Source organism: Paenibacillus sp. UNC217MF, from assembly GCF_000686865.1.
Taxonomy (GTDB): Bacteria; Bacillota; Bacilli; order Paenibacillales; family Paenibacillaceae; genus Paenibacillus_B; species Paenibacillus_B suaedae.
This window is the reverse complement of sequence record NZ_JMLT01000023.1, coordinates 1-57,671: the sequence shown is the minus strand read 5'-3', so window position 1 is coordinate 57,671 and position 57,671 is coordinate 1. Positions and strand designations below refer to the sequence as shown.

The following is a 57,671-nucleotide window of genomic DNA, read 5'->3' as shown; positions in this document are numbered from 1 at the left end:
TGGTGACGGAGGCATTTATGCCACTGCTCAAGATATAGCCCGATTTGTAAAAGGGTTTCTTCAAGGTAAATTAGTATCGCTTGAAATGGTGAATCGCGCCCTTACTCCTTCACCGTTACATAGCTCATATGGTTGTGGATTTATCATTCATGACGGTTCTATTGGTCACTCTGGTGGTTGGCCTGGCTATTCATCGCATTGCTTATGTTCTGTGACAAGCGGAGAGGTGACGATACTCTTAACGAATGAAGAGGTAAGCCCTTTTTACGAGCAGCAAATATTAGAATTTTTAAACCAACCCAATGATAGTAAAGAACCTGATGCTCCAAAGCATCCTAATATCATGAAATTCAATAGTGCTGATAATCTCGCAGGTACTTATCAACTCGCTGATGAATATGGTACATCCTTCATAATTAAAGAGGGGATAAACTCCTATGTTATATCTTTCGATGACCAACATGATACCCATTTATTTAAAGTTGAACCTAACCTGTATTGGATTCGAAACACGATGAGTTACATCCATATTTCTGAAGGAATCTTTATTGATGAGGGTGTAGAAATACCATTTCATAAACAATAGTCATCTATGAGTGTAACTTGATCATATGAAATAGGGACACACTGGAATACATCTCCAAGCCAAAGCAAGAGAAGTAATCTCAAACAAAAATCAATGACTATCCATACATTTATGTTTAAAATCAATACTAACAAATGGATTTTTTTATGTTATGATAATATTAATCCTCTAAAGGAGTCACGGCACCCCAGATATACAGCAACTGAGGAGATTCAATCATTTTTGAATCTAGAGTTTAACAAAGGGGTCTCAATTGATATTCCTTTCCACTGAGAACATGGAACTTTGCTCTCAGGTTGAATTTTTTGCTGTTAAGATTGCTGTTTACAAGTCGTTGGTGAGAAAAGCATATTGGGGATGATCGCTAATCCAAAATTGGTGGTACCACGATGTTATTGCGAAGAGCATTTTTCAAGTCCAAAAAAGCAGTACAGCGCAAACTAGGGGGCTCGCAGGGCGGTTATTCACTGGAATCGGAGCAAACCAAAGCAACATTCCTTGCAAGTAGTTGGGAGAAGGCCTTGGTTTTTATGCATCCCGATTGACTATCTGGATGAATGAGTCAAGCAGGCAGGTGCGCCTATATCTTTTCTACAAATACATTAGCATGTAAGGACGGTAAAAATGATCAACAGACAAACTAAAACAGACGTTATCTTAATTGGTGCCGGAATTATGAGCGCGACTTTGGGGACAATGCTGAAAGAATTAGCACCGGATTGGGAAATTACAGTTTTTGAAAAGCTCGCTAACGCAGGAGAAGAAAGCTCTAACGAATGGAATAATGCAGGAACAGGGCATGCTGCGCTGTGTGAGCTTAACTACACCGTCGAGAAGAAGGACGGATCCATAGATATTAGCAAGGCGATTAAGATTAATGAACAATTCCAGCTTTCAAAGCAATTCTGGGCTTATCTCGTAAGCAGCAAATTAATCCGTAATCCGCAGGATTTTATTATGCCCTTGCCTCATATGAGCTTAGTCCAAGGGGAAAGCAATGTCGCCTTTTTAAGAAAACGTTTTGAAGCGCTATCAAATAATCCGCTGTTTCAAGGTATGGAATTCTCCGATGATACGGCCAAACTATCGGAATGGATTCCGCTTATTATGAATGGGAGAACTACGAACGAGCCGATGGCAGCTACCAAAATTGACACCGGAACGGATGTTAACTTTGGCGCTTTAACGCGCATACTGCTTGACCATCTGAAGAGCAAAAACGTTGCGATTCAATACAAGCATAGTGTGGATGATCTGAAGCGGACGAAGGATGGCTTATGGGAGCTGAAGGTTCGGAATATGCAAAGCGGTACCGTCGAACGCCATTCGGCAAAGTTTGTCTTTATCGGCGGCGGGGGTGGCAGTCTTCATTTGCTGCAAAAATCAGGAATTCCTGAAGGCAAAGGCATCGGTGGCTTCCCGGTAAGTGGATTGTTTATGGTATGCAATAATCCGGAAATAGTAGAGCAGCATCATGCCAAGGTATACGGGAAGGCTCCTGTTGGCGCTCCGCCAATGTCTGTCCCGCATCTGGATACGAGATATATTGATAACAAGAAGACATTGCTGTTCGGACCGTTTGCTGGCTTCTCGCCAAAGTTCTTGAAGACGGGCTCCATGTTCGATTTGATTACATCGGTGAAGCCGCATAATCTCTTTACGATGCTAGCAGCTGGAGCGAAGAACGTCCCATTGACAAGATACCTTATTCAACAAGTCATGTTATCCAAAGAAAAGCGCATGAAGGATTTACGGGACTTTGTCCCGGACGCAAAAAGTGCGGATTGGGATTTGGTGGTGGCAGGTCAGCGTGTGCAAGTTATTAAAGATACGACACACGGCGGCAAAGGCACACTTCAATTCGGTACAGAAGTAATTAGTGCTGCTGATGGATCGATTGCTGCTTTGCTTGGTGCATCTCCAGGTGCTTCAACAGCCGTTCATGTCATGCTGCAGGTCATTAAGCAATGTTTCCCACAGTATGTGAAGGAGTGGGAGCCAAAAATCAAGCAAATGATTCCTTCCTATGGTGTAGCGCTTGCGGAAAACCCGGAGCTATTTAAAGAAATACATGCGTTAACTGAACGTACGCTTGGTCTTAACAGTGAGCTTCAGCCCGTTGTGTAGACGATAAACATAATGAAGAGGCCTTAGTCCTGAGATTTACAGGATCAAGGCCTTTTTAGTAATCAAATATATCAGCTTATATGCCCATTTGTTCTGGGCGATGCGTTATGGGGTTGTTGTCTCGAAAGACGCTGCCGCAGCTGCGAGATAATAAGCCAACCCAGTCTGCTGACTCTCGAGCATGTTAAGATGAAAATCATCACTAAGAAAAAATCGAGTCTGTGCGGCAAAGTCTTTAGCAGACGTATTGTGCCCATGGTTATTCATAAACGCCAGATGGTATCGAATAAGACTGACTATTTCCTCATCGTTATGCTTGATTCCATCTCGTAAGGAATTAGCCATTTTGTTCATGAATGTCATGGCTTCAACTGCTTGTTCATTGATACTCTGAACTTCCTCTGGAGCAATCTCTAGAGAATCCATCCCATACGATGCCTTCAAATACTCATTTTGTTCAATCAGCGCTTTGTTCCACTCTTCTTCGCTTGCAAACCCGATAAACATTTCCTTGTTATCCATCATTTCACCATCCTTAATACACTCAATGGATTTACGTAATGTTTGAACAATGGTGTCCAACCTGTCTTTACGGTTGAGGAGCAGCTTCTCCTGCTGTGCAAGAATAGACAATCGATCAGAATGATGTTCCATCATGTCCTTGATTTGATCTAAGGAGAAATCTAATTCTCTGTAAAATAAAATCTCCTGCAGACGTTCAAGCTCTTTCGTTCCATATAGCCGATATCCAGCCTCGCTTCTCTTGCTAGGTAAGAGGAGACCAATTTTGTGATAATGATGAAGCGTTTTGACTGTAATATTGGACATCTCGGATACTTCTTTTACGGTGTACAAACGTTTTCTTCCTCCCTTCCTTATGTAGTGTAAGGCCTTCCCTAAGAGGAGAGTCAAGACATCCTTCATAACGTATTGACTCCTCACATAGCGTTAAATCCCCCTCAAATGTAAACAAATATCTTTTGTCATAACGTAATCGAATGTATAATCATGGGAGATATTATGAGAACCAGCACCCCGGCCTAAGGTTTGGGTAAGGGAGTTATGGGAAATAGTCATAGATGTCGACGGATTGGATCAACATTCAAATAATATGATGGGTATAATAGATACGTACTATTAACAGCAATAGGAGAGGTGACAGCCACTATGACCGCATCCAATAAAACGCTAAGAACTTGCAAACAGGGACATCAATACTATAAAAGCACGGATTGTCCGACTTGTCCGGTATGTGAGCAAGCGCGCAAGCCGCAGGAGGGGTTCCTGGCGGTTCTCTCAGCGCCAGCTAGACGTGCGTTGGAGCACCATGGAATAACCACGTTGGCAGAGCTAGCTAAGTATAGTGAAAAAGAGATTATGCAGTATCACGGAATGGGCCCAGCATCATTGCCTAAGCTTAGAAATGCTTTGCAAGAAGCAGGACTGTCGTTCAAACCTTGAAACAAATGAGCATAAAAAGCAATAGGAAACGCAACATGAAATGCGAATACGCAAGCTAAAGCAACAATTAAAAGATAGGAAAAAAGAACCGACAGACTTTTAGGTAGAAAGCGGGAGAATGTGGATGTCACTGTGGGCTCAGATTTTACTATACGGAGTAGTAGGAGCACTGGTGTACTGCGGTTTGTATGTTTGGACACCAAAGCTTGTAAACAGGGGCGTCTCTCTTTTGTTCTCGTTTTGGTTCTTTTTATGGTCACCAGTTCTCCTGTTGATACCCTTGAGTATACTGCTGTATTGGATAGATGGCGGTGTTCTGTCTCTAGCATCCTTCGTAGAGCGATTCCGCTTAACGCCCATTGATAGTCAGGACTGGCTGTGGGTCATTGGAGCCGTTGTTTTTACTATTTTATTTGATCAGTTATTAGAACCGGTAGGTAAATATTTCGCACGCAAACGCCTTTTTGCTCCACCTCCATACCTTCCGGCGCCTTTCAATCCGCTTAAGAAATTTTCCATACCGCCTACTGAATTTTTTCATACACCGCTGCGTCGAAATGGGAAGCTACTTGCTTGGTTCATTCCGCTGCATTTGATTGCTATGTTCAGCGAAGAGCTAATGTGGAGAGGGTATATGCTTCCCTTGCAAATCGATCTATTCGGTTCATACGCTTGGGTCGTTAACGGATTGCTGTGGGCTTGGTTGATACATGCATGCTTAAAATGGCATTTTATCGGAATGCTTCCGGGCATGCTCATTGCACCATGGATTGCACAGTATACGGGTTCGACATGGGCTTCGTTCGCTGCACATGCAATTGGCAATGCGCCACTCTGGGTCTTGCTATGGATTGGCGTTATGCATACGCCGACTACGAAGGTGGATAATGGGGCTGCTAAAGGAGAAACTTCATCTGCACAGCAGTCCAGCAGCTCAGATGCTTCAGTGTAGCAATATTGAAGTGCCGCTCCCATCGCATTCACGTAGACAAGCGGTAGCGGAGCCATAGATTCATTGCTTACAGGAAACTGGAGTAGGGAGTGCGAACATGGTTAGTAATGAAGGAGCAACAGCTTCCACACATGGAAGACGGTTGCTCCTTCCTATGTCATCTAATTAGACCGGTCACATCTGAAGTTATTGCAGTGCTTGAATCGCATATTTCAACTCCACATCTATACCATCAACATACTTGGCCTTAAACGTTTCTCTTGTTAGCGGAATTTGAATATCTGGGGTAACGCCTCCTTTTCCGCTAAAGTCGCTGTCGACTTGAATCTCATGGTTGCGGTTCAATGTTCTGCCATCTGGCAATTGTACGACATATCCCTCTGGCAGTTGAATGGTAATCGGAGCTGTGTATAGACCAAATGAGCCATTGGTAGGCGTAAATCCAATGATTTTGACATTGGGCATTCCTTTCAAGGCTAATGGAATTCCTTCTCCAGAGCTGACCGTTTGACTGTTGATTAAGATGGCAATTTTCCCGTTGAACGATGGTTCTGTTGGTGTGAGCGTTCTAGTTTCATTATGATTCAACTCGAATTTGTGGGTATACCTGTTATAATAGCTCGTAATTTCGTAAAAGCGTTCCTCCTGTACAAAATGCCGGGCTATATCCGCTACTAATTGGTCTTCACCGCCTCTATTATCTCGAACATCAATGATCAATCCTTTCATTTGATGATCCAGATATGCCTGCAACTTGGTAATCAATATTTCTTCCGGACTTGTAGCGAAGAGCTCCTTCTGAAAAGAATTAATCTTCAAATAGCCGTACCCGCTGCTTAATAATTGACCTTCAATGATGTCCTGTCCAGCATTCTCCCTTTGTAAAGTTAAAAAGTTGTCGTCGTATGCCTGAAATGTAACTTTTTGGGTTTTCGTTTCGTTTAGATTGATAAAGGCGACTTGCACCTCTCTGCCAATTGGGGCTCGTGTCATAAGCAGACCTTGATGATGCATCTTCGCTTGTTCTGTGGCTAAAGAGGTAACAATGAAGCCTGAGTTATTATAAGCTTCTTTCGCATCACGGCCATCCCAAGTCACAATCTCTGCACCGACTTTGATTCCTATCTGTTCAGCAGGACTATCGTTAATGACCTTGTTCACGAGTATCGTACCATCATCCAGCCGGATCGCGGTTATGCCGAATCCGCCTCCAATTTCAGCCTTAAGCTCTGCCTTATTTTCTTTAAGTCCGACATGACCATCGGGAATGGAACTGACATATTCCTTCAAGGTCTGGTAGTAGAGAGCTTTATCCTGATTTTGATCGGCTTTTTGGAATATTGGCTCGAACTTACTTCTGAGTGCTTCCCAATTGATTTTTTTCCAATCACCGAACGGGTATTCCATAGACAGTCTCTCATTCATTTTTACAAATGCTTGGGAGTAGCTCAGGCTGCTTAAGTCGCTTACCGGATTGTACCTCAATTGCCCTGCGAACATCAGTGCAGCTACAAGCGGGATCACCCCGACGATACAAACTATAATCCGCCATATTCGATACTTAGGAACAAGGATGTGTCGAGAAGGCTTGAATACCTTTTTGATGGTGCAAATGAATACGAGGAATGTCCAAGAATAGATGAGCAAGGATAGATCTGAAGTATTCCCATCTAGAATGCTTATCACTGCTCCAAGAAGGGCGATACTCGGCACAAAGTCTAACCACCTGTAATATTTCTGAATCGGTACAGCATACCAGATCAGAACAAATAAATTCAAAGCGCTAAGGATTAAATCCCAGACCGTAAACCACTTGATGGAATCAATCGTGCCGTAAAAGCTCATAAATGAGCACCTCTCCCCATAAAATCAGTTTCTATATAATGCCATTCAGAAGCTGCTTGAACGATACATAAATTGTTCCTAAATTTTCGCACGCTCGTGAATACTGCTCTACAGTGTGTCTGGTCTAAACAGCAATCTTATTTTGAAATGAGCTGATACTTATGCATAAAGGAATCTTTACATTACTGCTTTTATTAATGTTGTTAGGCATTACCGGTTGTGGAAGTAAATCCATAGTTTCTATAGAGCTAGAGTGTCAAGGGTTGGAACGAGTGGAGAAGTGCAGCAATTATAGCAGTAGTAATGAGCAGATCATGAAGAAGTTCGAAAGGGCAACCGATACAGCGACGAAATTGCCAGGAGCATTAGATTACGCAGCAGAATATCGCATGACCATTACTTATTCTGACGATACGATTGCTAAGTACGATTTATCATTAGGTGCAGAGAGAGGAAAGAAAGGCTTACTAGTCGACCTGAATCATTCTGAAGTAGGATACGAAATAGGAAAAACCTATGCCAATCAACTGCGGGAAGTTATCAACAAATCGGGGAAGAGCGAGTAGAAGGAATACGACTGCTTGAACGTACCCATGTAGAATTTCGAATCTGATAAAAATAAAGGGGTGAATACGATGCCCAACTCATCTATGCTCTCATTTATCGTTCTTTTTATAGTGCTGCTTAAATCGGTACTCAGCAGATTGATTATAGGGCCAGAAAAAACGGAGATTCGTGAAGAAGGAAAGAAATTACAATGGTGGGGCTTGATCCTTATAGCAATTATCGGTTTAGGTGGAATCACCCTTTATTATGATTACATCTATTCCAATACCATCGTACTGAAGATGTTTTGGATATCATTTTTGACGATTTCAGGAGCGTTCAATTTTTTCATCGAATGGAAGTATTCCAGCAATCGAAAACAGTGTATCGTAACCGCGATCATTATCCCACTAGCAGCATTACTGGTTGCCGTTGTTATTTATGAACCTTGATTTCTTACAGATTTTATTCATTGGAAAAGGGATTAATTGGAACATTGTCGAAGATTGAGAGAGGCAGATATACAACGAAGTACCGTGTTAATTCATTTATAAGAGAGGAATGAAGGAAGTTGAACATAGAGATCACACGGATTGCAAGAGATCAGAAAGAAACTTTTTTAAACCTATATAATTTGTATTTATATGATTTGTCTGAATTTACGTTGGAAGATCCTACAAATAGCGGCGTGTTCGACCCAACAAACACCTACATATATCTTGAGAAAGACGAACTGCATCCCTATTTTATTGTGAACGATAGCAAAATCATCGGCTTCATTTTGGTTTGTGCGCCACCATTTGTACCCGAAGATGTTGATTATACCGTTCAAGAGTTGTTTATATTGAAGAAATATCGGGGTACGAACATTGCATCGATCACAGTAGAGAAGGTGCTTGGGCAGCTTTCTGGTAAGATTTCCATCTGTCAGTTAGCAGCAAACCAACGAGCGGTAGCCTTTTGGAAGAAGTATTATCGGGAACATCATATTGATTACGTTGAAACTCGAGAGTGTATCCCGATAGATGGACTTGAAGGATTGCAAGAAGTTATTTCCCAATCCTTTGAAATTCAGCGCACCTGCTGAGTCCATAAATGATAGATCTCTAGGTACGATTCTTGCTACCCTCAGGCAAATCCAAAGCATGTATCGGGAATAAGAATTGTTCGATTAATTCCTTAATCATTCGATGTATAAGCCACCCTCACGATACCCAACATTCTCCTATTTATTTAGAAAACTTTAGGTGTTAAACTAATTTGTCGATAGCGTAACGGATATTCATTATGTCTATTCTTATCAAGAGTAGCTCAAGGTAACAAAATACAGTCATCAGAGGGAATGATCATCATGAAGAAACGTGCTCTAAGCTTACTTATTTTTATTTTTCTCCTAAGTTTGGCCCTTCCAGGACAAGCTTCGATGGAAGCGGTTAGCCAAGAACCGATTATTAAAGATGGAAATCTCGAAAAATCCATTCGTTCATGGATAGGCAAAAAAGACGATGAACCACTTACCAAAACGGATTTAGAATCTCTCACCGTTGTATCTTTGTCAGGTAAAGGAATTAAAGATCTGCAGGGATTGGAGTATGCCGTCAACATCACAGATCTCGATCTAGACATTAATGAAATTACTGATCTTGCACCGCTAAAGAAACTCTCAAAGATCCATACTCTCAGCCTCAAAGCCAATAAAATTTCATCAATTGAGGAATTGTCAGCTCTGAAGCAGTTGAAATATCTAGAAATAAGTTGGAATCGGGTCTCATCCCTAGATGTAGTGAAACAATTGCCTCGTCTAATTGAGTTGGGCGCCGCCCACAATCAAATTTCGAATGTTCCAGCACTCTCTAGTGCCGCAGAATTAGCGTATTTGAAAATGGACGACAATGCGATAGAAGACATAGCTCCTCTCGGAAACATGAAAAAGTTGACATATCTTAATGTATCTAACAATAAAATTAAGGATTTCTCGCCGCTACGAATGCTGTTCAAAAGTCTGACATATCTGGGGATTGATGGACACCAGGTAACTGATCTTAAGCTGCTAGAAGGATTCAAAAACCTCGAAGGTCTCTCTGCTAACAATAATAACATCGAGAGTCTTGCTCCTTTAGCAAAATTAACTAACTTGTCTACTTTGGATCTTTCTTCTAACAAGATTAAAGATATAGAACCATTAAACCATTTGAACAAGTTGGATTCCCTCTACTTGAATAACAACCGAGTGTGGAATTTGGAACCGTTAAGAAATTTGAAAGCCCTAAAAATCCTACATTTGAACAACAACCGGGTGTGGGATTTGGAGCCGATTCAAAATAATAGTTATGATTTTCATTGGGATACGGGGGCAGAACGATACGGACTGCAGTTGAACGATAACTACTTGGACTTAAGCCAAGGCACCCAAACCTATAAAATATTTAAAAAATTAAATGCGGATAACTATGGTATTAAGTCTCAGCGTAAGACTCAACGCTTGGTGATCGGCAGCAAGACAGCCTATGTGGGCGACAGTATCTACAATCTAACAGCAGCGCCATTCATTCAGACAGGCCGTACCTACGTACCTATCCGTTTCATTTCCGAGAAACTTGGTGCAAATGTAAATTGGAACCAGAATACGAAAGAGGTAACGATTCAAAAAGACAGCAAAACGATTCGTTGGGTTGTGGGGAATAAGCAAGTTAAGATAAACCAGCAAACTGTGATGTCCGACGCTCCTTTACTACTGAGAAATAACAGCACGTTTGTTCCAGTACGCTTTGTGTCGGAGCAGCTTAATACTTCGGTTGAATATTTAGGCAGTAAAAAAATGGTCATCATATTCCCAGAATAAGACCGCATAACAGAACTCAATTTTGGACGCATCTAAGGACAACTGGATTGCGTCCTTTTTCTTTACTTGCTGTTACAGACAGCGCGGAGATTATGGCGGAGACATTTTTTGAAAAAATCGAGTTAATCGACAAACGTTAAGGAAGTCCATCCTTAAGTAGGATGGACTCTAATGTCCCTTAGTTTTTACCATTCTTTTGGCTCATAATTTAAGTCTCTAAATAATTGAGATAGCTCTTTCTTGGTTAAATCTCTCCATTGTCCAACAGGAAGGTTGGCTAAATGAATATTCATGATTCGGATTCTTTGCAATCGGCGAACACTATATCCTAATGCAGTGCACATGCGGCGAATTTGACGATTAAGCCCCTGTGTTAAAATGATTTTAAAATCAAATTTTGATAATTGAACTACTTTACAAGGCAGTGTTGTTGTACCTAATATTTTGACACCCTCTGACATCCTCTTCAAGAATTCAGGAGTAATTGGCTTGTCTACTGTAACGATATATTCCTTTTCGTGCTTATTTTCAGCACGCAGAATTTCGTTAACAATGTCGCCATCGTTTGTAAGTAGAATTAGGCCCTCTGAATCTTTATCCAGGCGTCCAATATGAAATATTCGTAATGGATGGTTGACGAAATCAACAATATTCCCCTTTACACCTTTTTCTGTTGTACTAGTGATGCCTACAGGTTTATTTAAGGCAATATAGACATTATGTTTTGCTTCTCGGTTTTGGATTGGATTGCCATCTACTCGAACGTCATCCCCAGCTTCAACTTGGCTTCCTATAGTTGCAAGTTTACCATTAATAGTAACTCTTCCATCGGTAATTAATTTATCGGCACCTCGTCTAGATGCTTTTCCAGATTCACTTATATATTTATTAATACGCATGCTGACACATCCTTAATGAGAGGATTATTTAATTAGATACTAACTATACTTTATTTTAAGGATGAATCACATACTATTATTCAGATATAACGGATAAAAATTTGTTCCAAAAGTATCCATATCATTTCTGCAGGAGTTATTATTAAATTTAATTAAAATTTTATTTTCTTAAATAGGTTAAAAGGTTAATTTACTTATATTCTAAATAGAGAGGGCTGTATTGTTGGAAGAATAACGATAAGAAGGAGTTTATCGATACTCCTCGAACTTTTTTAATTTAAGAGAGAATAAATTAGGGGATTAAAGGCGCGAATAATAAGGGGAAAAGGAAGGTTCATGATGATTCAATTCCAAAAAGATAATATTACTGTTTTTCAAAGTGCACTATATATGACTACCACGGCAATCATTCAAACTAATGAAGCAATCATTATGACGGATCCGAATTGGTTGCCTACCGAAATTGAAGAAATTAAGTGCTATATAAATAAAATGAAAGGTGATAAGCAACTATATATTATTTACACACATAGCGATTTTGACCATATTATTGGGTCGGGGGCCTTTCAAGAAGCTAAGGTAATTGCATCTAAACAATTGGATAAAAATCCGAATAAAGAAGACAGCATTCAAAAGATTAAACAATTTGATCAAAAGTACTATTTACATAGAAGCTATTCACCCGTATATCCAACGGTAGATATTGTTGTTTCAGCGGATGGACATAAATTAGAATTAGATTCGATAGCTATGACATTTTATCAAGCACCTGGTCATACGAATGATGGTTTATTTACAGTGATCGAGCCATATGGTCTATTTTGTTCTGGAGATTACCTGTCAGATGTTGAGTTTCCGTTCATTTTTAGCAGTTATGAAGACTATGTAAATACTATCAATAAAGCAGAAAATATTTTGCTAAATCATCAAATAACGACTCACATACCTGGACATGGATCGACAACACAGTATCAGGAGGAAATTCAAAAAAGGATAAACAGTTCAAAATATTACTTAAAACAGCTTCTTCATGATAACGAAGAGTTAGAAAAATACTTAAGCAGGGAGTATCCATTTTTTGAAGGAATGAAAAGCATTCATGCTGACAATAAAGAGATGGTCAAGGTGCCTTCCCCTCCTTCAAGCAGCTAAATGTCTGCATGAACTGCTCCTTCGTAATCGATACGGTCGATCCAATTTGGTTAAATACAGCATGCGATTGGCGGATTGGAGCGTTTTGCTTGCCCCGCTAGATGAGGGGATTGGATGCAACAACGTCGTATATCTAGAGAGACATTTGTTAATACCAGTCTATGTGAACACCATTTAATAAACCAGCAAATTTGCCAGTCGAAATTTTCCCTTGAATCATCATTTTTGGCATTAGTTTTGATAAGAGAATTAGGAAACCAAAGAAAGAGAAATGAGGGATCGAAGTGTCGTATATCGTTGATTTTAAAAATGTGTCTACGGTTGGTTTAGAATCTTCACCTGTAGCAGAAACACTTGCTGGTTTACGTGCTAACGAAGCCCGTTACTTCATGAATAAATACAAACATGAATTTACGGTTGTACCAGCTAGCGAAAGTCAGGAGAACCTTGATTACGTGAACCGAATCTTGAAAGAGGAACGTGATATTGAGTTTGCGGCCAAACCTTTAGAAACGTCGCACTTTCAAGTGGAAAATATTCAAATCACCTACGTTTTTTATGAGGATGGCCTTGGACTCAATGTCATGTATACGGTGGATGACCCGAAGAAGCGAGCTGTTGGATTTAAGCTTTCTGAGGGGATGGAGGTACCAAAGGAGTTAGAGGGGAAGTTTAAGTTTGCCAGACAGAAATCAAAATTGGCGGGAACAATTCGGGGATCGTATTTTGTGATTAAAGGAGAATATGAATATACATTGTGACAATATGCAGGCCATCCACACTGGATGGCCTTAAAATTTGCCGTTAAAGAAGCGCGATGAACTGTATTACAAGTAAGGCGAGAATGATGTTTTGAGGGATGTGAAAGTTCAGCCTCAGCAGCTAGTACGCGGGGTAAGTAACGTTTCATAATATCGAACATTTGTTCTTTTCCGGGAAAGGCTATGATGGTACAATACTCGTATGTGAAGCAGTAATTACATGATGAGGTGTGTACAAATGAATGATTATATCGTGATCAAGAAGCATAGATCCAATTATCCCAATCCGCTGACGTTAATAAAGGGTCAATCCGTCATTATGGGTGAAAAATATGAAGGGCCTGAATATTGGGAGAACTGGATTTTCTGCACGACACAATCAGAGGGAAACCAAAAAATCAGCGGATGGGTTCCGATGCAGCTCCTTGACACTAAGGGGACGGAAGCAATTGTCATTGAGGATTATACCGCACGAGAATTGAATGTTGATGAAGGCGATCAGCTCGTGGGTCATAGGGAGCTGAATGGTTGGAGATGGTGCACTCATCGGATGAACTCCGAAGAAGGATGGGTACCAGCGGGAAATCTACAACTTGCAGACGAATATTTTTTGTAAAGGGTGGTTAGCGCATTGAGTGACATTCATATTCTAACAAGGACAGAAATAGAAAGACTCCTCGTTTTCATTGATTGTTTACAAGACGCCGATCATGAACATATTCGAATCGTGAACGGGTATCCTTGTGAAAGTGAAGTGGTTACCGCATTTCGAAAAGCGCTTGATGATAGCGGATTTTTGATTGTGTTTGATTGGAAAGCTTGGCTCGCGGAGCACGAAACCTATCAGGACATCAGGAATAATATCGATGAACAAATTAGGAACGCGGATATCGATACGCTTCGTAAACTTATGACCTGCTATATTCGTGGCGATCGATTCAATGAAGGAATGTTCGCAGCCGTTTTTCAAAATGGGAATGTTTCGATAATTTTGCGTCGATTAAGAGAGTTATTTCCGGAGGAATAAAGAGCACTATTAGGTGTCTAGTCAACGAGTTATGGCGAAAAAACGATAACTCGTTTTTTATATCCATAAACATTATAACGTTATATTGACGTCGGTGACATGCGGTGCTACTATGAATTCAAACATTATAATGTTTGGCTTGGCCTTAATTCAACCATTATGAAATCAAGTTGTTAGATTGATAGATTGTTTACACGAAGCGAGGTGAGCAGCATGAGCGAACGGATCGTCATAAGAGGCGTGATGTGTGTGGACGGCACAACAATAGACATCGTAGTCGATGATGGAACTCTCTCCGCCATCACGGAAGCAGGCAAGGGTCAAGGTGACCGGATATTGGATTACAGCGGAACGGATACATACGTGTCAAGCGGCTGGATTGATATGCACGTCCATGCGTTTGAGGAATTTGATCCTTATGGCGACGCCATTGATACGATAGGTGTCGAGCAGGGAGTTGCGACCATCATTGACGCCGGAAGCTTGGGGGCAGAGCGAATAGGGGAACTGAAGGAGAAGGCGGAACAATCTGTCACGAATGTACTGGCATTCCTCAATATCTCCAAAATTGGGCTGAAGCGTATCGATGAATTATCGGATATGTCTTGGGTCGATCAATCAGCGGTGAAGGAAGCGGTAGAACGATATAAAGACTTCATTGTTGGCCTCAAAGCTCGGATTAGTCGAAGTGTTGTGCTGGACAGCGGCATTGAACCGCTTCGCAAGGCACGGCAGTTTTCCGAAGACATGGGGCTCCCTGTTATGGTGCACATCGGGTCAGCACCTCCGGATATTGAAGAGATCGTTCCTTATTTGCAGCAGAAGGATATCATCACACATTATTTAAATGGTAAAGCAAACAACTTATTTGATGCGAAGGGAGAACCGCTTCATGTGCTGAAGGAGGCGGTAGCACGCGGTGTCCATCTTGATGTTGGACACGGAACGGCGAGCTTCTCCTTCAAGGTAGCGGAAGCGGCTAAGTGTCATCACATTCCCGTGGATACAATCAGCTCAGACATTTATCGCGGCAACCGGCAGAACGGTCCTGTATACAGCTTGGCGCATGTGCTGTCGAAGTTCTTGTACTTAGGGTATACGCTTGAAGAAGTGATCGGCGGCGTGACGACACGTGCTGCGGGATGGTTAGGCAAGCCGGAGCTTGGTCGCATTCAAGTAGGAGATCGCGCGAACTTGACGCTGTTCGAAGTACGCAATGAGCCAATTGAACTCATCGATTCAGAAGGCGATGTCCGTATCGGGCATCAACATATCGTAACCAAGGGAGTGTTTGCAAATGGCGAGTACGTTGCATGTAAAGTACGGACTGAAGCGCGTCATTAATGCCAGCGGACGCATGAGTATTCTCGGCGTATCGGCGGTGTCCGATACGGTAATGGAAGCGATGAAGATCGGCGGACAGAGCTATGTGGAAATTTCCGACCTTGTCAATAAAGCAGGCGATTACGTTGCAGCGCTCATCGATTCCGAAGCAGCCGTTATTGTCAACTCAGCATCAAGCGGGATTGCACTGTCTGTTGCGGCAATCGTGACGCAAGGCAACCGCCGCAAGAGTCTTCGCCTGCATCAAGATCCGATTGAGAAGAACGAGATCATTATTTTAAAAGGTCATAATGTCCAATACGGTGCACCTGTCGAGACGATGGTCTACTTAGGCGGCGGGAAACTCGTGGAGGTTGGGTATGCGAACGAAGGCAAGGCTGAGCATATCGAGGATGCCATTCATGAGCACACCGCGGCAATTCTCTATGTGAAATCCCACCATGCTGTGCAAAAAAACATGATATCCGTTGAGGAAGCTTGGGAAGTCGCGCAGCGTAATGGGGTACCGCTCATCGTCGATGCGGCTGCGGAAGAAGATTTGCACAAGTATGTGCAGGTATCTGACCTTGCGATCTATAGCGGCTCCAAAGCAATTGAAGGTCCAACGACAGGCATAGTAGCGGGCAAACGTCAAGCCATCGAATGGGTGAAGGTACAGCTTCACGGGATCGGGCGGAGCATGAAGGTAGGCAAAGAATCCGTGTTCGGACTGCTGCAGGCTTTGGACGAATATATGGTGAAGGAAGACAAGAGCGAACAGGAGAAGGCAGAGCTTGCCAAGCTTATGCCGCTGAATGAGCTCCAGGGTGTCACATGCACGATTGTACAGGATGAAGCGGGGCGTGCAATATACCGTGCTCGCATTCAGATCGATCCTGCTCTGGCCAGCACGACGGCGAAGGACGTTGTGAAGGGCTTGCAGGAAGGGGAAATCGCTATTTATACCCGTGACTACGGGGTTAGACAAGGATACTTCGATATCGATCCGCGTCCGCTTATGGGGGATGACATGGACGTCATTGAGTCACATATTCGCAAATTAGTGGGAGGGCCTACTCATGTCTAATATGGATAAACGTTTATACAAAGGACGCGCGGCGCTTAATGTGCTGGCAAACAGTGTGGAAAATGCAAAGGAAATTTTCGAGGCGGCAGAAGGTCATGTACTTGTTGGCGTCCTGTCCAAAAATTATCCGACGGTTGAGTCGGCTGTAGAAGCGATGAAGGAATACGGCGCTGCGATTGACGATGCAGTTTCAATTGGACTCGGGGCTGGCGACAATCGTCAAGCGGCAGTAGTGGCAGAGATTGCGAAGCATTATGGCGGCGGTCATATCAATCAAGTATTCCCTTCGGTTGGGGCAACCCGCGCGAACTTGAATGGCAAGGATAGCTGGATTAACAGCTTGGTATCGCCGACTGGGCAGGTGGGATACGTTAACATTTCGACAGGTCCAGTAAGTGCGGATCAGGCAGACAAGGCCATTGTTCCTATTAAGAGTGCAATCGCGCTTGTACGTGATATGGGTGGGAATGCATTGAAATACTTCCCGATGAACGGGCTTGCCTGCGAAGAAGAGCTTCGGGCGGTTGCAAAGGCGTGCGGTGAAGAAGGGTTAGCACTAGAGCCGACGGGCGGCATTGATCTGGATAACTTCGAAGCGATCCTGCGCATTGCACTGGAAGCGAAGGTGCCCATTGTCATTCCACATGTGTACTCTTCAATCGTGGACAAAGCAACGGGCAACACGAAGGTAGAGGATATTCGCACTTTATACGCTGAGATGAAGAAATGGGTCGAGTATTATGCCTAATGTGCCTAAGCTGGGCATGAAGAAAATAGCGGCCTTCGGCGAAGTGATGATGCGACTGACGGTGCCTGGCGTGGAGCGATTAAGCCAAGCCAATCATCTGGATTACTCGTTTTCGGGTACAGGCGTCAACGTTAGCTCGCAGCTTGCTCGCTTCGGCCATGATGCCTATTTGATATCGCGGCTGCCAGACAATCCGCTTGGCGAAGCTGCGGAGGCATATCTGCGCAAGCTCGGGATAGGCACGGCATTCATTAGCCATGGCGGCAAATATATCGGCATGTACTTTTTAGAACAAGGATTCGGTCCCCGTCCTGGGCGCGTAACTTATACAGATCGGCTTGGAAGCAGCTTCAATACGGCGCCCGATGATGTGTATCCATACAGTGGGATTGCTGGCAGCATCGATGCGATTCACTTCTGCGGCATTGCACTCGCGATGAATGATGGTGTTCGCCAACATATGAAGGCATTAGCTGCCGCCGTTAAGGCTGCGGGAGGTACTGTCATCTTCGATTGCAACTATCGTCCTGCGCATTGGGGCGAAGAGGGCTATGTGAAGGCAAGGGCACATTATGAAGAGATGCTTAGGTTCGCGGACATTGTCATGATGAATGAGAAGGACGCGATGCTGACGCTCGGGATGGAGACTGAGAAGACGGAGCGGCGCGAACAGCTGGAGGAGTTGATTCCTCGAGTTGCGAAGCTGTATAATATTTCGGTCATAGCAGGTACTCACCGCGCTATTCACGAGAATCAGACGCATTCCTTGCAAGGCTTCATGTATAAGCAGGATTCCTTTACCTTCTCGGAACGATTAACGTTTGCGGTTCATGATCGGATCGGAGCGGGGGATGCCTATACATGCGGTATTTTGCACGGAGAATTCCAAGGCTTCGCTCCAGAGCAGACGGTAGAGTTCGCCGCTGCTTCCAGCATGCTTGCACACACATTTGAGGGTGATACACCAATGGCCACGGAGCGTGAGGTGCTGCGAGCGATGGTGGAGTCTGGGATAGATGTAGAAAGGTAGGCAGTAACATTGAGATTGTCACGCAACAAACGTCCCTTGTACGTACAGGTAAGAAATATTTTGCGAGAGCGCATTTTGCACGGTGTATATCCGCTAGGGACATACATCCCTTCGGAACCGCAGCTTGAAGAAGAGTTCCATGTTAGCAAAATTACAGTGCGCAATGCAATTATTGAGCTTGTGCAGGAAGGGTATGTGGAGAAAGGAAGCGGCAAGGGAACCAAGGTCATTCGCAATACTTCCGTCTCGAAGCTGTCCAAATGGAAGCGGTTCACGGAAATCCTAGTCGAAGAAGGCCACAAAATTCAGAAAAGAATCATTCGGGCCGAGGTCATACACAATGAAGCAGGAACGATTCCATTTCAGTTGTTCGGAGGACATTGCCTGTGCATTGAACGGGTATATGATTTGAACGGAACGCCATATATTCACTATACCCATTATGTAAGGCTGCAGGAGGAAGGGCTCGATCTATCTGAATTGAGCGAGCAGTCGCTGTATGAATGGCTCGAAGATCAACATATCGAGCTTGGAAAATATAAAGACGAGTTTGCTGTTGCGACTGCACCAGAGGCTGCGAGATCAATACTAGAAGTCAATCACGAAATGCCGCTATTAAAGCGTTCCCGCTATTCATATGACATTGACGGGGCGTTGATTGAATATAGCGAAGGATATTATCATACGGAACTTCACAGCTATGTTGTCAATTATGATGGTTAAATCCATACCTGTTCGAATCAGATGTACGTAAATTCATAAAAGACAGAAAGCCCGCTCTTCATGCAGATTTCAGTTCGATTGCATAGGGGAAGAGGGATTTCTGTCTTGTTTTGTTTGGGGGATTGTACAGCAGTGGGTGAATTGTGAAAAATGATTGACAGAAAACGGTGATCATTTACAAAAAATTAAAGAATTATGCTAATTTATAGTAAATGATATTGTTAATGGCCTCAATACTGTATATAATACGTTATGGAAATCATTAACTTTCTCTACAGAAGGTGCATCTTCTTCCTCCATAGGGTTACACATGTAGAGTTTTATATGAGGAGGTGTCCAGCATCACAAGCAATGCCTAATTCGAGCCTCATAAATGTCTATATTCGTTTCTGCCTCTATACTACTTCGTCACAATTTGTCAGGAACAGGTTTTGCCCGTAATCCAACTTAGATCCCCATCACAGTTTACGATTTTTCAACAATAGCCTTGATAACCACGATCATGACGAGCAATTACAACTTCATATAGCCATGTATCTTATCTCTTCTGCGGATATGATTGTGAACTCTTTTGGAACAGAATCCACTGATGATGTTTCCGGACGCTTACGAATATTTTTCGAATAGGGGAGAGTCAACGTGAACGCGAATCCTAACGAATGGTATCCTTTGACGCAAGCGCAGCGCAGAATCTGGTACACAGAAATGATGCATCCTAATACGTCAGTTACTACCGTTGCTGGAACAATGTACATACGAGGCAAGGTAGACGTTGAGATTTTGAAAATGGCGATATATCAAGTGATTATGCAGCATGATGCCTTCCGAATACGAATCGCAATGACAGACAATCAGCCGAAGCAGCAATTTGCTCCCGTAGAGCAAATCGTCCCTCACGTTGATTACTTAGAGTGGGATAATCAGATTGAAGCTGAGAGCTGGTTACAGCGATTTAATCATATTCCTATCCATATGTTCGACCCAGCGTTATATCACTTTGTCGTATTTAACGTCAATGATGAGGAAGCATGGTTCAATTTGAAAATGAATCATATTGCAACGGATGGCGTCTCTTCTCATCTTATCGCTTATAAAATCATGAAGAATTATACCGCAATGGTGAGTGGCAACGCGGACACGGATGAACAAGAGAGCACTTACCTGGATTACATATTCGCGGAACGAGAGTATGAACAATCTGATCGATACGCGAAAGATAAGGCTTATTGGCTGGATAAGTTCAGCACAATGCCAGAAGTGATAGGTATCAAATCTTACCCTCCTCATTCAATCGGCACTGAGGCCAGTCGGACAAGCATCACGGTTAGCGGAGAAATGTACGAGAAGCTTTACCGATTTAGCCAGCAGCACAATATCAGTCTCTTTACTCTATTTCTAGGTTCTTTATACGCATTTCTATATAAGACGACAGGGAACAACGATATTGCTGTCGGTGCCGCTTATGCGAATCGAACTTCCAGGCAAGACAAGGATGCGCTGGGCATGTTCGTAAGCACGGTAGCCGCTCGTTTGACGATTTCCCCAGACCAAGATGTACTAACCTTCCTACATAACGTTGCCAAAGAGCAAAAAGCAATTTTGCGGCATCAGAAGTATCCTTACAACCAGCTTATTCTTGATTTAAGAGAGCAAAATAATAGTGTTGAGATTCAGGATTTGTACCGTATTTCCATCGACTATATGCCGATACGCTGGTCCAGTCACGGAGAACTAGCCGCCCGCCAACGCAGCAGCTTTTGCGGTCATGAGGTAGACGATTTTGCAGTTCACGTAGAAGATATGGTGGATGATAATCAGATCATTTTCAATATCGATTATCGCAAACAGTTGTTCGAAGAGCATGAAGTCATTCGTATCATCGATCAAATGATGACCATCGTTGATCAGATGTTGAGTAATCCGAGCCAGAGCTTGCAGCAGTTGTCCATGATCAGTGATAAGGAAGCTCAGATCATCCTGACACGCTTCAGCAACGGGAATTGGTCAACGCCGCAGCCAGTTGGACGAACGATTCACCAGTTGTTTGAGGAACAGGTCGAACGCACGCCTGATCAGGTTGCTGTCGTGTTCGGAGATCGGCACCTAACCTACAAGGAACTGAACGAACAAGCCAATTGCTTCGCTCGAACATTGCGAGCCCATGGTGTAGCAGCAGAGCAATTCGTAGGCATCATGGCAGACCGCTCGATTGAGATGGTCGTCGGTATACTTGCAATATTGAAGGCGGGTGGAGCCTACGTTCCGATAGATCCTGAATATCCAGAAGAGCGCATTTTATATATGCTGGAAGACTCTAATGCAAGAGTACTCGTATCGCAAAGTCATTTACAGACACGGCTCGGTTACACAGGAACATGGGTATTGCTTGATGATGAGAACGACTATGAAGCAAACCGCGATAACTTGGAGTCGGTCAACGAAGCACATCATTTGGCTTATGTCATCTATACATCCGGTACAACTGGCAAGCCGAAGGGCGTCATGATTGAGCATAAGCAGATTACAGCCTTGGGGGATGCATGGAAGCATGCCTATCAATTAGATGAATCGGGAATTCGGACGCTGCAATGGGCAAGCTTCTCCTTCGACGTATTTACGGGAGACATGGTACGAGCGCTGCTGTACGGAGGCGAGCTTATCATCTGCCCAAGCGAAGCGCGAGCTAATCCTGAAGCGATATGCGAGCTAATCGCAAGACATCGCATCCACATATTCGAATCAACCCCAGCCCTCGTTATTCCGTTGATGGAATATGTGCATGAAAAAGGGAAGGATGTAAGCAGTCTGCGCTTGCTCGTTGTGGGCTCGGATCATTGCCCGGCTGCGGAATATCGCAAGCTGATGGAACGATTCGGCTCGCAAATGAGAATCCTGAACAGCTATGGCGTGACTGAGGCTTGCGTCGATGCGTGCTATTACGAGAAAAATGGTAGTGTGGATTCCATCACCATGCTTCCGATAGGTAAACCACTGCCTTCGGTATCTATGTACATTCTAGACGAGAACAAGGCGCTTCAGCCAATTGGAATTGTAGGAGAGCTCTACATAGGTGGAGCCGGTGTCGGCAGAGGTTATTTGAACCGTGATGACTTGACAGCAGAAAAATTCGTTGATGACCCCTACTCACAAGGAAAGATGTATCGGACAGGTGATTTGGCAAGATGGCTGCCGGACGGAAACATCGAATACCTTGGAAGGCTCGATCATCAAGTCAAAATTCGGGGTAACCGGATAGAAATAGGAGAAATTGAAACGCGCATGCTGCAAACATCACTCGTGCGGGAAGCCGTTATCGTAGCGCGCGAGGATGAAAATGGACTGAAAGCTCTGTGCGCCTATTATGTTGCCGACAGCGAGATATCCGTACAGCAATTGCGTTCAACCCTAGCAGAACAAGTACCGGATTATATGATTCCGTCTTATTTCATGAAGCTGGAACGATTGCCGCTTACGCCGAACGGCAAAATCGATCGGAATGGATTGCCTGCACCGTCTGGTCAGGACTATTCCGGCAAGATTTATGTGGAGCCTCGTAACCAAGCGGAACAAACGCTGGCTAGCATCTGGAAAATGGTGCTTGGAGTCAAGCGAGTGGGTATTTTGGATCATTTCTTCGAGCTAGGTGGAGATTCGATCAAGTCCATTCAAGTATCTTCTCGCATGCAGCAAGCTGGATATAAGCTGGATATCCGGGATCTGTTCAAGTATCCGACCATTGAACAAATAAGTCCACATCTGGTGGAGGTTCAGCGAAAAGCTGAGCAGGGAGAAGAGAGTGGTGAGGTTGGGCTCACTCCTATATTGCGCTGGTATTTTGATCGAGATGAAGTGAGTCTGCATCATTACAATCAATCCATAATGCTGCACCGCAAGGCTGGATTCGATGAAGCGGCACTTCGCAATGCATTGCACAAGATAACGGAACATCATGATGCGCTGCGCATGGTATTCCGCCGCACGGAACAGGGAGAATACGCGGCCTGGAACCGGAGAATCGAAGAAGGCGAGCTTTACCGTCTTGATGTGTTGGATATCAAGGAACGTTCCGCTGGCGTAGAAAGCGAAGAATCTCTTCACAACATGCTCATAGCTGAAGCCAATGTGATTCAGGCGGGGTTCGATATAGAGGCAGGGCCACTTGTAGGCGCAGGATTGTTCCGCTGCCCAGATGGAGATCACCTGCTTATCGTCATTCATCATGCTGTTATTGATGCCGTATCTTGGCGAATTTTGCTCGAGGATCTCGCCACCGGATACGAACAGGCACTTCAAGGCAGCGAGATTCGTCTCCCTGACAAGACCGACTCCTTCCGGTTATGGTCAAGAGAGCTTTCAGCATATGCACAGCAGTCTAACATGAACGAGGAGCTGAAATATTGGCACCAAGTCGCACAGACGACGATTACTCCACTGCCGACGGATTATGCTGGGATTGCTCTTCAACGAGATAGCGAATCGGTCACGGTTGAATGGAGTGCTAGTGAGACCGAACTGCTGTTGAAGCAGGCGCATCGGGCCTATAACACGCAGATGGACGATCTTCTCTTAACGGCACTCGGCATTGCATTCCGGAGATGGTGTGGGCATGAGCGCATCCGAATTAATTTGGAAGGACATGGTCGGGAGTCGATCCTGCCAGATCTTGATATCACACGCACGGTAGGCTGGTTCACGAGTGAGTATCCGCAGCTTCTCGAGGTGGGCTCTGAGGAAGAACTGCCGCGAATCATCAAGTCGGTCAAAGAAGATTTGCGCAGCATTCCGAATAAAGGGATTGGTTACGGCATTTGTCGATATTTATCCAACACGGGTATTTGTGAGGTTTGGGGAACAGCTCCTGAGGTCAGCTTCAACTACTTGGGGCAGTTCGACCAAGATTTCCAGAACAGCGGGTTTTCTCCATCGCCGTATTCTACCGGCAGCAATATTGGGGGAGATCAGCTAAGACCTTATCTGCTGGACATGAATGGCATGGTCTCGGACGGCAAATTGCAGCTCGACATCAGCTATGGACGGACGCAATATCGTGCTGAGACGATTGAGCGATTGGCAAGCTTGATTCGGGACAGCTTACTTGAAATCATCGAGCATTGTGTGGCCAAGGAGCGAACAGAGCTCACGCCAAGTGACGTGTCATTGCAGCGCATTAGCATTCAAGAGTTGGAGCAGATCGTTGAACGGACAAGCGGTATCGGTGAAGTAGAGGATATCTATGCATTAACGCCGATGCAGAAGGGAATGTGGTTCCATACAGCTATGGACAGCCAGGCGGGGGCCTATTTCGAGCTTACACGCTTAACGCTTGAGGGAACGCTGAACATCGAAGCCTTCGCTGCAAGCTGGAATGAACTGGCGGCTCGGCATGCTGTATTCCGTACCAACTTCCTCGTCGATTCGAATGGCGAACCACTGCAAGTTGTATTTCGGAGCAAGCGCATCAGCGTGAAGCACGAAGATTTGCGTTCCCTGAATGCATATGAGCAGGCTGTGGCGATTGAGAACGAAGCGGCCAAGGAACGCGAACAAGGCTTTGACCTTGAGAATGGGGATGTCATGCGCGTGTCCGTACTCCAGACGGCAGACGAAGTGTATGAAGTTCTATGGATCTCCCATCACATCGTCATGGATGGATGGTGTCTCCCGCTCGTCGCTGCTGAAGTATTCAACACGTACTCCGCGCTGGTGGAAGACAAGAAGCCGATTCTTGCTTCGGTACCTTCCTATAATCATTACATTCAATGGCTGGAGCGGCAGGATGAATCCGCAGCCGCGGCCTATTGGAACAATTATTTGTCTGGATTTGAAGAGACGACAGAACTTCCGCATAGCAAGGGGCGCAGACATTCTGGTCAATATGAAGCAGGTCAGGTTCAGATCGATCTAGGCACAAGCCTGAGCCTTGCTCTCAATCAAGTTGCAACGCAGCATCAAGTGACATTGAATACATTGCTGCAGGCATCATGGGGAATTTTGCTCCAGAAATACAACAGAACTTCAGATATTGTATTCGGCAGCGTTGTATCCGGCAGACCGGCAGAACTAGTCGGAATCGAAGAGATGATTGGTTTGTTCATTAACACGATTCCCGTGCGTGTGAGCAGTCAGGCGCAGGAGAGATTTGCAGAAGTAATGACGCGTATGCAAGAAGATGCATTGTCATCTGCCAAGCACGACTACTATCCGTTGTATGAAATCCAAGCACAGTGCACCCTGAAGCAGAATCTCATAACTCACATCATGGTTCTTGAAAACTATCCGATGGAGCAGCAGCTCGATCAATTTAACAGTTCAGACGGCAGTGGACTGAAGCTGACAGACGTTACCGTAACAGAACAGACGAATTATGATCTGAACCTCATCATCATACCTGGCGACAATATCGTCATTCGCTTCGATTTTAATAAACAAGCACTCGAAGAAGCGGATATGAATGTGTTGAAGCAGCATCTGTTGCATGTACTGGAACAAGTTGCATCGAATCCGCGGATATCCATAGGAGAGCTGCAGCTGGCGACGGATGAAGAGCGTGCCGTAATGATGAGCGAATTTAATGATACGTTCGTGGCTTATCCGCGCGAGAAGTCGATCCATCGATTGTTCGAGGAGCGAGCTGAACATGAGCCAGACGCGCTAGCTGTCGTGTTTGGAAATGAACAGATGACCTACGGAGCGTTGAATGCCGCAGCCAATCGAATGGCTCGGAGACTCCGGCATGCCGGGGTAACGAGCGGTGAACTGGTTGGCATCTGCGCGGATCGATCGCTGGATATGGTCGTCGGCTTACTGGCAATTATGAAGTCCGGCGGGGCTTATGTACCGATCGACCCGGCTTACCCTCAAGAGCGGATTAGTGCAATGCTCGAAGATACATCCATTACGACGATGGTTACACAGAAGCATCTGTGCAGCTTATGGCCTGAACATTTTAACGTGATCGTGCTGGATGTTAACGAGACAGACGTAAGCAACTTAATGGAAGATATAGAAAGTACAAACCTGTCTATTGATGGGGCTGGAGACGATTTGGCATACATCATCTATACGTCAGGGTCTACGGGAACACCGAAAGGGGTTTGCGTAACGCACCGCGGGGTGGTCAGGCTCGTATGCGGCGCGACGTATGTCGAGATCGACAGTTCGGATGTCTTCTTGCAAGGTTCCACAATCTCGTTCGATGCAGCAACCTTTGAAATATGGGGAAGTCTGCTGAATGGGGCTGCGCTGGCCATCTTGCCTCCTGGCAATGTGTCGCTTACAGATTGGAGCGAAGCGATTCAGCGTCATCGGGTGACGACGTTGTGGATGACAGCTGGTTTGTTCCAGGTCATGGTTGAACAGCAAATCGAGGGCTTCTACGGAGTCAAGCAGCTGCTTGTGGGCGGAGATGTTGTATCTCCTACACACGTGCGTAAAGTGATGGAGAAGCATAATGGTATAAGGGTGATTAATGGCTACGGGCCGACGGAAAATACAACCTTCACCTGCTGCCATACCATTACGGCTGCTGATTTGGATCGAGGCTGCTCGATTCCGATTGGCCGACCGATTAGCAATACGCGAGTGTATGTGCTGGATGAAGCTGGGAACGCCCTTCCTGTTGGCGTATGTGGAGAGCTGTATGCGGGCGGGGATGGCTTGGCACGAGGATACTTGAATCGTCCGGAATTGACAGCAGAGAAATTCGTGAATGATCCATTTATCCCAGGTGAACGCTTGTATCGGACAGGCGATTTGGCGAGATGGCTGCCAGACGGTTCAATCGAATTTATCGGGCGCTGCGACGAACAAGTGAAGATTCGCGGTTACCGGATTGAACCAGGTGAGGTATTGGCCTATCTTCTGCGGATCGATGAAGTAGGCGAGGCGGCTGTAATCGCGCGGGAGGATTCGAGTGGACAGAAGGAGCTATGCGCCTATTTCACAACGGAAGCTGAGCTATCAGCTAGTGGACTAAGGGAGACACTGGCTCGTGAACTGCCAGCTTACATGATCCCGTCGCATTTTATTCAGATTGAAGAACTTCCTTTGACACCTAACGGCAAGGTGGATCGCAGAGCTCTGCCTCAACCAGGGGAAGGAATGCATTTGAATATTCAAATCCAGCCGCGCACGGAACTGGAAGCTAAGCTCGCACTCATCTGGAAGGATGTGCTTGGTCTCGAGAACGTAGGCGTTACAGATTCATTCTTTGAACTGGGCGGCCATTCCTTGCGCGCGACGACCCTCGTCAGCAAGGTGCATCGGGAGTTGAGTGTTGTGCTGCCACTGCAGGATGTATTCCGCTACCCGACGATTGAACAAATGTCTCTCGCCATACAGGGGATGCAGAAGGAAAGCTTTGCATCCATACCTCGGGTGGAAGACCGAGAGTGGTACCCGGTATCTTCCGCGCAGAAGCGGCTGTTCGTTCTTCATCAGATGGAGGGCGCAGAACTGTCCTACAATATGCCGGGCGTCATGGCGATTGAAGGCAAGCTCCATCGCGATCGCTTGGAGGCGGCATTCCGCAGCTTGATAGCAAGACATGAAGTGCTGCGTACCGGGTTCGAAATGCACAACGGGGAACCCATGCAGCGAATTTACAGCGATGTAGAATTTACTGTCGAGCATTGGATTGTTGGAGCTGCATCGGAAGCGGAGTCAGTCATTCGCTCGTTCGTACGGGCGTTCCAATTGAATAAGCCACCACTGCTTCGGGTCGGACTGATCGAAGTGGACGCAGGTCGGCACCTGTTGCTGTTCGATATGCATCATATTATTTCGGACGGGGCATCCATGGGCATTCTGCTAGATGAATTCGTTGCACTGTATAGCGGCGAACAATTGCCTGAATTGCGTCTTCAGTACAAGGATTATGCTTCGTGGCAGCATTCGGAAGCATACTTGTCCAAGATGGAAGAGCAGAAGGCGTATTGGCTGGAGACATTGCGAGGCGAGCTTCCAGTTCTGCAGCTACCAGTGGATTACACTCGGCCTGCATTCCGCAGCTTTGCAGGAAGCACGTTGGAATTCATTGTTCCTGCCGACAAGGCGGACCAGCTTAAGCAGCTTGGAGCGGGTTCGGATGCCACGATGTACATGGTGCTGCTGGCGTTGTATACGGCCTTGCTTCACAAGTATACCGGACAAGAAGACGTCATCGTGGGGATGCCGATAGCCGGTAGAACGCATGCAGACATCGAGCCGCTTATCGGTATGTTCGTCAACACACTTCCACTTCGCCATTATCCGGCTGGAGAGAAGACGTTCCGCTCCTTCCTAGGGGAGGTTCGGCAATCCACATTACAAGCATATGAACACCAGGAATATCCGTTCGAGGAGCTTGTTGATCATATTCAACCGACAAGAGATGTAAGCCGTAATCCAATATTCGATACTGTGCTCGTCCTGCAAAATACAGAAAAAGGCGCATGGTCCATCGATGGGCTTGCCGTGACGCCGAATCCGATTGAGCATGCCGTTGCTAAGTTCGACCTTACACTTCATGTCGAAGAAGATGTCGATGGCCTGGCGTGCAGTATTGAATATGCAACCGCCTTGTACAATCGAGAAACGATTGAACGGCTGGCATGCCATTTCAATCAATTGCTGGAAGCAGTCATAAGCAATCCCGAAGCTCGGTTGGAGCAGCTTGGCATCATAACGGAGACAGAGAAGCAGCAATTGTTCGAACAATTCAACGATACGTCAGCGGATTATCCGCGTGATAAGACGATTCACCGACTGTTCGAGGAACAGGTCGAAAGAACGCCTGATGCGATTGCTGTAACGGGAACAGACGGATTCTTGACTTACCAGGAGCTGAATGAACGGGCTAACTGCTTGGCGTGGGTACTCCGTGCAGAAGGCATCGGTGCAGACAAGCTGGTAGGCATCATGGCCGAGCGTACGACGGATATGCTTGTGGGGCTGCTCGCCATACTCAAGTCCGGAGGAGCTTACGTGCCAATCGATCCGGAGTATCCAGAAGAGCGCATCAGTTATATGCTGAGCGATTCCGGGGCAGATATTTTGCTTTTGCCTCGCCAACTACGGGATCAAGTTGCCTACGAAGGCACTGTGTTGTTCCTTGATGACGAGCAGACATACAGCGGGGACAAGTCCAATCCGCCATCGGTCAACAAGCCTTCCGATCTGGCTTATGTCATCTATACATCGGGAACGACTGGCAAGCCGAAGGGGACATTGATTGAACATAAGAACGTCGTGCGGCTGTTGTTCAACAGTAGAAATCTGTTCGACTTCCGTTCAACTGATACATGGACGCTGTTCCACTCCTTCTGCTTCGACTTCTCGGTATGGGAAATGTACGGCGCTTTACTATACGGAGGGAAATTGGTGATTGTGCCGCAGCTTACAGCCAAAAACCCTGCCATGTTCCTGCAGCTGCTGGCTGAAGAGCGGGTAACGATTTTGAATCAGACACCGACCTACTTCTATCAGTTAATAAGGGAAGCACTTGCAGATGGAAGTCCTGAATTGAACATTCGAATGGTGATCTTCGGCGGAGAAGCGCTGAGTCCGCAGTTGCTTAAGGACTGGAGAGCGAAATATCCGCGGACGCAATTGATTAATATGTACGGGATTACTGAGACAACGGTTCATGTCACGTACAAAGAGATCACGGAAACCGAGATCGAGCAGGCAAGAAGCAATATCGGATTCCCAATCCCGACCTTGCGCATCTATATTCTGGATGCGAATCGACAATGCGTGCCAATAGGCGTGGCCGGGGAAATGTTTGTCGCAGGAGAAGGGCTTGCACGTGGATATTTGAATCGCCCTGAGTTGACCGCGGACAGGTTCGTTGACAATCCATTCGAACCGGGCAGCAAGATGTACAAGACAGGCGACTTGGCGAAGTGGCTGCCTGACGGCAACATTGAATACCTAGGCCGGATTGATCATCAAGTAAAAATTCGCGGGTATCGAATCGAGCTAGGCGAGGTAGAAGCCCAAGTAACGAAGGTAGAATCGGTTCGTGAAGCCATTGTTATTGCACGAGAGGAGAATGGCGAAAAGCTGTTGTGTGCTTATTTCGTGGCGGATCGGCAACTGACCGTAGGGGAAATGAGAACCGAATTGGCGCAGGAGCTGCCAGCTTACATGATTCCATCCTACTTCGTGCAGATGGAGCGGATGCCGCTTACCTCCAACGGGAAGGTTGACCGCAAGGCGCTGCCTGCACCGGAAGGCAGCATCAACACGGGCAAGGAATACGTAGCGCCGCGTACACCAATGGAAGCTAGCTTAGCCCGCATGTGGGAGGAACTGCTTGGAATTGAGCAGGTCGGCGTGACAGACAATTTCTTCGAGCTAGGCGGACATTCCTTAAGGGCAACTGCGCTGGTTAACAGGGTGCACCAAGAGATGAATATCCAGTTGCCGCTGCGCGATGTGTTCCGCTTCTCTACGATAGAAGAACTGGCAGCTGCCATGTCCGAGATGGCGGAGGAATCCTATTCTTCGATTCCGGTTGCTGAGGCTCAGGATCATTATCCGGTATCTTCCGCTCAGAAGCGGCTGTATATCCTTCACCAGCTTGAAGGGGCGGAGCAGGGCTATAACATGCCTGGCATCATGCTGCTCGAAGGCGAGTTGGATCGAAGCAGGTTCGAGGCTGCATTCCGCAAATTGATTGCGCGTCACGATATTTTGCGCACCGGCTTCGAGCTTGTGCAGGGAGAGGCTGTACAGCGAATACATGATACTGTGGATTTCGCGATTGAATATCGGAAAGTCGAAGAACAAGAGGCTCAGCAGCAAGTAAAACAGTTCATCCGCACATTCGAGCTTGAAAAGCCGCCGCTGCTTCGTGTCGGGTTGATCGAGATTGCGGAGACGAAGGAACAACATGTACTTCTGTTCGATATGCATCATATTATTTCCGACGGCGTATCGATTGGTATCGTGCTGCAGGAAATCATGCGGCACTATCACGGGGAACAGGTACCGCCGCTTCATATTCAATACAAGGATTATGCGGCATGGCAGCAATCAGAGGCCCAGAAGGAACAGTTGAAGCATCAGCAAGCATATTGGCTTGGCCAATTCCAAGGTGAATTGCCGATATTGGAGCTGCCAACAGACTATGCTCGTCCGGCCATGCAGCAATACGGCGGTCTCACGCTGCCATTTAGAATCGATAAGGACGTGGCAGATGGTTTGAAGCGAATTGCCGCAGACACCGGAACGACATTGTACATGGTTCTCCTAGCTGCTTATACCGTCATGCTGCACAAGTATACGGGCCAAGAAGACATCGTGGTCGGAACACCGATTGCCGGCAGAACACATGAAGAACTTCAACCGTTAATTGGCATGTTCGTCAATACGCTTGCCATTCGTGCTTATCCGGAAGGTGCTAAGGCATTCCGTTCCTATCTGGATGAGATTAGAAGCACAATGCTGGGGGCCTACGAGCATCAACAGTATCCGTTTGAGGAATTGGTGGAAGGTCTGCAGTTGACTAGGGATTTAAGCCGCAATCCGCTGTTTGACACCATGTTCGCTCTAGACAATACGGACATGAAGGCTGATTCCCTGGGTGAGCTTCAAATGAAGCCATATCCACTGGAATACACAATATCGAAGTTCGATGTGAGCTTGGATGTGAAGGCAGATGAGGCGGGGCTGGATTGCAGCTTCGAGTATGCGACTTCCTTGTTCAAATCAGAGACGATCCACCGCATGGCAGAGCATTTCAGCCAATTGTTGAAGGACATCGTCAATCACCCGGATGCGCAACTGGGCGAACTAGGAATGCTTACCGTGCAGGAGAGCGACGAGATCTTGCAGGTGTTCAATCCAACCCATTCATTGAAAGCTCCTGATGGAACGATACATCGATTGTTCGAAGAACAGGCAGAACGGACACCGGAGCAACTTGCAGTCGTGTTCGGGAATGAGCGCATGACTTACCGCGAGTTGAACGAACGGGCGAATAAGCTTGCGAGAACATTGCGGGCAGAAGGTGTGGAGCCAGATGACTTAATTGGCGTTATGGCCGATCGCTCGATTGATATGGTCGTGGCAGTTATGGCCGTCTTGAAGTCAGGCGGAGCTTATGTCCCGATTGATCCGGAATATCCGGAGGATCGCATTCGCTACATGCTGGAAGATGCGAAGGCAAGTATACTTCTGACGCAGTGTCATTTACAAGATAAAGTGACCTTCGAGGGAACGTGGGTGCTGCTGGAAGACGAAGCTTCCTATCATGAGGACGATACGAACCTGGAGCCGATTTGCGAGCCTGGCCATCTCTGTTATGTCATCTATACATCGGGTACAACCGGCAATCCGAAGGGAGTCATGATCGAGCATCGTCAGCTCGCTGCGATGGCAGAGGCTTGGAAGGCCGAGTATGAATTGCATGAGCCGGGCATTCGCTGGCTGCAATGGGCGAGCTTCTCGTTCGACGTATTCTCAGGTGATCTCGCTCGCACACTGCTGCATGGAGGAGAGCTTGTACTCTGCCCGAGCGATACAAGAGCGAACCCGGGTGCACTAGCAGAGCTTCTTCGCAGCAGCGGCATTCAGATGTTCGAATCGACACCTGCTCTCGTCATTCCGCTTATGGAGCATGTGTATGAGCATAGCCTGGACATCGATAGCCTGAGATTATTAATTATTGGCTCCGATCTGTGTCCTGCAGATGAATTCCGCAAGCTGCGCGATCGCTTCAGTTCACACATGCGCATTATTAACAGCTATGGCGTCACGGAAGCTTGCGTTGATTCGAGCTACTATGAGCCGATTTCATCAGATTCAGTACGCTCTGTGCCAATCGGTAAGCCGCTTCCTTACGTATCGATGTACATTCTCGGTGAGAACTTGTCGCTTCAGCCTGTTGGTCTGGCTGGAGAGCTGTATATCGCAGGCGCCGGAGTCGGACGCGGATACTGGAATAGGCCAGAAATGACAGCAGACAAATTCGTGCGCGATCCGTTCGCTGACGGTCAACGCATGTATCGTACAGGGGATTTGGCGAAATGGCTGCCGGACGGCAACATTGAATTAATCGGGCGCACCGATCATCAGGTGAAAATTCGCGGCTACCGCATCGAAATCGGAGAGGTCGAATCGAAGCTGCAGGAAACGCCGCATATCCGCGAAGCAGCCGTCGTCGCGAAGGAAGATGGAAGCGGGCGGAAGGTACTGTGTGCTTATTACACATCCGAGCGTGAGCTTACGGCAGGTGAATGGAGAGCTGCGTTAGCGAAGGAATTGCCGGCCTACATGATACCATCGCACTTCATGAGGCTTGAGCGAATGCCGCTTACGCCAAACGGCAAGCTGGATCGCAAGGGACTTCCAGCACCGGAAGGCGCTGCGTATACGGGGACGGAATATGAAGCTCCACGCACGGATGCAGAGATTGCGTTGGCTGCCGCATGGCAGAGTGTCCTGCATGTGGAGCGGGTTGGAACGAATGATCATTTCTTCGAACTGGGCGGAGATTCGATCAAATCGATTCAAGTGTCATCGCGTCTGCATCAGGCTGGATACAAGTTGGAAATACGCGACCTATTTAAATACCCGACGATAGCGCAATTGAGTCTACAGCTTCAGCCGATCGGCAGGATAGCCGATCAAGGCGAGGTGTCTGGAGAGGTCGAGCTTACTCCGATCCAACGCTGGTATTTCGGACTGGATCTAGATGACATGCATCATTATAACCAGTCGTTCTTGCTGTACCGGCAGGACGGATTTAATGAAGTGGCTCTGCGCAAGACTTTACGAACCATCGTGGAGCATCATGATGCGCTGCGAATGGTATTCCGTAAATCAGACGCTGGGGTTACGGCTTGGAATCGGGCAATCGAAGAGGGTGAGCTGTTCGACTTCCTTGCCTTCGATATCGCAAACAGTGGAGATGCCGAACAGGTTATCGAAGCGAAAGCGAACGACATCCAGACTAGCATCGATTTGCAGGGAGGGCCGCTTGTGAAGGCTGGATTGTTCCGCTGCGAGCAAGGCCATCATCTGCTCATCGCGATCCACCATGCTGTCATAGACGGAGTATCATGGCGCATCCTGCTGGAGGATATCGCGGCAGGCTACGAGCAAGCGTGCAAGGGTGACGACATCCGCTTGCCTTCGAAGACCGATTCTTATGCTGCGTGGTCACGGAGTTTAGTCGAATATGCTGCACACACGGATTTGGGTCATGAGCGTAGCTATTGGAGACACGTCTTGAACGCTGGAGCGAATCCGCTGCCGAAGGACTTTGACACAGAATCAAGTCTGCAGCAGGACAGTAATTCCGTCACCGTAGCTTGGAATCAACAGGATACGGAGCATTTACTGAAGCGGGTGCACCGAGCCTATAACACCGATATGAATGAGATCTTGCTGGCCGCTCTCGCGATAGCCATACAGAAATGGAGTGGGCACAATCAAATTCTCGTCAACCTAGAGGGTCATGGACGTGAGCCAATCGCAGGCGACCTAGATATTTCACGGACAGTCGGCTGGTTCACAAGCGAATATCCGGTTCTGCTGAAAGCGGAGCGAGATCGAGGTTTGGCGTACCACATCAAGAGAGCGAAGGAAGAATTGCGGCAGATTCCGAACAAGGGAATCGGTTACGGCATATGCCGCTACTTGTCTGAGCCGCAAGATAGTTTGGAATGGGGAGCTGCCCCAGAGATTAGCTTCAACTACTTGGGACAATTCGATCAAGACTCGATGGGAAGCGGCATGATGTTGTCTCCATATTCGAAAGGTTCCGATGGAAGCGCCTTGCATACACGTCAATATGTCCTCGACATCAATGGCGCCATAACTGACGGCATATTGACCTTGGATATGAGCTACAACGAGAAAGAGTACCGCAAGGAGACGATGGAACTGCTGGCAGGCCATTTCCACGAGAGTCTGCTCGAGATCATCGACCACTGTGTCTCACGTGAGCAGACAGAATTGACGCCGAGTGATCTGCTGCTGCAAGGACTGAGTATCGAACAGCTGGAGCAGATTGCTGAAGAGACGAAAGAGCTTGGCATCATCGAAAATATGTACATGCTGACCCCGATGCAGAAGGGGATGTGGTTCCATAACGCTCTCGATGGTCAAGAAGGCGCATCGGGTGCTTATTTCGAACAAACCCGATTTACTCTGCGAGGTGAGCTTGATCCTGCCCTGTTTGCCCAGAGCCTGCACGAGCTGGCTGCCCGGCATTCCGTGCTGCGGACGAACTTCTGCAGCTTGGACGGGGAACCGGTACAGATGGTGTTCCGGGAAGGACGAATTACATTCACGTACGAGGATCTGAGCCAATTGCCAGCTGATGAGCAAGCAGTTGTGATGGAACGTGTTGTCGCGAGCGACAAGCTGCAAGGGTTCGATCTGGAACGCGATCCGCTTGTTCGCGTCACATTGATGCGTACGGAGGCATCTAGCTGCCATGTACTGTGGAGTTCTCATCATATTCTGATGGATGGCTGGTGCTTGCCGCAGTTGACGGACGAGTTGTTCCGCATATACTCAGCTGTCACGAATCATGCAGCCGGAACTACTGAAGCTACTGGAACGGTCGGAATTCCCGGATCTGCCGAATCCATGCGGAATAAAGAGGCCAACCTGCCTGACTATAGCCGATATATCGAATGGCTGGCAGAGCAGGACATGAGTGCGGCGGCAGAATATTGGAACGGGTACTTGGCGGGCTACGAGCAGCAGACACGATTGCCAAATGGGAAGATCACAGGCAAGGATAAGCCATATGTGCTGGAACAAGCGTCCCGCAAGCTCGGAATTGATCTTACTTCCCGTATGATTCGGATTGCCAAGCAGCATCAAGTTACGTTAAATACGCTGCTGCAAGCCGCTTGGGGGATCGTGCTTCAGAAGTATAACGGGACGCAAGATGTCGTGTTCGGCGGAGTCGTATCGGGTCGACCTGCTGATGTTCCGGGTGTCGAATCGATGATTGGACTATTCATTAACACGATTCCGGTTCGTGTAAGCTGCGAAGCCGGCGCAAGCTTCTCAGACGTGATGGAGCAGCTGCAAAATGCGGCACTCGAATCTGGGCGATATGATTATTATCCGCTCTATGAGATTCAATCGAGAACGTCACAGAAGTCGGAACTAATCAGCCACATCATGGTGTTTGAGAACTATCCATTGGACGAGCGAATGGAGCAAACCGGAGACGGTAACGACGGAGCTCTCGCTTTAACCGATGTTCAAGCAGCTGAACAGACCAATTATGATTTCAATCTAATGGTAGTGCCGGGTGATGAACTTATCATTCGCTTTGATTTCAACTCGGAAGTGTATGATCGCGGTCATATGGAACGGCTGCATCATCATCTGATGCATGTACTGGAGCAAGTAACAGGCAATCCTGCAATCTCCATTGCTGAAGTGCAGCTCTCTACCGAAGCGGAGAAGGCAGAAGTCCAATCTGCATTCAATGACACAGCTGTCGACTACCCTCGCGAACAGACGATTCATTGGATGTTCGAAGAGCAGGTGCAGCGGACGCCGGATGCTGCAGCAGTGCTGTATGGGGATGACGTCATAACCTACCGAGAGCTGAACGAACGTGCGAACCGGCTGGCAAGGACGCTGCGTGCGGCAGGGGTTGAACCCGATCAGATTGTCGGTATTATGGCAGAGCGTTCTCTGGAGCTAATGGTTGGCATTATGGGGATTCTGAAGGCAGGAGGCGCCTATGTGCCTATCGCACCGGATTATCCAGAGGAACGCATTCGATATATGCTGGACGATTCCAAGGCTCAGGTGCTGCTTGTTCAAGGAAGCGCGGGAGAAGAGGTTGACTTCGCGGGCCGCATCATCAATCTGGATGATGCAGAAGCATACGATGAGGACGGTTCGAATCCTGAGCCAGTCAACAAGCCGACCGATATCGCCTACATCATCTATACGTCGGGAACGACCGGACGTCCAAAAGGGGTTATGGTCGAGCATACTTCGGTCATCAACCGCTTGCTGTGGATGCAGAAGCGCTATCCGATAGGATCGGAAGATACGATTATGCAGAAGACGGCGATCACGTTTGACGTATCGGTCTGGGAGCTGTTCTGGTGGGCATTTGTCGGCTCGAAGGTGCTTATGCTTTCAGTCGGTGGGGAGAAGAACCCACATGCGATTGTGGATGCGATTGAGCGTCACCGAATAACGACGATGCACTTCGTTCCATCCATGCTGCACGCGTTCCTTGAGCATGTGGAGCAAATGACAGATGCAGAGCGTGAGCGCGGTCTCGCACCGCTGCGGCAGGTGTTCACGAGTGGCGAGGCACTGCTTGCCTCACAGGTCGAGCGGTTCCACCGTTATATTGCACCTGCAAGCGGAGCGCAGCTTATTAATCTATACGGGCCGACTGAGGCGACGGTGGACGTAACGTACTTCGACTGCGAGCCAGGCCAGACTTATGTAAGTGTGCCGATTGGCAAGCCAATTGACAATACGAGCATTTATATCGTGAATGAGCATAATCAAGTGCAGCCGATCGGCGTTGCTGGTGAACTGTGCATCGCGGGAGTGGGGTTGGCGCGCGGTTACTGGAACCGTCCAGAGCTGACAGCAGAGAAATTCGTTACAATTCCTTCCGTCGGCGAACGGATGTATCGAACCGGAGACTTGGCACGGTGGCTGCCTGACGGCAATATCGAATACTTGGGCCGAATCGACCATCAAGTGAAAATCCGCGGATATCGGATTGAATTGGGCGAGCTGGAGACTGCACTGCTGAATGTCCAAGAAATTCGGGAGACGGTTGTAGTTGCGCGAGAAGAGGAAGACGGACAGAAATCACTCTGCGCCTATTATGTCGCAGATGGCGATCCAACGGTAGGTAACCTTAGAGCGGCGCTTGCTGCTGAACTGCCAAGCTACATGATTCCATCGTACTTCATTCAGCTGGAGCAGATGCCGCTGGCGCCGAACGGCAAGCTTGATCGTAAAGCGCTCCCTGCTCCGAAGGACGTGATTCAGACGGGAACTGATCACGCCGCACCACGAACAGCATTGGAAGTGAAGCTCGTTCGCATATGGCAGGAAGTACTCGGTCTCGATCAAATCGGAGTGAAGGACGACTTCTTCGAATTGGGCGGGCACTCCTTGCGCGCAACTGCGTTGGCAAGCAAGGTAAGCAAGGAAATGCACGTTGCTCTTCCGCTGCGGGATATTTTCCACTATTCGACGCTGGAAGCGATGGCGCAGGCGATCGGCGAGTTGGAGAAGCAGGAGCACCGAGCGATTCCTATCGCGCCAATGGCCGAGCATTATCCATTGGCTTCAGCCCAGAAGCGGTTATACATTCTTCACCAGGCTGAAGGAGCGCAGCAGAGCTACAACATGCCGGGGGCGATGTCCGTAAGTGGACACATCGATCGAAATCGACTGGAAGCGGCGCTGCTGCGATTGATTGCACGCCATGACACACTGCGCACAAGCTTCGAAATGGTTGATGGTGAGCCTGTACAGCGCGTACACCAGCACGTTGATTTCGCGTTAGAGTATTCGACTGCGAGAGAGAAGGATATGGAGCAGGTTGCCAAGCAGTTTGTTCGCGATTTTGATCTGGAGCAGCCTCCACTACTGAGAGTCGGACTTGTCCAACTTGAGCAAGAAGAACAACATCTATTGCTGTTCGATATGCATCACATCATATCGGACGGGATCTCTATGGACATATTGGTTGACGAGCTTGCTCGCTTGTACGACGGAGAGGAACTTCCTCCACTTGAAATCCAGTACAAAGATTATGTGCTGTGGCAGCAGGCAGAAGCAAGCAGCGAGCAGATGAAGGAACATGAAGAATACTGGCTGCGGACATTGGGCAATGAACTTCCGTTACTGGAGCTGCCGACCGAATTTGCAAGAAGCGAGCAGCGCAGCTATGACGGAGATAAGCTGCACTTTGCGATTGATGGGCAGTTGAACGAGAAGCTGCAGCGCTTGGCATCCCAATCGGGAGCAACCCTATATATGGTGCTGCTGGCGGCTTATACGACCTTGCTTCATAAATATTCAGGACAAAATGACCTGGTTGTGGGTACCCCAATTGCGGGCAGAACCCATGTAGATGTAGAACCGCTAATCGGGATGTTCGTCAATTCGCTTGCGATTCGCAATTACCCAAATGATGTCAAGACGTTCCGCAGTTATTTAGAGGAAGTGAAGGAATCGACGCTGAGCGCCTTCGAGCATCAGGATTATCCGTTCGATAAGCTGGTGGAGCAGTTAGAGGATGCTTGGGTTCCAGGCCGTAATCCGGTATTCGACACAATGTTCGTCCTGCAGAACGCAAAAGCGCGCACGATCAACCTGGGTAAATTGGCCTTCGAGCCTCTAATTCCATCACATACGGTTGCGAAATTCGATTTAACCTTGGAAATGGCTATCGAAGACGGCATGCTGAGCGGGCAGTTTGAATATTGCACAAAGCTGTTTTCCGCCAACATGATTGCGAATTTCGCAGAAGACTTCTTGGAAATTCTATCTCAAGCTTGCGAGCAGCCTGACATCCGCTTGGAGGATATTCAGCTGAGCGGCAGTGCTTATCAAGAGGAAGAATTGGAAGAAGAAATTGACTTTGCATTCTAAATTGCTGCATTTGACACTGTTGTTCGGTTGTTAACGCGTCATTCATGACACTAGGATTGGATTTCGTTCATTCGGGCTGCGTGCAATGGATTGACAGGCACGTACCCGGATGGACGGATGCCGTCCTCTAGGGGCTTTACTTGATTTGAGAGGGGAGATGATCAGAATGGCTTTTGATAAAGAAATCGAATTTTGGAAAGCGAAACTCGATACTGAAGATACGCCTACGACTTTGCCCTACACGAGCACTCCAAGCAGTGAAGCGGCACGACATTATTCCGTTTCTGTTACGATGCCTGCTGAAATTTCGGAACGAATTATTCGCATGTCTAAGGGCTCGCATCAAGCAGCCTTCATGATTTTACTAGGTGGCATCCAATGCTTGCTGCACAAATACACGAGCGAGAATCGCATCGTCATCGGCATGCCTATCGTGCGAAAAGCAGGGGAGAAGAGACTTCCCATCAATCAAGTCGTCCTATTGAAGGAGAATGTCAATGAAGAGCTCACGTTCAAATCCTTGCTTACTTCACTGAAACAATCCTTTACAGAAGCGATTCGACATCAGCATATCCCCTTCCGGCTCATAACTGAGCAGATGAATGTACAAGAAAAGAATGGCTTGCCTGTCATCAATACGATGGCAGCTCTGAAGAATATACATACCGTTAACTTTATTCCAACGGTTGTTGCAGATGTATTGTTCCAATTTGAGTTCGAAGCTGAGAACCTCCTTTTGAGCGTTGTATATAACGAACGTGTCTATGACTCGGTATTTATATCGCAAATCATTGAGCATTTGCAGCGCGTGCTGAGCATCGTATTGCTTGAGCCAAATACGAATTTGGGGGATCTTCGCTTGCTTTCGGATGAGGAAACATCGCTGCTCCTGCACGGATTTAATACGACGGCTGCAGAGTATCCACGTGACCGAACAATTCATGAACTCTTCACGGAACAAGCACGTCGCACGCCGGATGCTGTTGCGGCAGTTTATGGGCAGCAACAGTTAACATATGCCGAGCTAAATGGAAGGGCGAATAGGCTGGCGCGTACGTTACAGAACGCTGGCGTTCGATCCGATCAGCTCGTTGGCATCATGGCCGAACGGTCGCTCGAAATGATTGTAGGCTTGCTAGCCATCATGAAGGCTGGCGGGGCCTATGTTCCGATCGACCCTGAATATCCGCAGGAGCGCATTCGTTATATGCTCGAGGATTCGGGAGCGCAGACGCTACTGCTTCAAGACCATCTTCGCGAGCGTGTCACCTATGAAGGCACGATCGTGGATATGAATAGCGAACATAATTATCATGACGACGAGACGGAACTTTCCTTTGTGTCCGATTCAAGCAACTTGGCATATGTCATCTATACTTCGGGCACGACAGGCAATCCGAAAGGGGTCATGATTGAACATAGAAGCGCAGTCAATGCGCTGTTGTGGAGAATTCGGACATACGGGCTTTCTTCCTTCGACCGGGTTCTGCAATTGTTTTCATTTTCCTTTGACGGCTTCGTCATGAGCGCGTTCTGCTCATTATTGTCCGGCGCAGGTTTATTTTTACTTAAGGAAGAAGACGCGAAGGATCCGCTCGCCTTGCATGGCGCTATCAGCCAATCGGGAATCACGCACTTCATTTGCGTACCCAATCTATACGGAGCGCTGCTCAATGTGATGCAGGCCGAATCTGTGTCTACGCTGCGTACAGTGACATTGGCTGGCGAGAGTGTCAGCAGTGCATTAGTAGCTAGAAGCAAGGAGCAGCTTCCTGATGTAAAGCTGTTTAATGAATATGGCCCGACAGAGAACAGCGTCGTGGCGACCTGCGCAATCGGCCTCGAGAAGGATCAACCCATCACCATTGGTACACCGATCTCTAATGCGAGTGTGCTGATTTTGAATACTTCTGGTGAGTTGCAGCCGTTACATGTGCCGGGCGAATTATGCATAGCCGGTGAGGGACTGGCGAGAGGTTACTTGAACCGTCCGGAATTAACGGAAGAGAAATTTGCGGCTCATCCATTTGTGCCAGGTGAACGCATTTACCATACTGGTGATTCCGCCAGATGGCTGCCGAACGGCACAATTGAATATTTGGGACGGATTGATCACCAAGTCAAAATCCGTGGATTCCGTATCGAGCTGGGCGAAATCGAGTCGAGCTTGAAGAAGGTAGCGGGTGTGCGAGAGGTCATCGTGGATGCTAGGCCGGACGGTAATGGCCAACATATGCTGTGTGCGTACATGGTAGCTGACGCTGAGCTTACTGTGACGGAATTAAGGGAGGCGTTGTCTTCCAATCTGCCGGATTACATGATTCCTTCTCACTTTGTGCAGATGGAACAGCTGCCACTTACGCCAAGCGGCAAGTTGGATCGCAAGTCATTGCCCGATCCCCAAGCTAACATGGTTATTGGCACGGAGTATATTGCGCCTCGTACTCCACTTGAAGCACGACTTGCGCAAATCTGGCAGGAGTCGCTTGGTGTGGAAAGGGTCGGCATCAAGGATAATTTCTTCGCCCTTGGCGGACACTCGCTGCGGGCAGCTACATTGGCAAGCAAGCTTCACAAGGAGTTGAACGTCAATGTGCCGCTTCGGGATTTGTTCCGCAATCCGACGATCGAAGAATTGGCTTTGCTTATGGATGGTATGGAGCAGCAGGAGTTCAGCGCGATTGAACGGGTGAAGGAAAGCGAGTATTATTCGGTATCTTCAGCGCAAAAGAGGCTGTATGTCCTGCAGCAGCTCGAAGGTGCGGAACAGAGTTACAATATGCCGGGTGCCATGCTGCTGGAGGGACTGCTGAATAGAGAACGCCTCGAAGCCTCATTCCGCAAGCTGATTGCACGACATGAGACACTGCGTACCGGATTCGAGCTGATGGACGGAGAACCGGTGCAGAAGGTGTATCAGGATGTAAGCTTTGCCATTGAATATATGCAGACAAGCGAGGCGGAAGCGGCGCAGAAAGCCCGCGAATTTATCCGAGCGTTCGACTTGATGACTCCGCCGTTGATGAGGGTTGGCTTAATTAAAATGGCACCGGATCGACATGTGCTCCTCTATGACATGCACCATATCATTTCTGACGGTGCATCTATGGGAGTCGTAGTAGAGGAGTTCGCTCGGTTGTACGGGGGTGAGGAGCTGCCACCGCTGCGTATTCAATATAAAGACTTTGCCGCTTGGCAGCAGTCGGAAGCACAGCAGAAGCGTTCGAAGCAACAGGAGACCTACTGGTTGCAAACATTTGGCGGAGAACTGCCTGTACTTGAGCTTCCAACGGATTACGCGCGTCCAGCCATTCAGAGCTACGAAGGGGAGACCTATGAATTTACGGTCGATTCGGATATAAGTACGGCATTGCAACGCCTCGCAGCGGATAGCGGAACGACGTTATACATGGTTCTGCTCGCAGCTTACACGGTGCTGCTGCATAAGTACACGGGTCAGGAAGATATTGTCGTCGGCACGACGAACGCAGGGAGAATGCACGACGATTTGCAGCCGCTTATTGGTATGTTCGTCAATACGCTCGCAATTCGCAATTATCCGGCTGGAGAATCGACGTTCCGTGCTTATTTGGAACAAGTGAAGGAGCAGGCGTTAGCTGCATTTGAACACCAGGAGTACCCATTCGAAGAGCTTGTTGAGAAGCTTCATGTTACAAGAGACATGAGCCGCAACCCGCTGTTCGATACGATGTTCTCCCTACAAAATATGGAGAACAAGGATTTTGAACTTCCAGGACTCCAATTGAAGCCGTATGGCTTCGAACACCAAATATCCAAGTTCGATCTCAGCTTGGACGTTGCGGAAGGAGCGGATGGGCTCGCTTGCAGCTTGGAGTATGCTTCGTCCTTATACAGACAAGACACAATCGTAAGAATGGCGGATCATTATCGACAGCTGCTTCATTCAATTACACAGTCGCCTGAGGCGCAAATCTCCGTGCTCGGGATGTTGACGCCGGGTGAGCAAGAGCAAATTCGATTCAAGTTCAATCATGATCCGTCAGAAATGGAGCAGAAGCACACGGTTCATCAACTCTTTGAGGAGCAGGCCGCTCTTACACCGGAACGAACTGCGGTCGTGCATGAGAATGAACAACTGTCGTATCGGGAGTTGAACGAGAGGGCGAACCGTCTGGCACGTACGCTTCGTCAACACGGCGTGCAGCCGGAGCAGCTTGTCGGCATCTTGGCAGACCGTTCGTTGGACATGATCGTGGGCATTATGGCGATCTTGAAGGCAGGCGGCGCTTACGTTCCAATTGATCCGAAATATCCGGAAGAACGTATCCGTTACATGCTGGAGGATTCCAAGGCAAACGTATTGGTGACGCAGAGCCATTTACAGTCTCTCTCATCGTTTGACGGTACATGGGTTCTACTTGATGATGAGTCATCCTATGCTGAGGATGCTGCCAATCTTGTGTCCATCACTGAACCACAACACCTGGCTTACGTCATTTATACATCGGGCACGACGGGACAGCCGAAGGGTGCGATGATCGAGCACAGACAACTGACAGTTATGGCGAAGGCTTGGGAACGTGAATATGGTCTGCGGGAAGAGAGCATTCGCTGGATGCAATGGGCGAGCTTCTCATTTGACGTATTTTCAGGTGATTTGATTCGTGCGCTGCTGCATGGCGGGGAACTGGTTCTTTGCCCTGAGCATGCACGTGCGAATCCGGCTGAAATCTACGAATTGATCCGGAAGCATCGTCTTCATATGTTCGACTGCACGCCGTCTATCGTCATTCCGCTTATGGAATATGTGTATGAGAACAAGCTGGATATTAGCAGCTTGAAGCTTGTCGCCGTTGGATCGGACTATTGCCCGCCGGATGAGTTTCAGAAGATGCTGGATCGATTCGGTTCGCAGTTCCGCATCATTAATAGCTATGGCGTGACTGAGACATGCATCGATGCCAGCTATTATGAACCAACGACTCCAACTGTTCCAAGAGCGCTGCCGATTGGAAAACCATTGCCGGGTGTAACGATGTACATTATGGACGGACAACGTTCCTTGCTTCCGGTTGGTGTCATCGGTGAGCTCTATATCGGCGGCCCATGCGTCGGTCGCGGGTATTGGAATCGTCCAGAGATGACGAGCGAGAAATTCGTCGCAGATCCATTCCTGCAGGATCACCGAATGTACCGCACTGGGGATTTGGCTCGCTGGATGCCGGATGGCAACATCGAATATTTAGGCCGTATCGACCATCAAGTGAAAATACGCGGTTACCGCATTGAGATCGGCGAAGTCGAGTCCAAGCTTCTCAAGGTGGAGACTGTTCGGGAGAGTGTCGTCGTGGCGCGTCAGGATCCGAACGGGTCAAAAGCATTATGCGCTTATTTCGTTGCGGATCGCAAGCTGACGGTGAGTGAACTGAGAAGCGCATTGGCCGATGAATTGCCCGCATATATGATTCCATCCTATTTCGTTCAACTGGATCGCCTGCCGCTCACACCGAACGGGAAAGTCGATCGCAAGGCGCTGCCTGCCCCGGAAGCGGGTGCGCACACGGGGATTGAATACGTGGCGCCACGCACGGAAGAGGAGTTAGCGCTGGCGAATGTATGGCAAACCGTCCTTGGTATTGAACGAGTCGGTGTGCTGGATCATTTCTTTGAGCTTGGAGGCGACTCCATCAAGTCTATCCAAGTTGCTTCCCGATTGCAGCAAGCAGGCTATAAGCTTGAAATTCGGGATCTGTTCAAGTATCCAACGATTGCCCAACTGGGATCCCACTTGCAGAGGGTAAGCAAGGTTGCAGATCAGGGCGAAGTATCAGGTGACGTGCCGCTTACACCGATTCTTGGATGGTTTTTCGAACAGCAGTTTGCCGACGCGCATCACTATAACCAGTCGATCATGCTGTACCGGAGAGAAGGCTTTAACGAAGCGGCAATCCGCAATGTACTTCAGGCAGTAACGGAACATCACGATGCGCTGCGCATCGTATTCCGACGGAATGATCAAGGTGATTATACAGCTTGGAATCGCGCAATCGAAGAGGGGGAATTGTTCCATCTGGAAGTTCTGAACCTTACTGGCTCAGCATCAGGTGATCATGAGCAGAATGTACGGCAGATCATTGAAGCCAAGGCCACGGAGATTCAGCGCAGCTTCGACCTGCACGATGGGCCGTTGGCAAGAGCCGGATTGTTCCGTACCGATGAGGGGGATCATCTTCTGCTTGTCATGCACCATGGCGTTGTTGACGGTGTGTCCTGGCGCATCTTGCTGGAGGATATCGCTACTGGATATGAACAAGCGTTGAAGGGAGAGCCTGTTCGGCTGCCTGCCAAGACGGACAGCTTCCGCACATGGGCGAATCAGCTCGCGTCATATGCACGAAGCGAAGCCATGATAGAGGAACAAGTCTTCTGGGAACAGGCAGAAGCGAATGCAACGAGTATTTTGCCTTTGCCGAAGGATTTCGAAGCGGAGACATCCTTGCAGCAGGATAGCGAGTCGGTCGTAGTGGAATGGAGCCGGGAGGAGACGGATATGCTGCTGAAGCATGTTCACCGGGCTTATAACACGGACATGAACGACATTCTGCTCGCGGCGCTCGGCATGGCTATACAGCAATGGTGTGGACATGAGAAAGCCCTAGTTACACTTGAAGGACACGGCCGCGAAAATATCATGCCGGAGCTTGATATTTCGCGCACTGTGGGGTGGTTCACGAGTGAATATCCATTCCTGCTCGAGAGCGATCCGAACAAGAGTTTGTCCTATCGAATCAAACGAATGAAGGAAAATTTGCGACGTATTCCGAATAAAGGCATCGGTTATGGCATTCATCGATATTTATCGGACTCAGGTATGTCTGGTACGGAAAATGTATCACGATCAGAAGCATCAGCTCAGCCAGAAATCAGCTTCAACTATTTGGGACAATTCGATCAGGATTTGCAGAACAATGAGATGGAAGTCTCTCCATATTCGGGCGGCGCAGAGATAAGCGTTCGTCAGGCTCGTAACACCACACTTGATTTTAACGGGATGATATCGGCTGGGGTTCTTGCATTGGAAGTGAGCTACAGCAGCAAGCAATACCGCCGCGATACGATCGACCGACTGGCAGGATTGCTGAAGGGAAGTTTGCAGGAGATCGTTGCCCACTGCGCATCGAAAGATAAGCCAGAATTGACACCAAGTGACGTATTGGTTAACGGGCTTGGTATTGAGGATCTGGAGCGTATTGCGGAGCAGACGAGGGATCTCGGGGACATCGAGAACATTTATGCACTGACGCCGATGCAGAAGGGAATGTGGTTCCATAATGCGATGGACGGTCAAGCGGGCGCTTATTTTGAACAGACTCGCTTTACGATTCAAGGAGAGCTTGACGTTCAGCTATTCGCAAGCAGCCTAGATGTACTCGCGACGCGCCATGCGGTGCTTCGCACCAATTTCTTCAGCGGCTGGAACGGAGAATTGCTGCAAATTGTATACCGGAACAAGAATCTGGAGTTTAGTTACGAGGATCTAACGGAATTGCCGGAGCATGAGAAGCAGGATCGAGTTGAAGCGATGGCGCAAGCTGACAAGCAGCGGGGCTTCAATCTGGAGCGCGATGCGCTCATGCGGGTGTCCGTGTTGCGGACGAGCGTGAACTGCAGTCATGTCATTTGGAGCTCTCATCATATTCTGATGGACGGCTGGTGCTTGCCGCAGCTCACGCAAGAATGGCTCGAGACGTATTCCGATTCCGTAAATGGACGGTCAAGCAGCCGATCGGGAGCATCGCCATACAGTCTCTATATTGAATGGCTGTACAAGCAGGATTACACAGCTGCATCCCAGTATTGGAGCGACTATCTGTCGGATTACGATCAGCAAACAGTTCTTCCTCAGAAGAAATCGAGCGGGCGCAGCGATGTATATATTGCTGACAATCTCGTATTTGAACTGGGCGAGGCTTTAACTGCGAAGATGCATCGGGTAGCGAAGCAGCATCAGCTGACGCTGAACACGCTAATGCAGGCGGCATGGGGCATTATTTTGCAGAAGTACAACAATACCGGCGACGCTGTATTCGGCGGAGTCGTATCGGGCAGACCGGCGGAAATCCCAGGCATTGAATCCATGATTGGACTATTCATTAACACCATTCCGATTCGTGTTGTGTGTGAAGCGGATGACAGATTTGCCGACGTGATGAAGCAACTTCAGGAGAAGGCACTGGAGTCAGGGCGGTATGATTATTATCCGCTGTATGACATACAGGCGCTCAGCGCTCATAAGCAGGATTTGATTAATCATATTCTGGTGTTCGAAAATTACCCGATGGAAGAGCAAATGGAACAGGCTGGTGATGAGCGGGGACAATTGAACATTACTGACGTGCGGGTGGCCGAGCAGACGAGCTATGATTTCAATCTCGTAGTGATGCCTGGCGAGGATATGATGATTCGCCTCGAGTACAATGCCTCCATGTATGCTCGAGCAGATATGGAGAGAGTGCGGCAGCATCTGATTCATGTCCTTGAGCAGGTAACAGCTGATCCGGCCATTGCTGTGAAAGATGTCCGTCTGGCGACCGACGACGAGAAGGCAGAGCTTCTGACGGCATTCAATGATACGGAAATCGAATATCCTCGCGAACAGATGATTCATCGGATGTTCGAGGAGCAGGTTCAGCGGACGCCGGATGCGACGGCGGTGTTGTACGGAGCAGATACGATGACCTACCAGGAGATGAATGATCGTGCCAATCAGTTGGCGCGGACACTGCGAGCAGCAGGCGTTGTTCCGGATCAGATCGTCGGCATTATGGCGGAACGATCGTTAGAGCTAATGGTTGGCATCATGGGGATATTGAAAGCTGGCGGCGCTTATGTGCCAATCGCGCCGGATTATCCAGAAGAACGCATCCGATATATGCTGGACGATTCCGAGGCTCAAGTACTGATTGTTCAAGGCAGCGTGGGTGATGCAATTGATTTTGCTGGCCGCGTTATTAATCTGGATGATGCTGACTCGTACGATCAGGATAACTCAAACCTTGAGGTGGTCAACAAGCCAACCGATATCGCCTACATCATCTATACATCTGGTACGACCGGACGTCCGAAAGGGGTTATGGTCGAGCATACGTCAGTCATCAACCGCTTGTTGTGGATGCAGAAGCGGTACCCGATTGGCGCGGATGACACGATTATGCAGAAGACGGCGATCACGTTCGACGTATCTGTTTGGGAGTTGTTCTGGTGGGCATTTGTCGGCTCGAAGGTGCTTATGCTTCCAGTTGGCGGGGAGAAGAATCCGGCAGCAATCGTTGAGGCGATCGAACAGTACGAAATTACGACGATGCACTTCGTGCCATCAATGCTGCACGCCTTCCTCGAGCATATCGAGCAGCTGCCTGAGGCAGAGCGTGATCGTCTGTCTCCACTCCAGCAGGTGTTCACGAGCGGTGAGGCGCTGTTGGCATCGCAGGTCGAGCGATTCCATCAGTATGTTGTACCTGCCAGCGGAGCACGACTCATCAATCTGTACGGTCCGACAGAGGCAACGGTAGATGTCACGTACTTCGACTGCGAACTAGGCCAAACGTATGTGAGTGTGCCGATTGGCAAGCCGATTGACAATACACGCATCTATATCGTGAACGAGCACAATCAAGTACAGCCGATCGGCATCGCGGGCGAACTGTGCATCGCGGGCGTCGGATTGGCGCGCGGATACTGGAACCGTCCAGAACTGACAGAAGAGAAATTCGTATTGGTGCCTTCCGTGGGTGAACGGATGTACCGAACGGGTGATCTCGCGCGGTGGCTGCCAGACGGCAACATCGAATATTTAGGACGGATTGATCATCAGGTGAAAATCCGCGGCTATCGAATCGAGCTTGGCGAGCTGGAGACTGCGCTGCTGAATATTGACGCGGTTCGGGAGACAGTCGTCGTTGCGAGGGAAGACGAGAGCGGACAGAAGTCACTTTGCGCCTACTATGTAGCAGACGGAGAAGTAACAGTAAGTGACCTGCGAGCCGCACTTGCCGCCGAACTGCCGAGCTACATGATTCCATCATACTTCGTAAGGCTGGAGCAGATGCCGCTGGCGCCGAACGGCAAGCTGGATCGCAAAGCTTTGCCGGTACCAGAGAGAAGCCTTCAAGTTGAATCGGAATATGTTGCGCCGCGCACGGAAGCGGAACAGATGCTGGCAACCGTATGGCAAGCCGTACTTGGCATCGAACGTGTCGGGATAACCGATCACTTCTTCGAGCTTGGCGGAGATTCTATCAAGTCCATTCAAGTGGCAGCAAGAATGCAGCAGGCGGGCTTCAAGCTTGAAATTCGCGACTTGTTCAAATACCCAACGGTTACACAGTTGGTTCCATACATGCAGCCGATTAATCGAACGGCTGATCAGGGAGAAGTAGTCGGTGAGGTGCCGATGACACCGATTCTTCATTGGTTCGAGCATCAGCAGTTTGCGAATCCGCATCATTTCAATCAGTCGGTAATGCTGTATCGCAAGGATGGCTTTGTCGCAGATGCAGTGCGCAAGGCGCTTCATAAGTTGGTTGAACACCACGATGCGCTTCGTATTGTAATTCAGAGAACGGAACAAGGAGAATTTTCGCTCTGGAATCGATCCCTAGTAGAGGGCGAACTCTTCAGTATGGAAGAGATCGATTTAACGGATCAGTCGGATTTCGCCGCAGCGATTGAAGCGGAAGCAAACCACATTCAAGGCAGTATTGATCTACAGGCAGGGCCTTTGGTCAAGGCAGGCTTATTCCACGGCAGTGATGGTGATCACTTGCTGCTCGTTATCCACCACGCAGTCATCGATGGCGTGTCTTGGAGAATATTGCTTGAGGATCTCGCATCAGGCTACGAACAGGCGCTGAATCAACGCCAAGTACGTCTGCCGATGAAGACGGACAGCTTCCGTACATGGGCGGAACAGCTAGTAGAGTACGCGAATAGTCCAGCGATGGATAAGGAATCTGCTTATTGGCTCGGCGTCGCGCAGACGGAAGTGGCCGCCCTGCCTAAAGACAGCGAGTGCACGGTTTCCTTGCAGCGCGACAGTGAATCCGTCGTGCTCGAGTGGAATCGGGAAGATACAGAACGGCTTCTGAAGCATGTTCACCGTGCTTACAACACCGAAATGGATGATATTCTGCTCACAGCGCTTGGCAGGGCACTCATGAAGTGGCGCGGCATCGAGCGCATACTGGTTACGCTGGAAGGGCATGGTCGCGAGTCCATTATACAAGGCATGGATATTACGCGGACGGTTGGCTGGTTTACGACCGAATATCCGTTTGAGCTCGGGATGGAAGCGAACGACAGTCTTGGATCTCAGATCAAGAAGGTAAAAGAGGATTTGCGCCGCATTCCGAACAAAGGAATCGGGTACGGTCTGTTCCGGTATTTATCCAATTCGGGCAAACAGGCTTGGAATGATGCGCCAGCGACACAAATTCGTTACAACTACCTGGGACAGTTCGATGCGGACTTGAGTAATAACGAACTGAGTGTATCTCCATATGCAAGCGGTTCGGAGATTAGCGATGAGCAGGAGCGCAAGTATCCGCTCGATATTAACGGCGTGATCGCAGAAGGCCAATTGACACTGGGATTAAGTTACAGCGTCAAGGAGTATCGCAAAGAGACGATGGAGGAATTGGGCGATTTCCTTACAGAATCACTGAAGGAAATTATCGCACACTGCGAATCACAGGAACGGACGCAATTGACGCCAAGTGATGTCTTGTTTAAGGGACTTAGCTTGGAGTGGCTGGATCGGATATCTTCGCAAATGCAGCATATCGGCGAGATCGAGAATGTATATGCATTGACGCCGATGCAGAAGGGAATGTGGTTCCACAGCGCGATGGACAGTCTGACGGGGGCGTACCATGAGCAGACGATGTTCACATTGGAAGGTACGCTTGATGTGGAACTGTTCTCCAGCAGTCTGAACGAATTGGCGAAGCGGCACGCTGTGTTGCGAACGAACTTCATTAGCGGCCCTCAAGGCGAACCGGTACAAGTCGTATTCCGGAACAAACCAATCGGATTCTCGTTCCAGGATGTGCGCGCTTTGAATGAAGAGGAGCAGCAATCCTTCATTAAGGAAGCGGTCAGCAGTGACCAACTGCTTGGCTTCGATCTCGCACAAGGTGCCCTGATGCGCGTATCGGCTATCCGTACAGGGGAATTGAGCTGCCGTGTACTGTGGAGCTCTCACCATATCTTGATGGACGGCTGGTGCCTGCCACAGCTGATGCAAGAGCTGTTCGATACGTATGCCGCCTTGCTGCAGAAGAAGTCGCCGGATAGAACAGCGGTTCCAGCTTACAGCCAATACATTGAATGGCTAGGGCAGCAGGACGAGGAGGCGGCCGGGACTTATTGGTCTGCATACTTGGCTGATTACGATCAGGTAACAGAGATCCCGCAAGAATCATCGGCGGGAATCGATAGCGAACCATATAAGGCTGAAAAATGGAGTCGTGAATTGGATGCTGGCTTGAGCGCATCCATTAGCCGGACGGCGAGACAGCATCAGGTTACGCTTAATACTTTACTGCAAGCGGCATGGGGCGTTATTTTGCAAAAATACAATGGCACAAATGATGTTGTTTTCGGCAGCGTCGTATCAGGCAGACCAGCAGAGGTGCCAGGCATTGAGACGATGATCGGCTTATTCATTAATACGATTCCGATCCGCGTCAAGTGCGAGGGAAGCACCAGCTTTGCGGAACTGATGGGGCTGCTTCAAGAACAAGCGCTGGAGTCCGGCAAGTACGATTATTATCCGCTGTATGAGATACAATCTCGCAGTGCGCTGAAGCAGAATGCGATCAGACAAATTATGGTGTTCGAGAACTACCCGATGGACGAACAGCTAGAGCAGGCGGGCGGTGACGAGCACGGTATGCCATCCTTAACTGATGTAGCGGTGGAGGAACAGACCAATTACGACTTCAACTTGATCGTTGTACCGGGAGAACAAATCTCTATTCGGTTTGATTACAATGCTAACCGCTTCGTACAAGCAGACATGGAACGGTTGATGGGGCATTTGAACAATATTTTGGAGCAGATCGTAGACAATCCACGGATTGCTGTAGAAGATCTGGAGCTCGCGACGGAAGCCGAGAAGTCGGAAGTAGTCCAATCATTCAACGATACATTTACGAATTACCCTCGAGACATGATGCTGCATCGCTTATTCGAGGAACAAGCCGAACGACATCCTGATGCAGTAGCCATCTCCTTCCGAGATTTCCAGATGACGTATCGTGATTTGAACGATCGGGTGAACCGATTGGCACGTACACTGCGGGCAGTCGGAGTTGGAACGGATAAGCTGGTAGGCCTCATGTCTGAACGTTCGCCGGATATGATTATTGGTATTCTGGCAATCTTGAAGGCAGGAGGCGGGTATGTGCCAATCGATCCGGAATATCCGGGAGAACGGATTCGGTACATGCTTGAAGATTCCGGTGCGCGAATCATGCTGGCACAGCAGCATTTAACGGGGAAAATTCCAGTCATGGACGCATCACCACTTGATGCAATTATCAATCTTGACACCGAAACATCCTATGACAGCAACGGTTCGAATCTTGAGGCGAACACAGACGCAAGCAGCGAGAACTTAGCCTGTGTAATCTACACATCCGGCACGACGGGTAAGCCGAAGGGGAACTTGACGACGCACCGCAATATTGTACGTGTGGTGAGAGAAACCGAGTATATCGACATCACAAATCATGACAACGTGCTGCAAATGTCCAGCTATGCATTTGACGGGTCGACCTTCGACATCTATGGTGCACTGCTGAACGGGGCCAAGCTTGTTCTTGTACCACATGAGACGCTTCTGGAAGTACGGCAATTGGCTGAGTTGATCGTACAAGAGAAGATTTCGGTTATGTTCATCACGACGGCGTACTTCAACGTACTGGTTGATGTCCAGGCTTCCTGCTTGAGCAATATTCGGGCTATCTTATTCGGTGGCGAACGGGTATCTGTCAGCCACGTTCGCAAGGCGCTCAATCATGTCGCGCCAGGTGCACTCAAGCATGTATACGGCCCGACGGAGAGTACCGTATTCGCGACTTGCCACGATGTGCACGAAGTCACGGAGAATGCGGTGACGGTACCGATTGGACGTCCGATCAGCAATACGTCAATCTATATCGTTGATGCGAACAATAAGCTGCAGCCAGTAGGCGTTGCCGGCGAGTTGTGCGTGGCAGGTGATGGATTGGCACGAGGATATTTGAATCGTCCAGACTTGACGGCAGAGAAGTTCGTCGATTCCCCGTACGTCCAGGGAGAGCGGATGTACCGCACGGGAGACTTGGCGAAATGGCTTCCTGACGGTTCCATTGAATATGTTGGCCGAATCGACCAACAGGTGAAAATTCGCGGATATCGGATTGAGCTAGGAGAAATCGAGGCGCAGCTGCTGAATGTAGAGGATGTGCAGGAAGCGGTCGTCGTCGCACGAGACACTGACACAGGCGAGAAGCAGCTATGCGCCTACTATGTAGCGATGCGTCCGCTTGAGGCGAATCATTTGCGCGAAGTGATGGGTCAAGCTATGCCAAGTTATATGCTTCCAGCGCACTTTATTCAGCTGGAACAGCTTCCACTCACACCGAACGGCAAGGTAGACCGCAAGGCGCTGCCGGCTCCGGAAGAAGGACGGAGCGGAGAGACTTTCGTTACGCCGCGGACGCCGCTTGAAGCACAGCTTGTTCAAATTTGGCAGGATGTGCTCGGTATTAGCAGTATAAGCGTGACGGATCATTTCTTCGAGTTGGGTGGTCATTCCCTGAAGGCGACGCTGCTCGTAAACAGACTGCATCAGGAGCTTAATATCGAGTTGCCGTTGAAAGACGTATTTCAATATCCGACGCTTGAAGTGATGGCGAAGCGACTCAGCAGCAATGCGGAGGGAAGCAGGCATGTGAGTATCCCGGTGGCGGCTCCAAGCCAGCATTATCCGGTGTCTTCGGCTCAAAAACGCTTGTATATTCTTCATCAGCTTGAAGGGGCGGAACTGAGTTACAACATGCCGAACATGATGCTGCTTGAGGGAGCTGTGGATCTTGGGCGATTGGAAGAAGCCTTCAAGAGACTGATTGAGCGCCATGAAACGCTGCGCACTGGATTTGAGATTGTGAACGGCGAGCCTGTGCAACGGATTTACCCGGAAGTAGACTTCGCAATCGAGCATGTGCTCGCCAGCGAGGAAGGTGCTTCGAAGCTTATGCAGCAGTTTGTGCGTTCCTTCCAATTGGAGAAACCGCCTCTGCTGCGAATCGGAATTATCGAATTGTCCGAAGAACGTTCCATTCTCATGTTCGATATGCATCATATCATCTCAGACGGTACGTCGATGGGCATTCTCATCAATGAGTTTGTCCACTTGTACAGTGGGGCAGAGCTTACGCCGCTGCGGATTCAATATAAGGATTACGCCGTATGGCAGCAATCGGATACTCAGCAGAAGGCAATGAAGCTGCAAGAAGGATATTGGCTGAAGGTGCTGGGTGGAGAGCTTCCGGTGCTGGAAATGCCGACGGACTCCATTCGTCCGACAACGCAAAGCTTCCGCGGAGATTTGCTGCAGTTCGATCTAGATCCAGTAAGAAGTGCGGGGCTGCGGAGAATTGCAGCGGAGAACGGAGCCACAATGTACATGGTGCTTCTTGCGCTGTACAAGACGATGCTGCACAAGTATTCCGCTCAAGAGGACATTATCGTAGGTACGCCGATCGCAGGCCGGAACCATGGAGACTTACAGCCGCTTCTCGGTATGTTCGTCAATACGCTGGCCATTCGAAGCTATCCGGCTGCCAGCAAGACTTTCTTATCCTATTTGGATGAAATAAAAGAAACAACGCTTGGCGCCTTCGAGAATCAGAATTATCCATTCGAAGCATTGGTCGAACAGGTGCAAGTGATGCGCGATATGAGCCGCAATCCGGTATTTGATACGATGTTTATTTTGCAAAATGCGGATCAAGGTGAAATGAAGATCGATGGGGTACGACTCCAGTCGGTGCCGAATGAACACACCGTATCCAAGTTCGATTTGACCTTCCAAGCGGAAGAGGATGAAGCGGAAATCGTGTGCAGCATTGAATACGCAACAGATTTATTCAAGCGAGGCACGATTGAGCGAATGGCAAGACATTTCGAACAATTAGTCGATGCGGTGCTGGATAACCCGCAAGCAAGTCTGTCTAACTTGAGCATGGTAACCAATGAGGAAAAGGCGCTGCTTCAGGATAAGTTCAATGATACGGATATGGCGCATCCAAGCGACAAGACGGTTCATGAACTGTTCGCGGAACAGGTGGAGCGGACACCAGATGCTGTTGCTGTCGTCTCTGGCTGCGAGCAATTAAGCTACGGAGAGCTCAACCGGAAGGCGAATCAGCTAGCGTGGAAGCTGCGTGAGTATGGGGTGACCGCAGAACAGCCTGTCGGGATTATTGTCGAGCGAACGCTGGATACAGTCGTCGCAGTGATGGCCGTACTCAAAGCATCGGGCACATTCGTACCGATCGATCCCGAGTATCCTGAGACGCGTATTCGCTATATGCTGGCAGACAGCGGGGCTAAGCTGGTGTTGGCGCAATCGGAGCTGCCGGGGATCATTCCTGATGACGTCCGCCTAATTGATGTACGCGATGAGTCCCTGTACCAAGGCGACGGAGCTGACGTACCGAATGGCAGCAAACCGTCCAACCTGCTCTATATCATCTACACATCCGGAACGACAGGCAATCCGAAAGGGGTCATGCTGGAGCACGGCAACATGGTCAACCTGCTGCATTATCAGCAGAAAGGCACGAACATTCCGATGCCTTCGCGGATCTTGCAATATGCGTCCGGCAGCTTCGATGTATGCTATCAGGAAATGTTCTCTGCGCTCTTGTTCGGCGGAAGCTTGTATATGGTCGACAATGAGATGCGCAAGGATCCGGTGCGCTTGTTCCAGGAAATCGAAAAGCATGAAATCGACGTGTTGTTCATTCCAGTGGCGTTCCTGAAATTCATCTTCGCCGAGCCAGAGTGGGCCGAAGCATTCCCGCGCTGCGTTCGCCATATCATTACGGCGGGCGAGCAGTTGGTCGTGACACCGCAAGTGCAGGCGTGCTTAAAGCGACTCGATATCTGCCTGCACAACCATTACGGGCCATCAGAGACTCATGTCGTGACGACCTACACGATGACGCCGGAAATTATCGAGGTTGGTCTGCCGCCAATTGGCAAGCCAATTGCGAACACGAGCATTTACATCGTGAACGACAGCTTCGAGCTGCAGCCGATCGGCGTGAAGGGCGAGCTCTTCGTATCCGGGGCATGTGTCGGACGCGGGTACTGGGGAAGAACGGACTTGACGGAGGAGAAGTTCCTAGATAACCCGTTCGTCCCTGGTGAGCGGCTATACAAGACAGGTGACGTAGCGCGCTGGCTTCCAGACGGCAGCATCGATTATGTGGGCCGAAGCGACCATCAGGTGAAAATCCGGGGCTTCCGCATTGAGCTGGGCGAGGTGGAATCGCAGCTCTTGCATGTACCGGCGGTACAGGAGGCGACCGTGGTGGCACTGGAAGATCATGCCGGCCAGAAGCAGCTGTGCGCGTATTTCACAGCAGAGCGCTCGCTCACGGCGGGCGAGCTGCGGGCAGTATTGTCGCAGGAGCTGCCAGGCTACATGATTCCGTCCTACTTCGTACAGTTGGAGCGGCTGCCGCTGACGCCGAATGGGAAGATCGATCGGAGAGCGCTGCCGAAGCCAGAAGGCGGCATTGAGACTGGAACGGAGTATGTCGCGCCGCGTACAGATACGGAAGCAAGACTTGCACGCATTTGGCAGGATGTATTGGGGTTACCAAGCGTAGGCGTGAAGGACAACTTCTTCGAGCTGGG

Annotated in this window: 23 protein-coding genes (1 of these 23 running past the window's edge); 20 read left to right on the top strand and 3 right to left on the bottom strand. The window is 48.4% G+C overall.

Going from position 1 to position 57,671, the window contains the following annotated elements:
• From BP95_RS0113585 to BP95_RS0113575, 3 genes are all read left to right on the top strand, one after another.
• On the top strand, positions 1–586 hold the final stretch of the coding sequence (locus tag BP95_RS0113585; protein WP_028532455.1) for a serine hydrolase domain-containing protein. 632 nt of this gene lie to the left of the window's left edge; only the last 586 of its 1,218 coding nucleotides appear in the window; its start codon lies off the left edge, out of view; it ends in the stop codon at positions 584–586.
• Positions 587–975: 389 nt separating this feature from the next.
• The gene (locus tag BP95_RS33085; protein ID WP_155987265.1) at positions 976–1,131 is read left to right on the top strand and encodes a hypothetical protein; all 156 of its coding nucleotides are present in this window, start codon (positions 976–978) and stop codon (positions 1,129–1,131) included.
• A 79-nt stretch (positions 1,132–1,210) separates the two neighbouring features.
• The gene (locus BP95_RS0113575) at positions 1,211–2,713 is read left to right on the top strand and encodes a malate:quinone oxidoreductase (RefSeq protein ID WP_021255257.1); all 1,503 of its coding nucleotides are present in this window, start codon (positions 1,211–1,213) and stop codon (positions 2,711–2,713) included.
• 105 nt (positions 2,714–2,818) lie between these two features.
• On the opposite strand, the gene BP95_RS0113570 is transcribed toward BP95_RS0113575, so the two are convergent.
• Positions 2,819–3,568, bottom strand: coding sequence for a MerR family transcriptional regulator (locus BP95_RS0113570; protein ID WP_268632057.1), 750 nt, complete (start codon positions 3,566–3,568; stop codon positions 2,819–2,821).
• A gap of 312 nt (positions 3,569–3,880) precedes the next feature.
• Between BP95_RS0113570 and BP95_RS0113565 the strand changes: the two genes are divergently transcribed.
• A complete protein-coding gene (locus tag BP95_RS0113565; protein ID WP_028532453.1) occupies positions 3,881–4,174 on the top strand; it encodes an RNA polymerase alpha subunit C-terminal domain-containing protein in 294 nt (97 codons plus the stop codon).
• Positions 4,175–4,298: 124 nt separating this feature from the next.
• Positions 4,299–5,126, top strand: coding sequence for a CPBP family intramembrane glutamic endopeptidase (locus BP95_RS0113560; RefSeq protein WP_028532452.1), 828 nt, complete (start codon positions 4,299–4,301; stop codon positions 5,124–5,126).
• Between the two features lie 186 nt (positions 5,127–5,312).
• Here the strand turns inward: BP95_RS0113560 and BP95_RS0113555 are convergent, their stop codons facing one another.
• The gene (locus BP95_RS0113555; RefSeq protein ID WP_028532451.1) at positions 5,313–6,971 is read right to left on the bottom strand and encodes a S41 family peptidase; all 1,659 of its coding nucleotides are present in this window, start codon (positions 6,969–6,971) and stop codon (positions 5,313–5,315) included.
• A 161-nt stretch (positions 6,972–7,132) separates the two neighbouring features.
• On the opposite strand from BP95_RS0113555, the gene BP95_RS30340 reads away from it, so the two are divergent.
• The 4 genes from BP95_RS30340 (at position 7,133) to BP95_RS0113535 (ending at position 10,359) form a co-directional block, all read left to right on the top strand.
• Complete coding sequence (locus tag BP95_RS30340) at positions 7,133–7,537, top strand: YhfM domain-containing protein (protein ID WP_036667066.1); 405 nt, start codon at positions 7,133–7,135, stop codon at positions 7,535–7,537.
• 69 nt (positions 7,538–7,606) lie between these two features.
• Positions 7,607–7,969, top strand: coding sequence for a DUF4181 domain-containing protein (locus tag BP95_RS0113545; protein WP_028532449.1), 363 nt, complete (start codon positions 7,607–7,609; stop codon positions 7,967–7,969).
• A gap of 119 nt (positions 7,970–8,088) precedes the next feature.
• Positions 8,089–8,604: a GNAT family N-acetyltransferase gene (locus BP95_RS0113540; protein WP_028532448.1), complete on the top strand. Its 516-nt coding sequence runs from the start codon at positions 8,089–8,091 to the stop codon at positions 8,602–8,604.
• Positions 8,605–8,868: 264 nt separating this feature from the next.
• Positions 8,869–10,359: a leucine-rich repeat domain-containing protein gene (locus BP95_RS0113535; RefSeq protein WP_028532447.1), complete on the top strand. Its 1,491-nt coding sequence runs from the start codon at positions 8,869–8,871 to the stop codon at positions 10,357–10,359.
• 185 nt (positions 10,360–10,544) lie between these two features.
• Here BP95_RS0113535 and rluF read toward each other — a convergent pair whose 3' ends face one another.
• Complete coding sequence (rluF, locus tag BP95_RS0113530; RefSeq protein ID WP_021252566.1) at positions 10,545–11,258, bottom strand: 23S rRNA pseudouridine(2604) synthase RluF; 714 nt, start codon at positions 11,256–11,258, stop codon at positions 10,545–10,547.
• Between the two features lie 336 nt (positions 11,259–11,594).
• On the opposite strand from rluF, the gene BP95_RS0113525 reads away from it, so the two are divergent.
• The 11 genes from BP95_RS0113525 to BP95_RS30330 form a co-directional block, all read left to right on the top strand.
• Positions 11,595–12,410: an MBL fold metallo-hydrolase gene (locus BP95_RS0113525; RefSeq protein ID WP_321163052.1), complete on the top strand. Its 816-nt coding sequence runs from the start codon at positions 11,595–11,597 to the stop codon at positions 12,408–12,410.
• Positions 12,411–12,694: 284 nt separating this feature from the next.
• Positions 12,695–13,171: a hypothetical protein gene (locus tag BP95_RS0113520; protein ID WP_021252564.1), complete on the top strand. Its 477-nt coding sequence runs from the start codon at positions 12,695–12,697 to the stop codon at positions 13,169–13,171.
• Between the two features lie 238 nt (positions 13,172–13,409).
• Entirely contained in the window at positions 13,410–13,787 is a 378-nt protein-coding gene (locus BP95_RS0113515; protein WP_021252563.1) for an SH3 domain-containing protein, read from the top strand.
• A gap of 15 nt (positions 13,788–13,802) precedes the next feature.
• Entirely contained in the window at positions 13,803–14,198 is a 396-nt protein-coding gene (locus BP95_RS0113510) for a DUF6508 domain-containing protein (protein ID WP_028532445.1), read from the top strand.
• 213 nt (positions 14,199–14,411) lie between these two features.
• Complete coding sequence (locus tag BP95_RS0113505; RefSeq protein ID WP_028532444.1) at positions 14,412–15,542, top strand: amidohydrolase/deacetylase family metallohydrolase; 1,131 nt, start codon at positions 14,412–14,414, stop codon at positions 15,540–15,542.
• Positions 15,496–16,608, top strand: coding sequence for a DgaE family pyridoxal phosphate-dependent ammonia lyase (locus BP95_RS0113500; RefSeq protein WP_021252560.1), 1,113 nt, complete (start codon positions 15,496–15,498; stop codon positions 16,606–16,608). The genes BP95_RS0113505 and BP95_RS0113500 overlap by 47 nt, the downstream gene beginning before the upstream one ends.
• Positions 16,601–17,356, top strand: a complete 756-nt coding sequence (dagF, locus tag BP95_RS0113495; RefSeq protein WP_021252559.1) for a 2-dehydro-3-deoxy-phosphogluconate aldolase — start codon at positions 16,601–16,603, stop codon at positions 17,354–17,356. The genes BP95_RS0113500 and dagF overlap by 8 nt, the downstream gene beginning before the upstream one ends.
• A complete protein-coding gene (locus BP95_RS0113490) occupies positions 17,349–18,386 on the top strand; it encodes a sugar kinase (protein WP_021252558.1) in 1,038 nt (345 codons plus the stop codon). The genes dagF and BP95_RS0113490 overlap by 8 nt, the downstream gene beginning before the upstream one ends.
• 9 nt (positions 18,387–18,395) lie before the next feature.
• Entirely contained in the window at positions 18,396–19,109 is a 714-nt protein-coding gene (locus tag BP95_RS0113485; protein ID WP_028532443.1) for a GntR family transcriptional regulator, read from the top strand.
• A gap of 639 nt (positions 19,110–19,748) precedes the next feature.
• On the top strand, positions 19,749–39,713 hold the full coding sequence (locus tag BP95_RS30335; protein ID WP_036667063.1) for a non-ribosomal peptide synthase/polyketide synthase: 19,965 nt from the start codon (positions 19,749–19,751) through the stop codon (positions 39,711–39,713).
• 166 nt (positions 39,714–39,879) lie between these two features.
• Positions 39,880–57,671, top strand: a 17,792-nt coding sequence (locus BP95_RS30330) for a non-ribosomal peptide synthase/polyketide synthase (protein WP_051614084.1), incomplete at its 3' end; no start/stop codon positions are given.

What these genes read in the sequence shown, in the direction of transcription:
- BP95_RS33085 (WP_155987265.1), top strand. Translation starts at nt 976, where the DNA reads ATGTTATTGCGAAGAGCATTTTTCAAGTCCAAAAAAGCAGTACAGCGC.
- BP95_RS0113575 (WP_021255257.1), top strand. Translation starts at nt 1,211, where the DNA reads ATGATCAACAGACAAACTAAAACAGACGTTATCTTAATTGGTGCCGGA.
- BP95_RS0113565 (WP_028532453.1), top strand. Translation starts at nt 3,881, where the DNA reads ATGACCGCATCCAATAAAACGCTAAGAACTTGCAAACAGGGACATCAA.
- BP95_RS0113560 (WP_028532452.1), top strand. Translation starts at nt 4,299, where the DNA reads ATGTCACTGTGGGCTCAGATTTTACTATACGGAGTAGTAGGAGCACTG.
- BP95_RS0113555 (WP_028532451.1), bottom strand. Translation starts at nt 6,971, where the DNA reads ATGAGCTTTTACGGCACGATTGATTCCATCAAGTGGTTTACGGTCTGG.
- BP95_RS30340 (WP_036667066.1), top strand. Translation starts at nt 7,133, where the DNA reads ATGCATAAAGGAATCTTTACATTACTGCTTTTATTAATGTTGTTAGGC.
- BP95_RS0113545 (WP_028532449.1), top strand. Translation starts at nt 7,607, where the DNA reads ATGCCCAACTCATCTATGCTCTCATTTATCGTTCTTTTTATAGTGCTG.
- BP95_RS0113535 (WP_028532447.1), top strand. Translation starts at nt 8,869, where the DNA reads ATGAAGAAACGTGCTCTAAGCTTACTTATTTTTATTTTTCTCCTAAGT.
- rluF (WP_021252566.1), bottom strand. Translation starts at nt 11,258, where the DNA reads ATGCGTATTAATAAATATATAAGTGAATCTGGAAAAGCATCTAGACGA.
- BP95_RS0113525 (WP_321163052.1), top strand. Translation starts at nt 11,595, where the DNA reads ATGATGATTCAATTCCAAAAAGATAATATTACTGTTTTTCAAAGTGCA.
- BP95_RS0113515 (WP_021252563.1), top strand. Translation starts at nt 13,410, where the DNA reads ATGAATGATTATATCGTGATCAAGAAGCATAGATCCAATTATCCCAAT.
- BP95_RS0113505 (WP_028532444.1), top strand. Translation starts at nt 14,412, where the DNA reads ATGAGCGAACGGATCGTCATAAGAGGCGTGATGTGTGTGGACGGCACA.
- BP95_RS0113500 (WP_021252560.1), top strand. Translation starts at nt 15,496, where the DNA reads ATGGCGAGTACGTTGCATGTAAAGTACGGACTGAAGCGCGTCATTAAT.
- dagF (WP_021252559.1), top strand. Translation starts at nt 16,601, where the DNA reads ATGTCTAATATGGATAAACGTTTATACAAAGGACGCGCGGCGCTTAAT.
- BP95_RS0113490 (WP_021252558.1), top strand. Translation starts at nt 17,349, where the DNA reads ATGCCTAATGTGCCTAAGCTGGGCATGAAGAAAATAGCGGCCTTCGGC.